The organism is Saprospiraceae bacterium (genome assembly GCA_016716185.1).
Classification (GTDB): Bacteria; Bacteroidota; Bacteroidia; order Chitinophagales; family Saprospiraceae; genus Vicinibacter.
Window position 1 is genome coordinate 1 of the sequence record JADJWV010000002.1, and the last position, 57671, is coordinate 57671.

Annotated in this window: 46 protein-coding genes and 7 pseudogenes (1 of these 53 running past the window's edge); 8 read left to right on the forward strand and 45 right to left on the reverse strand. The window is 37.8% G+C overall.

The genetic code is table 11. From position 1 onward, the window contains the following. Positions 1 to 49: 49 nt before the first annotated feature. The 20 genes and pseudogenes from IPM34_01935 to IPM34_02030 form a co-directional block, all read right to left on the reverse strand. A pseudogene (locus tag IPM34_01935) lies at positions 50 to 514 on the reverse strand (VOC family protein). An 843-nt stretch (positions 515 to 1357) separates the two neighbouring features. Beyond that, a pseudogene (locus IPM34_01940) lies at positions 1358 to 2313 on the reverse strand (aldo/keto reductase). A 129-nt stretch (positions 2314 to 2442) separates the two neighbouring features. Continuing rightward, positions 2443 to 3255: a CPBP family intramembrane metalloprotease gene (locus IPM34_01945; GenBank protein MBK8954304.1), complete on the reverse strand. Its 813-nt coding sequence runs from the start codon at positions 3253 to 3255 to the stop codon at positions 2443 to 2445. Positions 3256 to 3273: 18 nt separating this feature from the next. Further along, positions 3274 to 3678, reverse strand: a complete 405-nt coding sequence (locus tag IPM34_01950) for a hypothetical protein (protein ID MBK8954305.1) — start codon at positions 3676 to 3678, stop codon at positions 3274 to 3276. 7 nt (positions 3679 to 3685) lie between these two features. Continuing rightward, positions 3686 to 4372: pseudogene (locus IPM34_01955) on the reverse strand (DUF4386 domain-containing protein). A gap of 63 nt (positions 4373 to 4435) precedes the next feature. Beyond that, the gene (locus IPM34_01960) at positions 4436 to 5311 is read right to left on the reverse strand and encodes a T9SS type A sorting domain-containing protein (GenBank protein ID MBK8954306.1); all 876 of its coding nucleotides are present in this window, start codon (positions 5309 to 5311) and stop codon (positions 4436 to 4438) included. 466 nt (positions 5312 to 5777) lie between these two features. Then, positions 5778 to 6884: a beta-lactamase family protein gene (locus IPM34_01965; GenBank protein MBK8954307.1), complete on the reverse strand. Its 1107-nt coding sequence runs from the start codon at positions 6882 to 6884 to the stop codon at positions 5778 to 5780. A 23-nt stretch (positions 6885 to 6907) separates the two neighbouring features. Continuing rightward, the gene (locus IPM34_01970; GenBank protein MBK8954308.1) at positions 6908 to 7387 is read right to left on the reverse strand and encodes a hypothetical protein; all 480 of its coding nucleotides are present in this window, start codon (positions 7385 to 7387) and stop codon (positions 6908 to 6910) included. Positions 7388 to 7566: 179 nt separating this feature from the next. After that, complete coding sequence (locus tag IPM34_01975; GenBank protein ID MBK8954309.1) at positions 7567 to 8442, reverse strand: hypothetical protein; 876 nt, start codon at positions 8440 to 8442, stop codon at positions 7567 to 7569. A gap of 152 nt (positions 8443 to 8594) precedes the next feature. After that, positions 8595 to 9122, reverse strand: coding sequence for a DinB family protein (locus IPM34_01980; protein ID MBK8954310.1), 528 nt, complete (start codon positions 9120 to 9122; stop codon positions 8595 to 8597). 1 nt (position 9123) lies between these two features. Then, positions 9124 to 9618 carry a hypothetical protein gene (locus tag IPM34_01985; GenBank protein MBK8954311.1) on the reverse strand — a complete coding sequence of 165 codons (495 nt, stop codon included), beginning with the start codon at positions 9616 to 9618 and terminating at the stop codon, positions 9124 to 9126. Between the two features lie 78 nt (positions 9619 to 9696). After that, complete coding sequence (locus tag IPM34_01990; GenBank protein ID MBK8954312.1) at positions 9697 to 10239, reverse strand: hypothetical protein; 543 nt, start codon at positions 10237 to 10239, stop codon at positions 9697 to 9699. A 54-nt stretch (positions 10240 to 10293) separates the two neighbouring features. Then, a complete protein-coding gene (locus IPM34_01995) occupies positions 10294 to 11178 on the reverse strand; it encodes a helix-turn-helix transcriptional regulator (GenBank protein ID MBK8954313.1) in 885 nt (294 codons plus the stop codon). 461 nt (positions 11179 to 11639) lie between these two features. After that, entirely contained in the window at positions 11640 to 12113 is a 474-nt protein-coding gene (locus tag IPM34_02000; protein ID MBK8954314.1) for a hypothetical protein, read from the reverse strand. 221 nt (positions 12114 to 12334) lie between these two features. Then, on the reverse strand, positions 12335 to 13273 hold the full coding sequence (locus tag IPM34_02005) for a hypothetical protein (protein MBK8954315.1): 939 nt from the start codon (positions 13271 to 13273) through the stop codon (positions 12335 to 12337). 299 nt (positions 13274 to 13572) lie between these two features. After that, positions 13573 to 15873: a hypothetical protein gene (locus IPM34_02010; protein ID MBK8954316.1), complete on the reverse strand. Its 2301-nt coding sequence runs from the start codon at positions 15871 to 15873 to the stop codon at positions 13573 to 13575. Continuing rightward, positions 15870 to 16616 carry a hypothetical protein gene (locus IPM34_02015; protein ID MBK8954317.1) on the reverse strand — a complete coding sequence of 249 codons (747 nt, stop codon included), beginning with the start codon at positions 16614 to 16616 and terminating at the stop codon, positions 15870 to 15872. The genes IPM34_02010 and IPM34_02015 overlap by 4 nt, the downstream gene beginning before the upstream one ends. Continuing rightward, positions 16613 to 17755, reverse strand: coding sequence for a restriction endonuclease subunit S (locus IPM34_02020; protein MBK8954318.1), 1143 nt, complete (start codon positions 17753 to 17755; stop codon positions 16613 to 16615). The genes IPM34_02015 and IPM34_02020 overlap by 4 nt, the downstream gene beginning before the upstream one ends. Continuing rightward, positions 17755 to 19320: an N-6 DNA methylase gene (locus tag IPM34_02025; GenBank protein ID MBK8954319.1), complete on the reverse strand. Its 1566-nt coding sequence runs from the start codon at positions 19318 to 19320 to the stop codon at positions 17755 to 17757. Before IPM34_02025 ends, IPM34_02020 begins: the two co-directional genes overlap by 1 nt. Further along, the gene (locus IPM34_02030; GenBank protein ID MBK8954320.1) at positions 19320 to 22109 is read right to left on the reverse strand and encodes a DEAD/DEAH box helicase family protein; all 2790 of its coding nucleotides are present in this window, start codon (positions 22107 to 22109) and stop codon (positions 19320 to 19322) included. Before IPM34_02030 ends, IPM34_02025 begins: the two co-directional genes overlap by 1 nt. A gap of 22 nt (positions 22110 to 22131) precedes the next feature. Between IPM34_02030 and IPM34_02035 the strand changes: the two genes are divergently transcribed. Further along, positions 22132 to 22305 carry a hypothetical protein gene (locus IPM34_02035; GenBank protein ID MBK8954321.1) on the forward strand — a complete coding sequence of 58 codons (174 nt, stop codon included), beginning with the start codon at positions 22132 to 22134 and terminating at the stop codon, positions 22303 to 22305. Positions 22306 to 22621: 316 nt separating this feature from the next. Here IPM34_02035 and IPM34_02040 read toward each other — a convergent pair whose 3' ends face one another. From IPM34_02040 to IPM34_02080, 9 genes and pseudogenes are all read right to left on the reverse strand, one after another. Then, positions 22622 to 22966 carry a hypothetical protein gene (locus IPM34_02040; protein MBK8954322.1) on the reverse strand — a complete coding sequence of 115 codons (345 nt, stop codon included), beginning with the start codon at positions 22964 to 22966 and terminating at the stop codon, positions 22622 to 22624. Positions 22967 to 23018: 52 nt separating this feature from the next. Next, positions 23019 to 24050: a hypothetical protein gene (locus IPM34_02045; protein ID MBK8954323.1), complete on the reverse strand. Its 1032-nt coding sequence runs from the start codon at positions 24048 to 24050 to the stop codon at positions 23019 to 23021. A gap of 118 nt (positions 24051 to 24168) precedes the next feature. Beyond that, a pseudogene (locus IPM34_02050) lies at positions 24169 to 24378 on the reverse strand (type II toxin-antitoxin system HicA family toxin). 6 nt (positions 24379 to 24384) lie between these two features. After that, entirely contained in the window at positions 24385 to 24609 is a 225-nt protein-coding gene (locus tag IPM34_02055) for a type II toxin-antitoxin system HicB family antitoxin (protein ID MBK8954324.1), read from the reverse strand. 223 nt (positions 24610 to 24832) lie between these two features. Next, positions 24833 to 25453, reverse strand: coding sequence for a DUF4276 family protein (locus IPM34_02060; GenBank protein ID MBK8954325.1), 621 nt, complete (start codon positions 25451 to 25453; stop codon positions 24833 to 24835). Positions 25454 to 25455: 2 nt separating this feature from the next. Continuing rightward, positions 25456 to 26850, reverse strand: coding sequence for an AAA family ATPase (locus IPM34_02065; GenBank protein MBK8954326.1), 1395 nt, complete (start codon positions 26848 to 26850; stop codon positions 25456 to 25458). 98 nt (positions 26851 to 26948) lie between these two features. After that, positions 26949 to 28511, reverse strand: a complete 1563-nt coding sequence (locus IPM34_02070) for an IS1182 family transposase (protein ID MBK8954327.1) — start codon at positions 28509 to 28511, stop codon at positions 26949 to 26951. A gap of 309 nt (positions 28512 to 28820) precedes the next feature. After that, positions 28821 to 29453, reverse strand: a complete 633-nt coding sequence (locus IPM34_02075; protein MBK8954328.1) for a hypothetical protein — start codon at positions 29451 to 29453, stop codon at positions 28821 to 28823. A gap of 100 nt (positions 29454 to 29553) precedes the next feature. Next, on the reverse strand, positions 29554 to 30648 hold the full coding sequence (locus tag IPM34_02080; GenBank protein ID MBK8954329.1) for a tyrosine-type recombinase/integrase: 1095 nt from the start codon (positions 30646 to 30648) through the stop codon (positions 29554 to 29556). 634 nt (positions 30649 to 31282) lie between these two features. Here IPM34_02080 and IPM34_02085 point away from each other — a divergent pair. The 4 genes and pseudogenes from IPM34_02085 (at position 31283) to IPM34_02100 (ending at position 35006) form a co-directional block, all read left to right on the forward strand. Further along, positions 31283 to 31486: a dodecin domain-containing protein gene (locus tag IPM34_02085; GenBank protein ID MBK8954330.1), complete on the forward strand. Its 204-nt coding sequence runs from the start codon at positions 31283 to 31285 to the stop codon at positions 31484 to 31486. A 74-nt stretch (positions 31487 to 31560) separates the two neighbouring features. Beyond that, positions 31561 to 33479: pseudogene (gene thrS / locus IPM34_02090) on the forward strand (threonine--tRNA ligase). A gap of 14 nt (positions 33480 to 33493) precedes the next feature. Next, positions 33494 to 34171, forward strand: coding sequence for a DUF4918 family protein (locus IPM34_02095; protein ID MBK8954331.1), 678 nt, complete (start codon positions 33494 to 33496; stop codon positions 34169 to 34171). A gap of 301 nt (positions 34172 to 34472) precedes the next feature. After that, positions 34473 to 35006, forward strand: coding sequence for a hypothetical protein (locus IPM34_02100; GenBank protein MBK8954332.1), 534 nt, complete (start codon positions 34473 to 34475; stop codon positions 35004 to 35006). A 578-nt stretch (positions 35007 to 35584) separates the two neighbouring features. On the opposite strand, the gene IPM34_02105 is transcribed toward IPM34_02100, so the two are convergent. From IPM34_02105 to IPM34_02125, 5 genes and pseudogenes are all read right to left on the reverse strand, one after another. Beyond that, on the reverse strand, positions 35585 to 36178 hold the full coding sequence (locus IPM34_02105; GenBank protein MBK8954333.1) for a hypothetical protein: 594 nt from the start codon (positions 36176 to 36178) through the stop codon (positions 35585 to 35587). Between the two features lie 53 nt (positions 36179 to 36231). Then, positions 36232 to 36519: a SprB repeat-containing protein gene (locus tag IPM34_02110; GenBank protein MBK8954334.1), complete on the reverse strand. Its 288-nt coding sequence runs from the start codon at positions 36517 to 36519 to the stop codon at positions 36232 to 36234. 167 nt (positions 36520 to 36686) lie between these two features. Beyond that, positions 36687 to 37385 (reverse strand): DUF1003 domain-containing protein, encoded by a 699-nt coding sequence (locus tag IPM34_02115; protein ID MBK8954335.1) that lies wholly within the window; start codon positions 37383 to 37385, stop codon positions 36687 to 36689. A 397-nt stretch (positions 37386 to 37782) separates the two neighbouring features. After that, a pseudogene (htpG, locus tag IPM34_02120) lies at positions 37783 to 39645 on the reverse strand (molecular chaperone HtpG). Between the two features lie 1045 nt (positions 39646 to 40690). Beyond that, positions 40691 to 41830, reverse strand: coding sequence for a T9SS type A sorting domain-containing protein (locus tag IPM34_02125; protein ID MBK8954336.1), 1140 nt, complete (start codon positions 41828 to 41830; stop codon positions 40691 to 40693). A 259-nt stretch (positions 41831 to 42089) separates the two neighbouring features. Here IPM34_02125 and IPM34_02130 point away from each other — a divergent pair. Continuing rightward, positions 42090 to 45391, forward strand: a pseudogene (locus IPM34_02130) (glycosyl hydrolase). Positions 45392 to 45473: 82 nt separating this feature from the next. Here IPM34_02130 and IPM34_02135 read toward each other — a convergent pair. After that, the gene (locus IPM34_02135) at positions 45474 to 46898 is read right to left on the reverse strand and encodes a glycosyltransferase family 39 protein (GenBank protein ID MBK8954337.1); all 1425 of its coding nucleotides are present in this window, start codon (positions 46896 to 46898) and stop codon (positions 45474 to 45476) included. Positions 46899 to 47080: 182 nt separating this feature from the next. Here IPM34_02135 and IPM34_02140 point away from each other — a divergent pair, with 182 nt between their 5' ends. After that, positions 47081 to 48043, forward strand: coding sequence for a calcium/sodium antiporter (locus tag IPM34_02140; protein ID MBK8954338.1), 963 nt, complete (start codon positions 47081 to 47083; stop codon positions 48041 to 48043). Between the two features lie 490 nt (positions 48044 to 48533). Here the strand turns inward: IPM34_02140 and IPM34_02145 are convergent, their stop codons facing one another. The 10 genes from IPM34_02145 to IPM34_02190 all read right to left on the reverse strand — a co-directional run bounded on the left by IPM34_02145 (position 48534) and on the right by IPM34_02190 (position 57098). Continuing rightward, positions 48534 to 49685, reverse strand: coding sequence for a PDZ domain-containing protein (locus IPM34_02145; protein MBK8954339.1), 1152 nt, complete (start codon positions 49683 to 49685; stop codon positions 48534 to 48536). 19 nt (positions 49686 to 49704) lie between these two features. Beyond that, positions 49705 to 51168, reverse strand: a complete 1464-nt coding sequence (locus IPM34_02150; GenBank protein ID MBK8954340.1) for a M48 family metalloprotease — start codon at positions 51166 to 51168, stop codon at positions 49705 to 49707. Next, positions 51165 to 51554: a BlaI/MecI/CopY family transcriptional regulator gene (locus IPM34_02155; protein MBK8954341.1), complete on the reverse strand. Its 390-nt coding sequence runs from the start codon at positions 51552 to 51554 to the stop codon at positions 51165 to 51167. Before IPM34_02155 ends, IPM34_02150 begins: the two co-directional genes overlap by 4 nt. A 107-nt stretch (positions 51555 to 51661) precedes the next feature. Next, complete coding sequence (locus IPM34_02160) at positions 51662 to 52573, reverse strand: lysophospholipid acyltransferase family protein (protein MBK8954342.1); 912 nt, start codon at positions 52571 to 52573, stop codon at positions 51662 to 51664. Between the two features lie 67 nt (positions 52574 to 52640). Next, positions 52641 to 53393, reverse strand: a complete 753-nt coding sequence (locus IPM34_02165) for a hypothetical protein (protein MBK8954343.1) — start codon at positions 53391 to 53393, stop codon at positions 52641 to 52643. Positions 53394 to 53490: 97 nt separating this feature from the next. After that, on the reverse strand, positions 53491 to 54009 hold the full coding sequence (locus IPM34_02170) for an RDD family protein (GenBank protein ID MBK8954344.1): 519 nt from the start codon (positions 54007 to 54009) through the stop codon (positions 53491 to 53493). Between the two features lie 82 nt (positions 54010 to 54091). Then, entirely contained in the window at positions 54092 to 54562 is a 471-nt protein-coding gene (locus IPM34_02175; GenBank protein MBK8954345.1) for a DUF1801 domain-containing protein, read from the reverse strand. A gap of 176 nt (positions 54563 to 54738) precedes the next feature. Next, on the reverse strand, positions 54739 to 55674 hold the full coding sequence (locus tag IPM34_02180; GenBank protein ID MBK8954346.1) for a hypothetical protein: 936 nt from the start codon (positions 55672 to 55674) through the stop codon (positions 54739 to 54741). A gap of 283 nt (positions 55675 to 55957) precedes the next feature. Continuing rightward, positions 55958 to 56506, reverse strand: a complete 549-nt coding sequence (locus IPM34_02185; GenBank protein MBK8954347.1) for a hypothetical protein — start codon at positions 56504 to 56506, stop codon at positions 55958 to 55960. Beyond that, positions 56484 to 57098: a ribonuclease HII gene (locus IPM34_02190; GenBank protein MBK8954348.1), complete on the reverse strand. Its 615-nt coding sequence runs from the start codon at positions 57096 to 57098 to the stop codon at positions 56484 to 56486. Before IPM34_02190 ends, IPM34_02185 begins: the two co-directional genes overlap by 23 nt. 58 nt (positions 57099 to 57156) lie before the next feature. On the opposite strand from IPM34_02190, the gene IPM34_02195 reads away from it, so the two are divergent. Continuing rightward, positions 57157 to 57671, forward strand: partial view of an immune inhibitor A gene (locus IPM34_02195; protein ID MBK8954349.1) — the 5' end (the start) only. It continues 1816 nt past the right edge of the window; only the first 515 of its 2331 coding nucleotides appear in the window; it begins with the start codon at positions 57157 to 57159; its stop codon lies off the right edge, out of view.

Consider the following 57671-nt stretch of genomic DNA (forward strand, 5'->3'; position numbering starts at 1 on the left):
TCATAATTGTCCTTGAATTTTTGGAATAATTACACTGTCAAGAAATTTTCTACAATATCTGTCGCGGTTTATTGCCGAGTTGTTCAGCTAATCCGATAATAATTCCTTCCGTCCCAGGAGATGTAGCAAAGGCGATAAATGTTCTCATAATTAACTATTTCCTCCTACGAGTTCGGCACCGTGTTTTATTAGTCGTAATACTAGTTCGTCAATATTGTCAACGGCGAACATTACACGTAAATAACCGGTGAGTTTAAGGAGCAGTCCTATGGTCGGATATCGTGGCTGGGGTTAGAAACCGTGAAAGTTCAAACCAGCTGTGTCCGTCAGGTGTAACCATCATTGCAATCTCTACTGACTGATTTCCAAGTCCTGTTACTCGTCCTGCCCATTCACCCCCACCATTGCTCGTCCCTCAAGTTTTAATCCTAGCTCTTCGAAAAAGAAATGGCGTTGTCGAGGATTTTACTACGATGCCTACATTGTGCATTTGAAGTAATTTACTTTTTGTCATAATTTATTCTCTTTATTAAGTTTCTGTTTAAGTTGTCTTTTCTTGGCGTCTTGTCGTTAAAGTTGCCGCATAACGGTCAGCTGCTTACGCCGTGCCCGATTTAGTACCTAATATTTTGAATGAAAATATGAACCGAAGTGAGCAAGCACCCTGTTTGTGGTGGTTTTATTTTCTTTAAGGAACTATTCAGGAGTAATATTTGCTTGTTTAATATTGCTCTCAAAGTTCCTTCTGGCATAGACCTGTGATTTGGGATAGTGTTGTAATGATTTGTTTTGATGAATGCAAACTTCATGACTTCCTCTACCTGTCTGTGGAATTCAAAACTAAAACTCTTCAATCTCTTGACTATATACCTATACTAAAACCCAGCAAGTCTTCCCATTTATATTCCAACCACCAAAGGATAGTCAAAGGCATCACCAGTTTTTTGACTTGGTTTTGATCTTGTGTTTGAGATTCAAGTATTTTTAACAACATCCCTGGCGATTCCGAGCGTTTCGGTGACGGTTCTCCCTTGAGCTACCAAACCCTGAATATCATCGGAAGTGGCCAAGTAAAAAGCCCTCAGGTAACTTTTCTATATGAATTTGTATTGTGCCTTCCATTTTAATTACTTAGTTATGCAAATATAGCTTTTTTTCTTTCAGTCATGTTCCGTTTAATAAGTGACCACTAACGATTAGCAACAACCCGAAGTTGGCGATTTCGTGGACGAAATCTGTCTTTCACCACTGAACTTGAGATGAAGTACATAGCTTCATTTAACCACTGAACCGCCAATTTCTTGTTGGTGCTGTTAAATTAGGCTTTTCTGTCTGTCGTTGAAGTTGTTTAGTCTTACTAATAACGAGTACCAATTGTTTCTAAAGGCATGGACTCTTGAATAAGAGCCAAATCAGCTTTAGTTAGTTCAACATTAAAGGCACCTAAATTCTCTTCGAGACGTTGAACTTTTCTTGTTCCTGGAATAGCCACAATTTCATCGTTTTTACTTAGCACCCATGAAAGAGCAACTTGTGCTTTGGAAACTTTTTGTCTTGTGCAATTTGCTCTACAACCCCCACAAATTTTAGATTTTCCTTTATCGCTCCGTCTGTAAATCGAGGAAGTGTAAGACGCCAATCACTTGCTTCTAAATCTGCTCGACTTTTGATTGCCCCTGTTAAGAACCCTCGCCCAAGTGGACTATAAGCTACAAAGGTGATTCCGAGTTCTTGACATACATCCAAAATTTCTTCCTCTGGTTCTTTGCTCCACAAGGAATATTCATTTTGCACAGCAGTAAGCGGGTGAACTGCATGTGCTCTTCGAATCATTTCTGCATTCGCTTCGCAAATGCCCAATTGTTTTATTTTGCCTTGTTTAACTAAGTCACTCATGGTTCCAACAATTTCTTCAATTTCTACTTTCGGGTCTTGACGATGCATATAATACAAATCAATTGTGTCGAGTTCCAAATTTTGGAGACTTTGTTCACATGCTTGTCTTATGTATTCGGGTTTACCATTTAGTCCAAGAAATTCACCTTTAGGTCCTCGCATAACAGCAAACTTGGTCGCTAAAATTACTTCACTCCACCGTCCTTTGAATGCTTTTCCTAGTAGTCGTTCATTTGCCCCCCAACCATACATGTCGGCTGTATCGAAAAAATTCACTCCTAAGTCAATGGCTTTATGCAATGTATTGATGGATTCCTGTTCGCTAAAAGAACCATAAAACTCAGACATGCCCATGCAACCAAGTCCAATTCTGTTAACTGTTAGATTACTGTGTCCTAATGTTGTTGTTTGCTTCATTGTTTCTATGTTTTAAAATTATTGTCTGTTGTTTTTTATGTCGGATAAGTAATACATGTTCGTCTTTAAGCTTACCGCTGTTATGCTTTCGTTTTTACTATTCATTTTGGAAGTAGTTCTTTATTCTATTCATGTCGCTCTCAGATTTTCTGTTCCTAATTTCTTACAAATGTAAATTGCTAAGAAAACAAATCCTGTGCTTAATACGGCAACAATTAATTCTTTGTCAAATTCGGAACATAAATTATTTAAAAAGTGAAATATCATTACGGGTAACATCATCCCTTTGCTCGAATTATAAATGGAAGTCAGGATTATTGCTCCAACAAAAATTCCAAAGAAGAAACCTATTGAAATTCCCAAAGAAAAATCAAACCTGTAAAAGAAAAACGGAATGTGCCACAAAGCCCAAATAACTGTCAAGAGAATAGTTGCCTTCCATGCTGTATATTTTTCCTGCAAATGGGGAAGTAAAAATCCTCTCCATCCAATTTCTTCGAAAATTGAATAGGTCAACAGGGGTAGTAACCATACTATAATTTCATTTTCAGTATTCCAATTCAGATTGGCAAAGTTCCCAAAGCTATATCCTGTAGATTTTATAAGTGGATAAATTAGAAGTCCAAGTCCAAAAAACGCAAGAGGCAAAACAACGAATAAAATCGTTTTTTTGTCTAACACTTGTAATCCTATTTTTTCTACTAATTTTTTGACTCCCGTTTTCCCATAAAATGAATATGTGGCTATCCAAGCTGCAATTGTGGGCCCAATAGCTGCAAAGGAATGATAGAGATTAAGTTGATAATTGGTTAAGTCCCCCTTTTTAAATAGTAAGTATATGCCAAATGCAATAATCCAGCTTATGCCATAGGCAATACTTGTATAGATAATTATTTTCTTAACTATACCAATATCTTTTTTCGATTCAACATTTATATTCATAGGAGGCATTTACTATTCTTAGACGTTTTTTGTTCCAAATTTCCATCCAATAGCCAAAACAACAATTGAAATAGTAGTTGTAATTTCAATAATACTGCAAAACAAATAGTATTTAATTGGCGAACCAACAAATAAGGTAGCTGTTTGAACAATCGTCATAATAGTACCTGCAATGATATTTGTCAAGCGGTTAGACTTGTAATTTAAAACCCTTGAAAGCAAAACCATTCCGATAGGAAATTGCATGAGAATAGCGGATGACAGTAAAAAATTATCGTTCATTTCCATCCCGTTCACTGTTCCTGAAAGATATTGGTTCAATAAGTTGGAATCCATTAATCCCATCACATCGCAAAAGAGATAATTCAGGGTAGCAAAAACCCAAAGGGTTGAGAATAAAGTTTTTTTGTCCATAGCTATCATTTCATTGTTACTCATTTCTGAATGCAGGTCGGATGCCGAAAACAAGTAAATAACCTATCATCCAGAATTCTCCCACCGTTGCAGGGATAACCAGCATAGTAGTATAAGAGTTTTGAATACCTGAGGTTTTTAGAAAAGTCTGTAACAGGTATGCTATTCCACCTATAATCAATATCCGTCCTAACCAAATAGGCATTCTATGAGAACTAACAACAATATATCCCATTGGAATAAGCCAAAGCCCAAAGTAAAGTCCACCAATCGACCATGAGTTTGAAATAATATTTGTGAGTAGTTCTATCAAAGGGAACTTCTCCTGAAGATTTAGGGTAGAAGAATTTGCAATCGCAAGCGCAGAACTCATTGAGATTGCACTGACCATTATTACAACCGAATTAACTGTTCACCAAATGCCAAGGGTGTTAGCGACCCACTTATTAATGCCACCAAACAGCTTATAAAACCACACTGCAGCAAGAGCCTGAGATACAATTATGACCAACTCAAACGCAAGACTTAATCTTGCGATTGAACTCAGTTCAATCAAATTATTTAGCGTTTTCTGAGATTCACCTATATCAAAAACCCTGGAGTGGAGAACCATAAATCCAACAATTCCGGAAATAGCCAGTATCAAATACCACACTCCTGTTAGTCTTGCGGTCTTAATTAATTGTCTTTGTTCTATACTCATTTTTTCTGTATTATAAATTTTTTCAATTTAAAATGCCGTATTGGCAACAGATTTATTTCGTCTTCACTGTTTGATAATCATTCCAGTTTTTCGTGTTCCATTATTGCTCCTTACTTTATAAAAATAGATACTACGTGGCAAATGTTCCGTATTTATTGTGGCGTAGTTTGTAAATATTTGATCTGAAACACACTTTCCCATTAAATCATAAAGAGTAACCCTTGTTTGTATGTTGTTAAAGAATTGGAATGTAAGATGATCGTAAAAAGGATTCGGAAACACGTTCGAATTTTCAGCAACATTCGGCTTGTCAACACTTGTAATAATTAAATCGCAGTCCTGTTGCCAGGCTGTATTCCAATTGTAATACTGGTTTTTGTAATGTCCTAGAATTGTATCTTCATAACATCTCAAAGGCCCACCATAGGTGTGATGAGCAATTGGAAACATTCCATATATATTTCCGATTCCTTCGATTACAAATCCAGAAAATCCTATAATCAGATCAAAAACAGAATAATTAAATCGTTTTAACTGCTTTCCATTAATAGTAATTGTGTCCACTGCTAATACTTTCACCACAACAGGATGTTTGACTGCACCGAAAGTACAATTCAAAACGAATGAATCATTTTGCTTGGCGTTAAAGTCATATATTAGGCACCAGTCATTGTTTTTATAAAAATAGACTTTATTGCTGTCTGAATAGGTGAATTCTTGGTAGGTGATAGAAGAACCAGGTCCGCTATTTTCGATCACAGTTAAGATCTTACAACTTTGGCCATTTATCGATGTATCTGAAATGGACTCAAAAGTTTTGAATGTTGTATAATTTGGATTGATTGTACTTTGGGTGTAAGTCCACTTTGCACCAATTGGAGCCCATGTTTGAGCAAACGTTTGCGTCGACAATAATAGAAAAAGTAAAAGTGTCTTCATGGTAGATAAAATAAGACATATTAGATACCTGTTGTTTTGAGTTAAATTTGCTGCCGTGTTGGCAGCCGTAATTTCTAACCCACAAAGATAGGAGTGGCGTGGATAATTCTCCATGTATGTTGATGCTTTTCCAATTCACTTATGACTTCATAATATTTTTCAAACCTATCTGTAGCCCGCTTAAAACATGATAGTGTTAAGCTGGACACTGTTATAAGGTTAAAAATAATATTCTCATATAGCAATTTATCTATAGCTGCCAACTGTTTGCGGCTTTGCGTTCGGGCGGGTTTTGGAACACAAAACTTTCAACCAGCACTGAACCTGTATAGAAGTACATAGCTTCAAGTTTGTATGTCACTCTGCCTGTCGCAAAACCCGTGTTAGCGGTTCGGCTTGAAATTGTCATAGCCATTGCCCTTTCATTTTTTAATTTCTTCAACCAATAAATTTGCTATTTCTTCTCTTAACTCTTTAAAAAATTATCGGTCTTTTTATTAGAAAGCAAACACAAAAAGATATTGGTATCATCATACCACCTGATATACGTATGAGCACCCCAATTTCGTCCTGAATGTGCCCTGAATTTTCCGAGACGATCTTCCGTAAAAAACCATCCGAAACCATAATTCCAGTTTTCGGTATTGCTGGCTTCAGAAAATTCGTGGGACTGTACAAAATACTTTGCCCAATGTTCTGGATTTCTGCAAACGGTTTGGTAATAGGCAATTAAATCTTTTCCTGAAACATACATTCCCGCTTCACCTGAGCTAAAGGCATTAAAAATGACCGGGTTTAAAGAATCATCGTATCCATATAATTTCATACTACACTCAGGAAGATAACACGCTTGTGTCATACCCAATGGAACAAGAACATTTTTATGGCAATAATCTTGAAAAGACATCTTTGTAACCTGCTCTACGATTTCTGAAAGCAACAGATATCCCGAATTACTATATCCCCATCTGCTTCCGGGTGCAAATACTGTGGTATCGAGTTTGGACAACATTGTTATTGCTTCCTGCTTGTTTACCGTATCGTGTCTCGTTGTCAAAGAATAAAAGTCGTGGATGCCATTGGTATGATTTGCCAATTGTTTTATGGTTACCTTTTGCAACGCAGGTTTTAGCTTGGGAAAATATTTTCCTATGGAATCTTCCTGATGAATTACTCCTTTTTCAATCAACTGTAATATGGCAAGACCTGTAAACTGTTTAGCTACCGAAGCAAGGTCAAACCTGTCGTTCAATGAAATTCTATCTTTTTTTGTTGTCGGGTCTTTGTAGCCATACTCAAACGTTAATAGGCTGTCTGCTCCAAAACCTACGATAATTATTCCATTGTACCCGCCCAAATTGTCGTACTTATGAACGATGCTGTCGATCTTATTGCCTATTGTCTGGCCGTTGCAAATGCTGGCAGAAATAAATAGATGTAGTATGAAAAATATCTGTTTCAGCTTGATGTATTTTCTGTCTTTGTGGGTCGTACTAAGCTGACCGCTAACGGTTTTGACGATGCGCCGTGGCTGAACCTTTTGCGGGTTGGCATTGTACGGGTCGTGGTGCATAGCCTGTGTTGTCGGGATTTTTGTTACTCTACGACTTTCTTAGTTACTAATGATTGATAGTAATTCTTGATTCTCGGAGAGAGCAATATAATAATCCACAGTCCAGGAAGCACCACAGTCCAGACTGGGCGCCAAGCACTTCTGAAAAGATATGGATTATCCTCATACCCTCCGCTCCAGGTCGCTATATCAACAAGGTGAATAATTATAAAGACTGCCAAAAGTAGTATGTTGCTATATTGAGGTGCGAGCTTCCTATTTATCCCATGAACAGTTACCATTGGACCAAATGTTACAATCACGCAGTACCCATAAACCATGCCCATGTTCCAGCCTGTTATTGGAATAATTGACTCTTCAACTCTAATTGGAAATAAAAGTTGAATGACTAAACTCAGAACTGTAACACAGACACAAAACACAGCAAAGAACTTAAGTTCGAGCGGGGCAAGGGAGTAGTTCTTTAAAAATGTCTTTAACCAGAGATTTAGTTTACTGTTCATAAGAAATCGTTAAATATCCGACAACGGATTTGGCACGGACGCTGCACCGCCAAACCATTGTTAACCAAAAGTAAGAAATTAATTTTTACTACCGGAAAAAATTATCCCTGATGAATAGGGAGAGAATGATTTTTGATGCTTAGTGGTGTGGCGTCTATTCCGTGTTAGTGACAGCACATTTATTTGGGGATGGAGTGTCCAACCAAGGTATCTAAATTGGAATCCTTAATAAGCTTATAAAATTTATTATTTGAACTAACTTTTAACTTTCCTCTTTCAATTATCTGGATAATAGCATCGATTATAAGTTTTTTCTGCTCTAGATTTAATTCTTTATTTTCTAATAGCATTACTAAATATTGTACGGTTCTATCTGAACCGCTCGTTCTTAAAAATCCCAGCATTCGAGAAAATATATCTTGATGCAAATAGTTAGAAATTCTATTCAATATTTCATTTTCAATTTCATCGCTTGAATCAAAAAGAGAACGTATTATATGGTCTCTAATTTCAAGAGAATGTGAGGTATCATCAAGATATATAAAATATTCTTTTTGTAATCTGTTTCTGTTATCTCTTAGAAATTCGCTTTCGACTTCAATACAGGGATAGGAATTATAATAATCATGTCTTTTATTTTGTTTGGAAATAAATCTATTAATTACATAAGTGAATGAATCCTGTAATGAATGAATTGAATTGAGTCTAAATTCAGTTTTTAAATTCATTCTTTCTATTCTTATGGGAAGATTTCTTAGATACCATGAAGGATTTTGCGTAGTAAATTGCGAATAATTAGAAGATCTTCTTTTATCCTTTAGAATTTCAGACCAAATTACATTGGCGCAATTGCAACTATTAAACTCTTCTTTAGTGATATTATCTAATTTTACCGATAACTCTTCAAGTTTTGCATCTATCATTGTCAGATTGAACTTCTCATGGAATGCCAAGGACTTTAGCCTTTTGCATTGATAGGAATAAGAAGTCTGATACTTAATAATCAAACCAACAATGCCTAAAACAATAATTAAGATTAGAAAATATCTATACATGGTGTTGACGCTAACAGTTCCCGGGGAAGGGGAGTGCGGTTTTGAAGTCTAGGTTAAGTTAGGAAATGTGTTTGCAAATTTACGAAAATTTCCTCACGGAGAAAGTTGTAGCACTACCTTTACTCATTGTTAGTGGCTGGCAATCTTGTGGATTAGTCAATTCTCAATATTTTCAGGTATTCTGTCCAAGGGCCAACTTCATTTTTGTATTGCTTTGCTAATACCCTTGAAATTTGGGCAATGTGGTTCAGGTCGTGAACTACCCAAGTCGATAGTAATTGCGATAGCGTTACCGTTCCAAATGCAGGATGAATTGCTGTTTTTTCCAGGTCCGTGAACGTTATTCTGGTTTGCATCAATCTATCGATATTTTTAGCTCTAAGCACTGAGAATTCTGAAAGCAACTGCTGAATATTTTGGTCTTTACTATTCTGAAACTGTGCAAATCTGTCAAACGGCTCAAATACTCTTTCGTTTGAAGTACTAAGTATTATTTCCATTCTTGGTATCCAATCCGTTTTTTCTCCATGAATTAAATGTCCAACTATGTCATAGGCACTCCATGTGTTATCTCCTTCTGTTACAAATACCCACTCCTCTGACAATCCTGAAAGCATGCTCTCAACCGTTTTCGGCGTTTGAGTTAAAATTTCTATTGCTTTATTCAGTTCAAATATCATATTAATCTAATCGTAGTTCATTATTTCTGTTTCTTAAATCCAAACCTCCTTCAAGAATAGATTTTAAATTAAGTAAATAAAAAGTCCATCCCGTTTTACAGCCAAGATGCCATGAAACTTTTGCCTCCTCGTTTGTGGGAATTTGGGTTTGAATGAGTTCAATTATTGTAAGGTTATTTTCTGACAGAATTTTAATACTTACGATTCCTGCATTTCCAAATCTGAAACGGATAAACTCATCAGCTTCTGCACTTAAGATTTCACCCGTTTCAAAAACTGAATCGGGATATCCGTACCACATCCATCTGTATGTATCTGTGGGCTGAATGACCTCTTGCTCCTTGCGTTTTATGCCGGAAGAACTCATAAATATGGCCTCTCTGAGAAACCAAGTTTCAAATCCAGCCTGCGTTGATAGGAGTTTTTCAATTTGTTTTACTGAAGCATTTGTTGGCTGTTTTACAGTAAATTTACTCCAGTCATAATTATTGTCCATATTCGTGAAATTTAATTATCAAAGTAAAATTTTGAAGAAAGTTTTTTTACAAGCACTTTGGTGGTTAAATCAGATATTTTAAATTCTTTTTAGAAGATAACTGTTTATATCCTCCTCCCAATCGCTCAGGTTGCTCTTATACATAGCTTCCAGAAAGTGCTTGTTCAGTTGATTACCCAGTTCATTTAATCCAATAAATGTGTAAGTGACAGTGGCTATTGTTTTACTGTCTGCTATTGGTTTACAGTTTATTGTAATTGTCCAATATCGATTTTCGGAAGAAACCAGATACTGAATTAAAAAATTATCTTGGGCAAACTTTGAAACTCGCCAAATAAGTTCCTTTTCACCATGACCGTGACCGTGTGTTTTGAATGTCGTCCCTTCTTCAATGATTTCCGTTGTTGGATAAATTAAGGTTGGATTCCATCCCTTTGCCCATTTCCGTTCTTCAAATGCACCGAATAGCGGGAAGACAGTTATTATTTTGTCATTTACAATTATAGTTGCCGTTTGTGATATCTTTTCAGCTTTAAAAGTTGTGTCGTCCCTTGTTTGAACCTTGTTTCCACAGGCTGTAATAATTAATGAAGTGATGATAAAAATGCAGGTAAATTTCATATCATATTGCGATTAAAATTTACTACAAAGAAACGAGCAACAACAATAGGCGATTTATCGAAAATTGGGAATTTGCGATGGGACAATATGAAATTTCCGTTTAAATAAATTACTAAACGAACCTACGCTTTCAAAGTCGAGGGCAAAGCAGACCTCACTTACAGAATAGTCTTTACTATGAAGAAGTTCAAATGCTTTTTGAAGTTTTATTTGAGTATAATATTGATGTGGAGTAGTTCCAGTGATACTTTTGAAATGGCTGAGAAAATGAAACTTGTTCATACAAACTAATTCAGCTATTTTATCTAATGTTTTCTTTTCATAAATTGAATCGTTCATTATTTCAATGGATTGAAAAATACGACTGTAAATTTCTTCTCTGGTTGTTCGTTTGACAGCTTGAATATTATTCATTTTTGTTTGTGTACAGCAAATTTGAACCGCAATGTCTATAGCCAATTCTGTAAGGTGATTATTTATGTTGTCTTTTGATTGTTCTGCTTTAGTAAGCAAAGATATTTTGCTCATTATAGCCATATCAAGAGCGAAAGGCACAGTTGGAACGGTAATCTCAGTATTGGTTATTTGAGGAACGCTTAAAAGCTGCTCGTTTGATTGTAATAAATAGCTAAAACAGTCATTGATAAATTGAGGCTTAAACAATATGAACAGCGTTTGAATGGGCTTGCTTTCACTAAAATCTATTTCCAAATTATCGTTGTGGTTCAGAAAATAGAAACGCTTGTCTGAAACTTCTATTTTTCTTTTATTGGCAACATAGCGACCTGTATTTAGAAAATTGGCTATGAATAAATAGGGTGTCTTATGTTCAGGGTAATAATATTTCGTCTTTGAGTTCGCCAATATTACTATGTTGTCCTCCAGTTCCGGAGGTTCGGTTGTAAATGTCTCTATGTCTGGTAATTTTGTTGAAATCATCTTTATTGAAAAATGTTTGTCCTTGCTTGCCACTATCTCAAAGGAATGTTAATGATTTTATGATAAAAATACAAAATCCGAATTAATTATGCAAAAAATCATCAACATTTCAAGTTGTCTCGCTCAAAGTTTATACCATTATTAAATACCCAATTATAAGAGCGGGAGAGCCCGGGGTTACATTTATGGGAAACCCGTTGTATAGAGCCGGGCTTATCTGGTTGCACTCTATTTATAAACGAGATCGTCCTAAAAATTCAAAAGTAGATCAAGATGGTCATATCCTAAACTCAAATCTAGCGAAAAAAAACTCTTTGGGCTATCCTCTTCCCTGCTCGACATCTCCATAGATTTACTTACTTGCTTGGCTTCCTGGGCGAAACTAACGCAGATTTCGTTCAACAGCGTTTTCATTGTTCTTAATGCATACGCAACGAAAACTTGGTTGTTGGCAGCCGCATTTATTTCATGTTCTTTATTTTTTCATTAATTTTATCAACAAAGTCATGATATTTCGAAGGAATATTTCGTTTCATTTGATCTATAAGCCAAAATTTTCTAATTCCATTAAAATTGTATTCAAAATAAAGTCCTCCCCAATCACCAGCATCTGGTTGCCCAACTACGTTTTTTAATTCATTTAACAAATCTTGTGGAAAACTATTTATTAGGTCTTTAGTTTCCAAAAAATTTTGATCGGACAATTGAATATAAATGCCTTCATAATATTGATTACTACTTGGATACTCATCTTTGATATCTTCATAAAGATTTTTATTATCCACTCGGTAAATTTCGATACAACCCTCGCCTTCACATTCCCCATAAAAATGACCGAATATAAAGTAATCCGTATTCTCTGTTTCGGTACAGTCCTTTCTGCAAGAAACACATAGTAGCGTAGAAAAGCAAAGAGATATTAAATACCATTTCATCCTTTGTAAATTTAAATCTAATATAGTTAATAAAGCTATATAATTTGTTTATTTATATGGCTGGCAACGGTTGGGCAAAGACGCTGCACCGCCAAACCATTGGTATCCAAAAGTAAGAAATTAATATTTCATTACCGGAAAAAATTATCCCGATGAATCGGGATAGAATGATTTTTGAGGCTTAGTGGTGTGGCGTCTATTCCGTGTTAGCGACAGCACATTTATTTGGGGCTGGAGTGTCCAACCAAAGTATCTAAATTGGAATCCTTAATAAGCTTATAAAATTTATTATTTGTACTAACTTTTACCTTTCCTCCTTCAATTATCTGGATAATAGCATCGATTATAAGTTTTTTCTGCTCTAGATTTAATTCTTTATTTTCTAATAGCATTACTAAATATTGTACGGTTCTATCTGAACCGCTCGTTCTTAAAAATCCTAGCATTCGAGAAAATATATCTTGATGCAAATAGTTAGAAATTCTATTCAATATTTCATTTTCAATTTCATCGCTTGAATCAAAAAGAGAACGTATTATATGGTCTCTAATTTCAAAAGAATGTGAGGTATCATCAAGATATATAAAATATTCTTTTTGTAATCTGTTTCTGTTATCTCTTAGAAATTCGCTTTCGACTTCAATACAGGGATAGGAATTATAATAATCATGTCTTTTATTTTGTTTGGAAATAAATCTATTAATTACATAAGTGAATGAATCCTGTAATGAATGAATTGAATTGAGTCTAAATTCAGTTTTTAAATTCATTCTTTCTATTCTTATGGGAAGATTTCTTAGATACCATGAAGGATCTTGCGTAGTAAATTGCGAATAATTAGAAAATCTTCTTTTATCCTTTTGAAATTCAGACCAAATTACATTGGCGCAATTGCAACTATTAAACTCTTCTTTAGTGATATTATCTAATTTTACCGATAACTCTTCAAGTTTTGCATCTATCATTGTCAGATTGAACTTCTCATGGAATGCCAAGGACTTTAGCCTTTTGCATTGATAGGAATAAGAAGTCTGATACTTAATAATTAAACCAACAATGCCTAAAACAATAATTAAGATTAGAAAATATCTATACATGGTGTTGTCGCTAACGTTTTGCGTGTTACCGCAGTTGGCGATTTCCGAGCGTTTCACTGTCAACCTGCACAAAAGTTTTATAGTAGCACTCAGCTTCAATTTTGCACGTCTCCGCCAATTGAGGCACCACGATGTTACCAGTAGGCCTTCTGTCTTTCCAACGTTGGAAACCATTGTCATTGTTGAGTTTCACTGTCTTTGTCGTGACGGTCTGTGCGGTTGTGTATTTTTTATTTTCAGAAGGGGAGGAGATTTTTTTTAATTCAATTTTGTCTGCGTGGGAAAGGTGGAAGCTCTTTTGCAAGCTTTAGTCTGTGCTTGGGCTTGTGCGGCTTGCAAATGTGCTTACATCTGTGCGTTGGCTATTTACTATTAACTTCATTCCAGAATTTTGACAGTTTATTGCTTTCTACTACACCGTCATACTTTAATAGTTCTTCAATAGGAACAACCAATCTCCATGCTTTTGATTGCGCTTGTCTTGTATGTTTGTTTTCAATTGTTTCAATAATTCCATAGTTATGTGCCAATGGAATAATTTCGTCAACTACGATGCTTGAATTTATACCAAAATGCTTTTCGTCAACAATACTCTTTTCATATTGAATTGTCATCTTATTGAACTTGAGTAAAAAGCGATTAAGTGTTTTCTTGAACTCACTCTTTTCTTCTAATAAGTCCTTCGTTGTTCCTTCTGGCTCAGGCTGTTCTTCTTGAACTTTAATACCACTTAGAATTAGTAACTCTTTTATTCTTTCAGGTGAATAAGCTACTTCTTTCACATCACCATCATGAAGCAACACTATTGAAATTACTTGATAATCTTTAAGCGATACATTTTTAAAGCAGTTGGAAGATGTAATTTCAATTTTAACTTCATTGAATGAACAATTTATAAAATGCACATTTTCAAGACATGTGTCCCTTAGGCTGATGTTTATGAAAGTTCCATTTTCAAAAGTTATATTTTTTAGATTTTTGTTTTCAAAAACCAAGCTTGTGTAAGTGACATTGGAATCAAAGGTTATTGATTCTTCAAAAGGAATTTTATCAATCATGAAAGGAAATAAAGTTCCAATATTCATTTGCAGATAAGTTGGTTTGTATTCCTCATCTATCAAGTGTTTGAAAATTTGAATTATCGTATGAATATGTGTTTGTAAATCCTTAACATAATTGAAGCAATACATACCAACCGAATCGGGCAGTTGGTCTATGTATAAAAATTGTTTTAATCTGTAGAAGTTTGAGTTATTGGGTGCTGTCTCAATTAATTCAGCTAAGGAACGGGCAAGAAAGTAATTTTTAAATTCTTCGTGGTCAAATTTTCTTGCGTCAAATTTGGATTCATTTACTGGAATCAAAAAAGCATGCGATTTTACCATGTTCATTACGACAGGTCTAATTGTTTCATCAATTCCCCAAACGCTTAAAAGTATTGCAGCATAGTGTTCAATTTCTTCTACTGTTACATAGTCTCGCTTTGATTCCCACATGGCATTGGCAACTTCTGAAAGGAACCTAATATGTTGGTCAAAACTTAAATATGGTTTTCCTGTTTTGCTATCCCTTTCTTTCCATTTATCAACTTCTCTCATTGTAAAGGCTTCCACAATTTGAGAAACGCCTTGTTCAGGTCTGCTTGTCTTTGAGAAGAATAACGGAATAAGTTCTTTGTCACCTTCAATGGCAGTAGCAAGTTTAGTGAGAAGAAAGGGTCTTGTTAATATTGGGTGATTTTCATCGTGCAATTCAGCTACAACACAGTCGTATATTTTTTCAGATTCATCAAACGCACAATTATTAAAATATTCAACAACTTCTTTCTTTGTCCAATCTTTCAATTTCAATTCATTAAAAATAATGTCATGAGGAACATTGCTTTTAAGTAATGATGTTCTTTTCAAATAATCATGTGTGTCGAAAAATGTTCTTCTTGACGCTGCAATCAATGTCCCTTGACCTTGCATTTCGTTGATGAAATTTGCAAGAGAAGAAACGGCATTCATGCCACCAATTTCTGCTGCTAATTCGTCAAATCCATCAATTGCAAGAATGATATATCGCTTTTGAATTAAGTTGATAACGGATGAATAATATAAACCTGGCAGTCTCAATTCTCCTAAGTCAAACATGATCGCTTCAGGTAACCTTACCAAATCACGACCTTGTAAGTCAATATGCCAAAAGAGATAAGAAGATTGATTCTTTAAATAGCGGTCTGCTTGTAAATATTGATACTGCTTTAATAATGCACTTTTTCCATGGCCAGCATCTGCTGTTATGAAACTAATTTTCGAACCAAATTCTAAAAAATTATCGCACTCTTGACTTAATAAAGTTAAAGCCGTATTTCGTGTTGCCGTATGAACTGATTTCAAAATGGCTGGACTATCAACAAAAGCATCAATAGTTTTTCGCTTTTCAATAATTTTCCTTGCGAACAGTTCAAGGTTTGCAAGTTTCTTTGCAATAAATGTTCTATATGCAAATTGTTCCCCTTGATAGGTTACGATTCTATTCCCATCTTGATTGGTTGTAATTTGGCAAGTTTGCAAGCTTCCATTCTTATAAAAAATGATGTCACCATTCGATTCAAATAATACATCCGAATCGTCATCTGCAAACGCTAGAATATCGTTTTTTATATCTTCTCTTGTCATGATACTAATGCTGTTTTAATGTTGAATGGCTGCATGAAAGCAGATACAAAATCATTTACCTGTTCATTCTTTATGCCTAAAATTATAGATTGAATATTCTCTTTTTTATTAATTGAAGCTAATGCCAATGAAGGGAGATGGTCTTGGTCGTCTGATATTACCAAAACTCCAATTATCGTCTCGTCTTCTGATGTAGAAATTACATCACATGCTATTAATGTGTCCACCATTTTCTGTTCAGCACCTTTGAAAATATTCTTGTGTAAATTTTCACAGCCATCAACACCACACTTTCTCTCTTTGCTATCGGTAAACTTATATAGCAAGTATTTTGGGCATGTTGTTTTGTTGTCTTTACATAAGTCATCTGCACATTCATGGTTTATTCGAATCCGTTTAACTCCTTGTGTTTCCTTGTAAGTGTAGCCCCAGATAAACTCTGGCTTAATGTGTAATGAAGTGGCTAATTCTATTGAGCCATTTAAAATTCCTTTTGAGGAAACTTTTGGAAAAACATTTACTTGGCTAAGTAACTGCTGAACTTCCGATGCAACTTTCGTAAATGAAGTTTCTTTATACCAACCCCCATACAGTCTTATTTGAACAGAATTGAAATCAGAAAATTCAGTTTCACATAAACGAACCATTTCTTTAAATGAAAGCTCCATTTGTTCGGGACTGAGTTTTGAAACATCAGAACCGAAATAATTATCATAATCTATGAGTATAACTACTGTTTTCAAACCTGAACTGCTTTTTGATTTTTATTAATACTCAACTCCCCCCTAAACGCTTTTTTGCTCAAACTGCCATACAAATTCTCCAACTCTTGCAAACTTTGTTGGTATTGGGTTTTGAGGGCTTCTGTTTTTTCTACGATTTGGGCAAATTGGGTTTGGAGTTCGATGGGGGGAATTAAGATCTTAATTCCTTGTAATTCTTGTGCATTAATGTTTGCCATGCCAACAATGCTTTTACACATTCCCAACAGTGTTTGTTTACCATGTATAGAATTTAAATAGCCCCATAAAAACCAAGGATTGGCTTTTTCATTTGTTCTTATTCTAATTAAATATCCAGCAATTATCATTTCTGAATCTTCATTGAATACTCCCGTTTTCCCAACTAGTTCTTTTGAATTTGTTCGATTGAAGAGTAAATCACCTTTTCTCACTACATATTTTTCTTTTTCTTTCTGGTCAACAATATTGATGTATTTCAACTTTGAATAATCCATGTAACCATCTGGAGTTATATTATTCATCCTAAGGTATGGATATAAACCTTCTTCTTCGGCTGGACTACTTGTTCCATATTTTACTTCTGAAACAACATCTCTTATTGTGCCTTTCTGGAATTTATTCTTATTTGTTGATGCATCCCCAAACATCTCCAAAAACGTGCTTTTCAAAAAATCATCCAGCAGGCGGATGCTTTCTTTGCGTTGGGCTATCAGGTTTTCGGCATTGCTGAGGATGTTGGCTATGTGGAGTTGGTCGGGAAGTGAAGGAAGAGGAATAGAGAAATCCGTCAGGTTATTTAATCTTATGTAATTAGTCGCAGAACCAAATTGCTTATTGTGTAAACTCTTTTTCCATTCAGCTTTGAAATAAGCATAAATGTAATTCGGGTCAGCTTTGAAATTTTGAACTACATAGGTTCGTTGATACGCTTCAAATTTTCCATCATAGAAAAAAACTTCACCAACGTTTGCACCATTTCCGGGTAATATAATTGCAGGACCTTCAAATGAATAGGTTGGCGACTTAAATTGTCCGTATGCACAAGTATAAAACACATACTCGCCATCAGGGGTTGAATGATTTACATCATACTTCCCTGTTTTAATAGTTGCAATATTTCCAAGTTTTTCAAACTTCATTACATCAACTCTTTTAATTCCGCCAATCCTTTTTGAATTTCCGCTTCCATGCTTTCCAATTTCCCAAAAATCACCTCCGGCTTCTCATGCACTACTTCTTCATACACTTCTTCTTTGTAGGTGCTCAGGTTCAGGTCGTAGTTGTTTTCTACTAGTTCCTTTTTCGGCACCATGAAGTATTTCTGCTTTCGGTCATTGTCTTTCTTGGCATCTCTGCTTTTGTAGCGTTGCACAATGTCGGGCAAGTCGCTTTCCGCAATTTTGTTTCGTTTGTCGTCTAAGGTGTAGCCATCAGCTTGCATATCATAAAACCATACATTGTTGGTTTCTCCGCCTTTGGTAAAAATCAAAATAGCGGTGCTTACGCCTGCGTAGGGTTTAAATGTACCGCTTGGCACGGCTATTACAGCTTTAAGTTCTGCTTTATCAATGATTAGTTTTCTCACACCTTCAAAGGCTTTTCCGCTGTTTTGTATTACACCACTGGGCACAATTACGGCAGCAGTTCCACCCATTTTCAGCATATTAAAAATGCGTTCTACAAAAAGCAGTTCGGTTTTGGTGGTGGGCAGTTTCAGCCCTTCGTTAATATCACCTTTATCAATGTTGCCTGTAAAAGGCGGATTTGCCATAATAATGTCGAACTGGCTGTCTTCGTTGTAGGTTTTGCTTAACGTGTCTTTGTAATCAATTTTGGGTTCGTCAATGCCGTGCATCATCATGTTCATAAAACCCAAACGCACCATCGTTGTGTCAATATCATAACCCACAAAACTCTGGTCGAGTATGGTTTTTACTTTTTGCGTTAAAACGGCACTGATGGCAGCACGTTCAAAACCATCTTCATCTTTCTGTAATTTTGTAGGGTCTTTCTTTCTCACCAAATCGGTAAGTATGTATTGATATGCACCCAACAAGAAACCACCTGTTCCACAAGCAGGGTCGGCAATGCGTTGTCCTAGTTGAGGAGCTACTAATTCTGCCATAAGTTTGATAATATGTCTTGGAGTGCGGAACTGCCCGTTTTTGCCAGCCGTAGCAATTTCACTTAAGAGCATTTCATAAACATCCCCTTGAATATCTTGAAAAGCATGCCCGCCTTCAGTAGCATCTCTTTCGATTTCAGTGAAAATTTGCTCTATAATATTTATAGCTTCTACCAATAAACTAGCCTTGGGCATAATGAACACTGCATTAGCCATATGCTTAGTAAACGGAGAGGTTTCACCGTTTAATTCTTTAAGAAAAGGGAAAACCTTGGATTGTACATGAAAAAGCATTTCATCAGCTGGCATATGCTTAAATACACTCCATCTTAATTCATTTTTATCAATGGTTTGCTCACTGCCAGGAATTGTGAATTTCCCTTTGAATCTGGATGAGTACTTTTCCCCCGTGAACTCTGCATCACGTTCTCTCTTGGATTCTAATTCATCCAATCGTTTCATGAAAATTAGATACGTGATTTGCTCAATAGCAGTAAGTGGATTGCTAATTCCACCACTCCAGAAGTTATTCCAAAGTTTGTCTATCAGAGACTTTAATTCTGAGTTGTTTTGTAACATTATGCGGCTAATACTTTTTCGGTTAAAATTAAAATTTCGTCAATCTCTCTTTGGTTGAAAATTCCTCTTATCCCTTCGGGATGAAGCATGGTAAAAGGAGATTCAATCAGGTTTCGTTTGCTCACATCACCTTTTTCTAATACAAAGTTTTTGAGCAAGTCCAAAAATTGCAGTTGGCGGCTGGTGAGGTAACTATGTTTGGCAATAAAGTCATCAAATGCTTTGGTAACAGTTTCGGCAAAAGTTTCTAATTGTTCAATTCCTAAAATGTGTTTGATGAATTGCACCAATGCCGCTTTGCGGTGGTTATAAACCTTGCGAAGCAAATCAATGGTAATATGCGGATGCTCGTTGTGTAATTCTTCTGCTAATTGTTCAGCTTCATCTGTTGTGATTTCCTGACCTTGTTTTAGTTTTTGTAAAATAGGACTGCTTGAAACCAGTTCATTGATTTTCTTTTCTACCAGTTCACGGTATTTGGCTACACTCAACGCTTCGTGTTGCGGACCAAACTCAATAAATTCTTTTTCGGCTACAATATCTTTAAAGTTGAATTTTGCAGGAGCTAAAGGAATAACCGCTTCACGAAATTTCATCAATGGTGAAAGTTTCTGAATCAGTTCTTCAAACTTTTCTTCATTTATGGTTGACCAAAAATGATTGCTTTGTGCTTGTCGAATCAATTCTTGTTCTCTTGCCACGATGTTGATGCTCAAAGGAAGTTCGCCAATCTCTTCAATGATGCTTTCTTTCAATGTTTCAAACTTTTCGGTTTCACCCGCCAAATGAGCCAACGAAACTTCAACAATGTCTTTTTCAAATCGCATGGCTTTGAAATCCACATCCGAAACCGTACGAAGCAAGGGTTTTACCACTGCTTCTAAAAATTCCATTTTGTCAGAAGTTAGATTGTTCCAAAAGTTTTCATCTTCCAAGCGTTGCAATTCATGTTTAGCTTCCATGATTACAACTGAATTTTTCGGAAGTGCTTCAACTTGTTTTCTGATTTTCAGAACTTCCTTATTTACAATTTCTGAATTGCTCCGTGTTCTGGCTTCTTCAATCTTTTCCAATCGCACACCAAACAAGCGAACAGGTAAAGGAATCTGTCCTTTCAGTTCTTTTCCTCTAGGATTGAGTTTGAAATACTCAAAATTGTCCCAACAATCAAGAATTAGGAAGTTGTCTTTTTGAGTGCACCAAGGTTTTATTTTTTCAGGTTCGAGTAAACGAGTTCCTCTGCCTATCATTTGCCAAAACTTGGTGTAGCTGTAAACGGGTTTTGCAAAAACTAAATTCACCAATTCACGAACATCAATGCCCGTGTCGAGCATGTCAACACTAATGGCAATGCGTGGCATATCATTGTGAACAAACTGGTCAAGTAAACCACCTTTTCCGTAAACTCTTGGGTCTTCACTTACCAAAACTTTGGCTAATTCGCCTTTGTATTCGGGATAAAGGGAATCAAAAAATTCTTCTACTCGTCTTGCATGGGCTTTGCTAATACAAAAGAAAATCGTTTTTCCTGGCAATACTCCGTTGGCATCTTTGATGCTTTCTTCCATGAATTCTCGGACAATCAAAGCATTCGTTCCTCTGTTGATTACCTTTTTTTCAATCTCAGTTCCTTCGTAATTGATTTCTTCAATTTCCTTTCCTTCCAACATCAGTTTTTGTTGGTCTTCCAAAGTAATTGTCCGTTTGTTTATTCCTTCGTCCTGAAACTTGGTTTTGATTTTCATTACCTGAAAATTGCTCAGGAATGGCGGAATGTGGTTTACTGCTTCATCATACGAATAAGCAAAGGTTGGAACGCCATCTTCACATTCAAACAACTGAAACGTGTTGTGGTCAATTACATCCGTTGGCGTGGCTGTCAAGCCAAGTGTAATGGTATTAAAGTAATCAAGAATTTCCTGATAGGTGTTGTAGATACTTCGATGGCTTTCGTCCACCACAATCAAGTCAAAGAAATGCGGACTTAAACTTTTTTCTTCATTGCGAATCACGTTCAACATGGTCGGATACGTTGAAACATAAATTCGTCTGTCGGTAGCAATTTCTTTTTCGCCTTGCTTTGGCCATCGTGGTTCGTTGGGCAAATGCTCTTTGAATGCTTCTAGTGTTTGGTCACGAAGTGCAATTCTGTCAACCAAGAACAAAACTCTTTCTGCCCAACCTGCTCTCATTAGTGCGTCAACCAAAGCAATACAAGTTCTTGTCTTGCCTGTTCCTGTCGCCATTACCAACAAGAATTTGCGTTTCCGTTTCTCAACGGCTTCCACCACCGCACGGATTGATGCAATCTGATAATTCCGTCCTGCAATTTTAGTATTGATAAGTTCACCTGCTAATTGCTTTCTTGCTTTGCGTATGTATGCATAGCGTTCAAGGTCGTCACGGGTCGGAAACCCATAGACTTTTTTTGGTGGATAGTTGTCTAGGTCCCAAAAGTAGATGTCGTGTCCGTTGGTATAAAAGCAAAAAGGCAAGTCAACGCCTTGTGTTTGTTTGATATTGTAGCAATATTGTTTGGCTTGTTCCCGTCCAAGTGCAGCGTCCACAGAAGTTTTTTTTGCTTCAACAACTGCAAGCGGTTTGCCGTCCTTGCCCAATAAAACATAGTCGCTGTATTGGTGTCCTGCGTATGGTGTTGTTGGTTCTTCAACAACTGTCAAGTGAATATCAAATTCCTCAATTACCTGAGTTCGGTCAGTCACATTCCAGCCCGCTTGTTTTAAGCGGTGGTCAATGATTTCTTTCCTTGTCAGTTTTTCGTTTTTCACTTTTATATTCTAAAATTTATATTTGGTCAAAATACGTAAAAAATCTGTTTTGTTGTCCGAATGCTCTGTCAGTGCGATGGCTGAAACGGCACATTGGCTTTTGCCTGAAGGGTTGGCTTGTGCGGTTGAGGCAAAAGCCAATGTGCCGTTTGCGGGTCGGCATAAAATTGAATTAAAAAAAATGTGCGGTGGGTAAAATAAAAAATACAGAAGGGTCGGCAATGAGTTCCCGATAGCTATCGGGAGGCTTACTCGTTGTCCGTTTGCAATATGATCTGTATGTCTGTGTTCACCTGTCAAAATTTGTTTCTCTTTTTCCTGTTATCACTCGGTCAATGTCTGCTGTGTCGTGTCGTTTTACGCTTGCTGCCAACGGTTTTGGCATACACGCATTCCCGCCACGTGCCGGAAGCCAAAAATAAAACATTAAATTTTATTAAACGAAAAAATTCAAAAGAGAATGATTAAAGTCTGTTGGCGGGAATGAGTGTATGCCATGTTAGGCGCAGGCATTATTTATCAAGTAGGAACTTTATAGCTTCTTGAGGATTCTCAACTTCAATAATTAGCTTATCATAATCCTCATTTTCTAATTCTATGATTATTGCTTTGGATTTATCAAAAACATACCAAAAGTTCTTTTTTCCATTTTTGCAAAATGTACCCACATTAAAGAAAAACGGTATACTTGTTCCAAGCGATCGCCAGCCTATCCAACCAGATAATTCTTTATCGCTTTGGTAAACATTGACAATATTCCGTTTTAATATATTTATTTCACTTTTAAATGCAAAGAATTTATAAAATCCCTTTAGTGTAATACTGAAATGACTATTCACTGTTGTTATTTCAACCATTTATTATTCATTTAAAAGATCGCTTGGCTTGCGCCTTTGTTCTGTGGATATTTTAGTTCTTAATTATTTGGTCAAATTCTTCAATGATTTCTATTCCATAAGTCTCTATTAAAACATCATAAGTCTGCTCTTTGAGCAATCTTTTAATCAAATCCTTATCTTTCTTTGCCATTAAAAATTCAATTAATGCCCCTCCAATTGGATAAACAACACTATCAGGATATTTGAAGGGTTCGTTCATTAAGTCTTTGATGGAAAAATTGCCTTGGTTTATAGATTTTGCTATTTCCAAGCGATTCCTATTTGTTAAATCAAAAGCAACTGCTACACCTTCATTAATAATTCGGTTTTTCTTATTCGGCTTTATTCCATAGTCACAAAGTATATGGGTGATTTCATGCCCTATTGTTTGGTTTGTTTTTGAGTTAATTAGGCATAAATCGGAATTTGCAAAGCCGATTTCTTCTCCTAAAACGCTTTTCCCTTCTTCGGGGTTGCTCCACACATAAAAATCAATTTTTTTATACAGGGTTGCCTTGAAAAAAGAATTGTTCTCTTTGAATGCATTCTCCCTTACAAAACAATATTTACTGAGTTCTTCAATTTGGTGATTAGGCTGTACATGAAATATGATATTTTCTGTCTCAACTACTTCCCAATCTTTGGCGTATTCAATCATCTGTATCAATTTCAACCTCTTTTCTGCAAATTTCGTTGAGTTTTTTGTCGCATTTAATTTAATTACCTTTTCAAAATTTCTTTTAGATTTATTTAAATCACCAATCGCATAATTACATATGCCAAGGTATCCAAAACTCCATGACTTCATCCAGTCTGGTGCTGATTTGGTAGTTGCCTTTTCCAACAAAGGTTCAGCCCTCTTAAACTCTTTGAGTTCCGTCAACGCCCTACCTACTAAATGACATACAGTAAGGTCTTCGCTATTGATTTCAAGTATATGTGAGCCTACTTCAACTACTTTTCCGAAGTCACCTTCCTGAAAAAGTCGTTCGATTTCAACCACATCCTGACAGTGAGTAGTAATGGCAATCAAAAAACAAATTACTGTTTTTATTATTCGCATGAATTTTACTAGTTTTTGCACAGAACGGTTGGGTTCTTACTTAGTGCCGGATTAAATACCCAATACTTTCTATGAAAATGAGAACCGGCATTGAGTAAGCACTGTGTTATGGGAGGTATCATTCAAAGTCCCGCTTAGTAAGTTCTGATTGTCTTATTATTGAATGCAAAGTTCCAATTTTAATTTCTTTATGCATCGGTACAGGAACTGTTATCGTAAAATTTTCCATAGATTATTGCATTATTACATGACTTCCTTTTTGTCTCACTTTTATAAATCCATGCTTTGACAATATTAAACAGATGTCCTTGCCGGATAGTATTCTCATTCAAAATTAGATGGTAACTGTAACTCTTGAAATTTGCAACTCGTTGTGTAATCTTCTAGATATTTCAGTTTCGGAGGCTGTCTCATAAAATAATTCAAGAGCTTCAACCAGATTTGATTTGGCCTCATCCGGAGTATCACCTTGACTAGCAATATCTAATTCCGGGCAGAAAGAAATGTACATATTATCTTCCTTTTCTATTACTGCTGTTAATTCTATTTTTCTGTCCATAAAGCAAATTTAATGTATTTTATGATATCTCCCATAACGAGCAGGTATTGGCGATGGTGGGGAAATTGAATTCCGTCCGCCCGGAACTGCTACTTGGCTTTTTCATAAAGTTAAATATTAAGAATTAATGCTGGGCTTTATTCGTCGAGCCCGAACCACAGCACAATAGAATTACTGCTGCTGATTGCTCCAACGTCGAGCCTCACTATTGGCAATATCAATGTTAGGCGGCGTTAAGATTGCAAACTTCTTTATGAAATTTTCTGAATGATCTTGATTTTTGAACTGCAACATCAGGTCTTAGTGTCTTTACAACCTTTTTTCTATATGCTCGTGATTTGAGGTCAACTTTTTGTTTAAGCTTTGATTGTAACCAGGTACAAGGACTTTCAATTTCTTCATCTACATTGGTATATTCTTCGGTAATTTTTGAAGCGTCAAATAACTCATTTGTTTTTAAGTTTTCATAGTCTGCACAAATCCAAGAATCATACGTTTTGTCTGCTATAACAACAACAATCTCATTTGGCAAAGTCAAAGTTCCATTCACTTGCGACTCTATAAAATCTTTGGCATTAGTTGTCACAATTTCTTTTAATTTAATACAATTATCGACAATTCCTTGACGTAAAGCATCTCGATAGTCTAGACTAATAATGATCTTTTCCGGTGAATAAGTTTTAACTATGTCAAGTAGTAACTTGTCTGTATGCTTTATGATATTACCAATGCTTTGTGCATTAACCATAGGGTAGTTAAAATGACCTTCAATTTTCGAAACGATTGACGGGATGGAGTCGTATTCACAATGCCCTTCTACAATAAATCCGAGTCTTGGTCTCATAATTAAAAGCTTGTTGGTACTCCTTTCAATAATCCTTTAGTCCACAATTCCCCAATTTCTCCCATAGTTATTTTATCATAATTTGGCACAATCTTCGGAATCGTCGTATAAACCGTTCCTTCTTCATCTCTTTCAGTTATTAATACTTCATTGAATTCAATACATTCCAGTACCTGTTGTGAGTGGGTTGTTATAATTAATTGAATATCCTTTAAGGTTATCGTTTCTTTTATGTGTTTCATAAGGTCTTTAACTGCCCAAGGATGCAATCCGTGTTCTGGTTCTTCAATTAAAATTGTTGAGCCTTCTTTATGAGATTCAATGCAAAGTAGAATAGCTAAAGCTCTAAGTGTTCCATCAGAAGCTTCCCAAGATTCAATTGGTCTTCCATTAAAGACTTCTTCGAAAACTAAATACTCCTTACCTGCCCTTAAACTTTTTGAATGTACAGCTTGGAAATAGGGAGAAATATTCGACATTGTTCTGGAGATTCTTTCCCATGCTTCTTTTTGATCATTCACAAACGATTTTACAACTGATGGAATGTTATCCCCTGTTATTGATACTTTATCAGAATTTGAAATAACTTGCTCTTGTCTGAGTTCATTTATAAAAAGATCATATCTACTTATCGAGTCAAGCTCTTTAACTAACTTACGAAGATGTGGACTAATTCCAAACAATACTCTGTCTAATGATAGAATTGGCAATTCTTCATTTTTGCCGCCGGGACGAACTGCGTTTATTAAATTGGTAAGTATTTTTTTAAATAGGATATTTTCTTTATCATCTTTTTGACGGTCAAATATTCCTTTTAATCCAATCCAGTTAATGAAAAGGTCGTACTCTTCATTTTCAAAATTGATATTCGTTTCTACTCCCAACTTATTCAACTTTATTCGAAATATTCGAAGAAATGATTTTTGATATGCCTCAAGCTTGGAAAATTTTATGTCTATCTTCTCTTTGTTTTCTTTTGAATTCCACCTTTTTTGTAAGAAATGAGCCAAAAGCGTAATTGAATTAAGTTCTAATGACTCTCTTTTTATTTTTAGTTTTCCATTTCTTAATTGCTCAATACCCAGCTCGTAGTTTGCTATTAATTTCCCGAATTCCGGCGGCCAATTACTAGGAGCATCTAATTCAATATTTATCTTGAAATAAATTTCAAGGCCAGCTAACTTTTTCAGCTTCTTAGGCAGAATTTCATTAAACCCTCCACGTTTATAAACTGCGTCATGAATACCAAATTGGACTATATCCGATATAAAATCTAAACATTTAATAAGATTACTTTTTCCTGTAGAATTTGCTCCAACTATTATCGTTAAAGGTTCAAGATGTATAGTGTCATCTTGGATACTTCTGAAGTTAAGTATTTTGATGTCTGTTATCATAATGTCTGTTTAATGCCGCCTAACGGCAGTCCGTCTAATAACTAAAGAACATATGCCAAAGTTAAGAAATGATGGCCTATTAAAGCCATATACATGTTTTACTGGATGATATTATTTGATGTCTTTGAGCAAGAAAGTTTTGGGGCAATAAAAATGCAGCTTCCTAGGAGCTTAAAAGACGTTTTCCAGGCAATTAATTTAATTGCAAGTGCCCTGAGGAACACTTTGAGCTCATTTTTATCGAGAATGTTGAATAATCTTCGCAGGTTAAAGGCTGTGAACATCAGTCCAACATCGGCACTTGCACGTTTTATACCTCGTTTTGTAGTGATGTAATAAAAACCCCATTGGCGTTTGATGATACCGTAAGTATGTTCGATAATGGCTTGTCGTTTCTTGTATATCTCTGGCTTGGATTCAATGTTTTTCTTATTTTGATCAACGTAATTTTGATACTCAGTTCGTTCAATTACACGACCTCTTCCTCGGGTGTTCTTCGTACAGGAATTAATTAGTGGGCATTGCTTACAAGCTGCGGTCTTAAAATGTTGGACCCGTATGGCTGCATTCTTTTTTCTTCCGGGAGCATTGCGGTCTTTTTTGTACCAATGGCCATTAGTAGTCAATAGTTGTCCCTGAGGACAGGTATAAGAGTGGCTTTCTGTATCATAAATAAATTGAGAAACATTATAGGCCGGATTGGGAGCCATGGATGCCGATGAAACATCAGGAATGGCTACCATCACTTCAATGTTCCGATCAATGGCCGTTTTGAGTTCACTGCCGGTGTGATAACCTTTGTCGTACAGGGCTGTAAATTCATTGCTTTGTAATACGACTTGTGCCCTCCGCAACATTCCGCCCATGGCTTTACTGTCATTGCTGTTGCTTACTTTATAATCCAGGACAAGTTTGTTTTGATCGTCGACGGTAGTCTGAACATTGTAGGCTACTTCGGTAATGTTGTTGCGGGTAATGAGCTGTCGGCTGTCGGGATCTGATGTGGATATCTGCACTTCTCCGCTTTGCTCCAATTGAACAGAGAGTTCGTGATAAAACTGCTTTCTGCTGTTGTGTTTTTCTATGTGAGACTGAATCAATTCCTTGTTGTCTTCATCTGAATTGGCAAGTTCTCTGGTGTATTGACTTAGTTTATTGTCAATGTACTCGAGGTGTTGAGTTATTTTCTTTTGATTGAAATTGTTTTTCTTACTGTTCTGGGCTCGAAACTTGGTGCTGTCTCCAGCGATGAGTTTTCCACCGATGAGTTCAAACTCTTTTGCAATACTTACCGTGTAACGAAAAACTTTGCGTATGGCTTTTTCATTATCACGCCTGAAGTTACTGATGGTGTTGTGATCGGGATTAAGCTGTTTGAGCAGCCACATTACTTCTACGTTTCGCTTACATTCCTTTTCCAACACTCGAGAAGAACGAATGCTATTCAGGTAGCCATAAATAAAAAGTTTAAGCAGGTCCTTGGGGTCGTAAGGCGGACGCCCTTCAGTGTTGTGATGCATTTTAAAATGAAAATCATCCATTTTAATGCTTTCCACAAACAGGTCTATCAACCTGACTTCATTGTCAAGACTTACGATCTGATCCAGATTTTCTGAAAATAAGAAGACTTGACAACGATCTGCTCCTTGTATGTATCTCATACTATAAAAATAGTAAATAGAAACGAATTATATCTTATCCTTTACAAGAAGTATTCAACAATTTTGATTGAGTTTTTAGACAGATTGACGGTTCGCAGCTACAAGAAGTTGGCGATTTCGATGACGAAACCTGACTACTTTCAATGAACTTGGAACGAAGTAAACACTTAATTTAAGCACTGTACGACCGCCAATTTCTTGTAGGTGTTGTTACTAGCAGTTTTAATAATCAATTATTAGGAATACTATTTCAAATTAAATTTATGAATTAACTTTTACCTCATAAGGATTACACTAAGTCATCTATAATCATTCACATAAAATTTCGTTAATTCGCCAGCCATCATCATAGTTTTCGATTATTACGGAGCGATTAATCAACTCTTCTGTTATATTTCTTAATCGTCCAAAAGGAGTTATATCTTTTTTCCAGACGGCAAAGTCAACTTTTGAATGAGTATCATCTACCTTTATTATTCCAATTATTTCATTAAATTGGTACGTGGCAGCAATTACATCATCTGTATCTTCAGCAGTATACTTCATACCTTCATCGGTAAAGTTTACTACCCATTTGCATACAAAGGTAGATCTAATACGAGGCTTAGGATTCCAATACCAACTTCTATCCTCTTCCACTAACTTCTTTTCTTTACTCAATGATAACTTAATCAATCCTTCCTTTTCAAGTGAAGCCAACCATTCTGGTTTATCAAAGGGTTCGTTTTCAATTGTAGTTGTATTATTATTTGGATCTTCTACTACAACTTCTAAACCGGCATTCTCTTCAGATGGAAAACTTATCCATTTATACAAGGGGTATTGGCATTTACTAAGAATAAGCTCTTTTGCATTCTCCCTTGATAGATCTTTGTTGCAACTTGAAAGGAAAATTAAAAGAATTAGAAAGTAAATAAATTTTAAGTTTTTGAATTTTTTCATAAAATTGAATTTAAAATTTTTAATTATAAATGTTATTTTATTAAAAATGCTAGTAACATCTTTATTTACGCAATATTGCGTTAAATATCCTATGTGCGTATTAAAAGCGAATATCCATGTCATCTAATGGGTTCTTAACTTTCCTATAATCCATATGCGTAATATGTGTATATATCTCTGTCGTTTTAATAGACTCGTGCCCCAGCACCTTTTGTATAAACCGAAGGTCAACACCACTTTCCTGCAAATGTGTTGCAAAGGAATGCCTCAACGTATGTACGGTCGCATAGGCTTCCACTCCGGCTTTTTCCAATTGGCGATGAAACATCATTTGGATGCTTCTGGCACTGTATTGGCCGCCACTTTGACCTTCAAATAACCAATAATCACACTTATACTCATTTATATATTCAGTTAAGAGACTTTGGATCTTTTGACTCAAGCTTACATACCTATCCTTCTTGACCTTGGCAGCCACGATAAATATACGCCTGGAATCAAAATCGATTTCCCTTTTTCTTAATTTAATAGCTTCACTGATTCTAAGACCACAAGAATAGATGAGCGCCAATATGGTTCTGTGCTTTAAATTTTCTGTTTCATTTATCATTGCTGTTATGTCTTCCCTGCTCAGTGTGCCTGGAAGTTTCTTGGCTTTTCGAGGTCTTATTTCCCAAAATTCTTTTTCCATTCCCAGGCATTTTTCAAAATAAAACTTGATAGCATTTACCATTGAATTTTGGTGAGATTCAGACCATTTATGCTTTTCAAGTTCAGAACGTAACCAGCATTTCAGATCAGGTAATTCCCATAGATCAGGATGTTTATCCTTACAAGCTCGGAGAAAATAATGGAAGCAATGACTATAGCTCTTAACCGTGTTTAGGCTATACCGTTTTACCATCAAAGTTGTATACATCTTATCCCAACAAGCTTGTAGGGCTTCTGTGAGGGGTTCCTCTTTTTTTTGTTCGTTATCGCCTTTATATATTATCAGCTCATGGTCTCTTAACAATCTTTTACATCGACTCCAATATTCCGGCAGTTTAGGGATATGCCAACATCGTTCTATCGGGCTCCATCTTGCTTGCCCGATTTTGCGAATAAGATCATTGCAGGATTTATCAAAATGATCTGGCCGCAAAGCGATTCGTTCCTGACCTTCAATTAGAAGATTAAAGCAAATTATTTTCATAGTAGGGTGTTTTAGTGTCGGAGTTCCATGCACACCATGGAGTTGTTTGTATAGCCTTCAGTTTTTATACGGCTTCGCCGTACCCGGTCCCATATTAATGAACGGACGGGTATAAATTTTAGGGTGCTGCCGACTTCCATTAGTCAAATAAAAAATGGCCCGCCTGTTGACCTGCCACTTACAGATGTTAGATCCGATGATTTTCGAAGTCGGTTGGCCAGCTCAAATTTAGTGAAATTTAAATTTTGAATGTATAAGGCCTTGAAATATTTTAATTGTGCAGAGAGTTGTGCAGGGACCAGCGATTCACTTCCCATAAGGGCTGCCTGGGATATAACTTGCCAGGTCCGTACTCAGAAATATGAAAGCAATTTTTGATGGATATTCATTTATGAATCCTGCCGTTGTCTGCGAAATATTTCTCATTCAGATTTTATTTGCTTTAAAGTGTATTGCTATCTATACCAAACAGATATTTATAAATGAAAGGCTTAATGCATAACTGTCGGATTTTAAATAATTTTCTCGTTAGGTGTTTTTTCCTTAGAACTGAATTCAGGACAGCAACTTTTCCTGAATTTCTCAGTTTATTAAGAATCACTTTATCAATTTCATCACTTAAATTTTTACCATCATGAGCGTACTGAAAGTCATCGAAATCATGTCTTCTTCTAAAAAATCCTGGCAGGATGCCGCAGATCTGGGCGTGGCCAAAGCAGCCAAAACCTTAAAAAATATCAAATCGGCATGGGTCCAGGATCAATCGGTTTCCATCGATAAAGGAAAAATAAAAGAATACAGAGTAACCCTCAAACTTACCTTCGAATTGGAAAAATAAGGGCCTACTGTAACTTTATTCACAAGGAAGTAACAGGGGTTTTTGGATGTACCCTTACCTTTGCTCCTATGCAAATGATTAAAATCCGTTTTCCCGATGGAAGGGAACAGGAATATCCTTCCGGTGTCAGCTCTATGGACGTTGCTTTGTCTATCAGCGAGGGACTTGCCAGAAATGTGCTGGCCGCTAAAGTCAACGGCGAAGTCGTCGATGCTTCCAGACCCATCAACCAAAATGCCAGTCTGCAATTGCTCACATGGACAGACCAGGAAGGAAAATCGACGTTTTGGCACAGCTCCGCCCATCTCATGGCAGAAGCCCTGGAATCTCTCTATCCTGGTATAAAATTTGGCATCGGTCCTCCCATCGAAAATGGTTTCTATTACGATATCGATACGGGCTCAATTACACTTTCAGCAACAGACCTCGAAGCGGTTGAGAAAAAAATGATGGAGCTGGCCCGGCAAAACAGCAGCTACCAACGGGAACTTGTATCCAAAAAAGACGCCATCCAATATTTTACCGAAAAAGGCGATGAATACAAACTCGAACTGATTTCCGAATTGCAGGACGGACAAATCACTTTTTACAAACAAGGTGCTTTTACAGATCTCTGTAAAGGCCCACACATTCCGCATACAGGTTTTATCAAAGCGGTAAAACTCACCAGCCTCGCCGGGGCCTACTGGAGAGGCGATGAAAAAGAAAACAGCTCACACGGGTTTATGGCATCACTTTTCCAAAAGCCAAGGAATTGGAAGAATACCTGAAGCTGCTCGAGGAAGCCAAAAAACGAGACCATCGAAAATTAGGACAGGAACTGGAGTTGTTTATGTTTTCCGAAAAGGTCGGTGCAGGTTTACCCATCTGGCTGCCCAAGGGAACGGCTTTGCGCCAAAGACTGGAAGATTTTCTGAAGGCGGAACAGATCAAACGGGGTTACACACCAGTAATCACTCCGCATATCGGCCATAAGCATCTGTATATGACCAGCGGACACTGGGAGAAATACGGGCAGGATTCTTTTCAACCCATCAATACACCAAGGGAAGGCGAGGAGTTTTTATTGAAACCGATGAATTGTCCCCACCATTGCGAGATCTTTGGTCACAAACCCCGATCTTATCGCGAACTCCCGGTGCGCATTGCTGAATTCGGAACGGTGTACCGCTACGAACAAAGCGGTGAATTGCACGGACTAACGCGCGTTAGGTCTTTTACGCAGGACGATGCGCATATATTTTGTACAGCCGATCAGGTGAAAGATGAATTTCTGAATGTGCTCGATCTCACCATGCTGGTCATACGCAAACTGGGCTTTGAACATTTTACAGCGCAGATCTCTCTTCGCGATCCGGAAAACAAAGAAAAATACATCGGCTCTGAAGAAAACTGGATCAAAGCAGAGCAAGCCATCATCGACGCAGTCGCAGAAGCAGGCCTGGAAACCACTACGGTGCTTGGAGAGGCCGCATTCTATGGACCCAAACTCGACTTCATGGTACGCGATGCTCTCGGCAGGTCCTGGCAATTGGGGACGATTCAGGTGGACTACAACCTGCCAGACAGATTCCAACTCGAATACATTGGATCCGATAACAGCAAACACAGACCGGTGATGATCCACCGTGCACCATTTGGTTCGATGGAAAGATTCATCGGCGTCTTAACCGAACACTGTGCTGGAAAATTCCCGCTGTGGCTGGCACCAGATCAATACACCATTTTGCCCGTGAGCGATAAGTATCTGGATTATGCACAATCCGTCATGCAACAACTCGAAGATGCCGGCTTACGCGGCACGATGGATAAACGCGTCGAATCGATTGGCAAAAAAATCCGCGATGCGGAAATGTTGAAAATTCCCTACATGCTGATCGTCGGAGAAAAAGAAATGGAGAACAAAAACATTTCCGTCCGTCGGCAAGCTGCAGGCGACCAGGGTGCCGTTGAAATACAAGCTTTCATTGAAGATTTAAAAGCGCAGTTGTAAAAGCAGACAAGCACATGCTTTCCGGGCAAATACTAAAATATTTGGAAGGAATCCGGGAAAAACTTCCGGCATTGCCGTCCGATATTGAATTATTGGACCCTTTTCAAAATAACGAAGTACACCAACTTGTAGAACAATTTTATACCAAATTTTACAACGATGAAAACCCACGTATTCCAATATTGGGGATCAATCCCGGAAGATTTGGTGCGGGTCTGACGGGAATTCCATTCACCGATTCCAGGAGACTGGAGTCCCATTGCAAAATAAAAACGAGCATTTCGAGTCATGAAACTTCTTCAGAATTCATCTATCACATGATAGAATGCTATGGAGGGGTAAAAAAATTTTACGGAGACTTTTTTATAAGCAGTGTTTCACCGGTAGGGTTTACAAAGAATGGAAAAAATTATAATTACTACGATGATCCGGCATTTGCAAATCACATCAAAGATTATATCATTCATCAAATGAAAAACTTGATCAGACTTCCTGTAACAACGCACACCCTGATTTGCCTGGGTGAAGGAAAAAATTACGATTTTCTGAGCAAACTCAACAATGAGAAAAAATGGTTTTCCAGGATCTTACCGCTGCCGCATCCCAGATTTATCATGCAATACAAACGCAAACAACTGGAAGAATTTACCATGAGATATATGGAGACCCTGCAAAAATCTTTAGAGCTGTGATGTCATCATAAAATATAGCTTGTTCAATTTCGGCCTCATCCCCAGCCCATCTCTCCACCGAGGTGGAGAAGGGAGCTATTTCATTAATTAATCATACTCTATACTCCTTACTCTTTACTCTATACTCCATCCTCCATCCTCCATCCTCCCCTCCTTAAGCCTTAAGCCTTAAGCCTTAAGTCTTAAGACGCCTTAAGCCTTCCCTCATTAACGTATCATTTGTCATTTCTTAAATCCACTTAACAGCTGGAAAATCAGTTCGTTCTAATTTTACGTCGCAAAAAAATAAAATCAAATTAAAATGAAAAAATTAATCGCATTTCTCTCTTTGGTAATTTTTGTTTTTGCTTGCAAAAACGTCGAACAATTCCGCGCTCCCATCGAAGCTCTCTCTGCAGATTGGGAAAAAGCTACAACCGCTGTAACTGAAGTTGGCAGCATGATCGGTGCAGCTCAAAGCTCACTCGCATCTTTGAAAGACAGCCTCATGGTAGATCCTAAAATGGCTGCAAAAATGAAACCCGAAATGACTGCTTCTTTGGACTCTTTGAAAACTGCTTTCACTGCTCAGGTAGATGGAATGAGCGGACTGGCTTCTGAAGTAACTTCTTTTGCTACCAGCTGGGAAGAAATGTCTAAGAAACTTGCCGGTTTGAAAGATGGTCTTGCTTCTGGAAAATTGGAAGGTGATGTTATGGCTCAAATCGACGAACTGAAAACGGCTTCTATGGACGCCACTTCTAAAATCGAAGCCTGGAGTACTAAATTAAAAGAAGCAAAAGCTGCTGCAATGTCAGCTTACGACATGTACAAGCAAAAAGCTATGGGCAATTAATATTCCCGGAAAACTGAAATAGATTTAATCAAAGGCTCTCCAAATCGGAGGGCCTTTTTTATTTGTAGTTTCTAGTCCTGAAGTCTTCGTTGCAGAAAATACGCAAAGTAAACTCAACAATAAAAATCTTAGTTCTTTATCCTCCAAGCCTCCACGCCTCCAAGCCTCCATCCCGATAAAATGACATAATATTTTAGTAAAGAAATAATTCTCTATATTTTATCGGGACAAAAAGTCAAAAAGTCTAAAAGCCTAAAATCCTAAAGGTCAAAAGCCTAAACTTCGAAACTTCGAAACTTCGAAACTTCGAAATCCCGATAAAATTGCATACTATTTTAGTAAAGAAATAATTCTCTATATTTTATCGGGACAAAAAGCCTAAAAGTCAAAAAGTCAAAAAGTCAAAAAGCCTAAACTTCGAAATCCCGATAAAATGACATAATATTTTAGTAAAGAAATAATTCTCTATATTTTATCGGGACAAAAAGCCTAAAAGTCAAAAAGTCAAAAAGTCTAAAGGTCAAAAAGCCTAAACTTCGAAACTTCGAAACTTCGAAATGCCTCCCCAGCCTCCCCCCTCATTGATACGGCACATCATAAACCCAACTGCTGGAGTAAGGAATGGTTTTCGTAATGGTATGTCTCAGTTGACCGGTATTGTCCCGAAAATTAAATACCTTATCTTTCTCGGGTGTCAATTTTGGAATCGTAACAGGAACTCCCGGAGGCAACGACAAAATCAAACCATCGACAGATACAAACAATTCTTTTCCGTCCAATAAATATTCAAGACTGGCTTTAAATGTGGCTGTGGATGCATTGCATGGTGCAACAAACCGAATGGCTTTAAATTCTTCTTTGGTAAAGTTGCCTACCAGGGTGGAAGGAATATTTTTGGTTTCTACGCGAATGGAATAACTTCCAGGCAAATTATTTTTCTTGACAACTTCCGAATGGGCACCGGCAGTACCCACCAATTCATTATTAATGTATACATCGCCCGTTTCCTGATTTTGTTCAGCAAATTCTCCTCCAAGAATTACCGTGATAAATTCATGCGGATCGTCAATGACGGTTCCGTCAACAGGATCAATACAGGCATGTTGAACAAATACAAATGATATACAACAAAGTACCCTGATGGTTTTAAGAAAAGTATGAACTGTTGGCATCTGATTTAGATTTTATCGCAATGGAATAAGTTTGATATCTGCTATCAACCTTCTCAAAGTATTGTAAAGACTGCAATTGCCTGGCATTTATTCAAATCCGTTGCAGTTACACTGTAGGTACCGGGTCCGGGTGCAATTGCAAGGGAGCCACTTCCCAAACCATTTGACCATTTGTACGTAAAAGGAGCGGTGCCGTTTGTCAACTGTACCGTAAGCAGTTCGACCCCGTCGTAAGAGATCTGCGCTTTGAAAGAATGGCAGTCTTTTTTATCTTCACAGGAATGCGCATTGGAAATGAGAAAAACGACCAGCAGAAATAATTTGATTTTAATTGGATGCATAAGGCGGGATATTATGTGGTGAGTAAATCGAATCCCAAACGAGAAATCAATGGCAGGCAAACATATTCACGTGAAATGAGAACATGCCGACGGTCAGGCTGAAAACCGTTCAGAGCTCATGTAAATATAAAAAGAATCTGTTTTAAAATTTTCGAAGAAATTTTCCTCTATTCCTTTATGGATTTTAATTGCTTCATCAGGTCTTCGAGATAATCGATCTGAACCGCCTGAATTTCCAATAATTTCTGGTTCTGGTGAACCAGGAGATGGTCAATTTTTTCGCTGAGCAGTTTGATTTCCAGTTCGGCTTTCAAATTGATCTTATAATCGTGTTCGGCTCTTTGTCTGTCTTTTTGCTCCTGCCGGTTCTGACTCATCATGATGATGGGAGCCTGGATTGCGGCCAGACAGGATAAGATGAGATTGAGCAAAATAAATGGGTAGGGGTCAAATGCGCGTGTAGATAAAATCCAGATATTGATTAAAACCCATAAGACCATGAACGTAAAAAAGCTGGCGATAAAGGTCCAGCTTCCGCCAAATTCAGCAATCTTATCAGCCAGTTTCTGTCCCGGAGTCAGTTGGGCTTCTATTTCTTCCTGAATGTTTTCTGAAAGGATGGCATTGTCGCGAATGGCTTTCATGACATCGAGATCAATGGCGGCCAATTCGCCTTTCTCCTGCTCAACGAGTTTAGTGAGGTATAGCCTGCGGTATTTATTCAATTCTTCAATTGAAATCAGGCTTTCTCTTGAGAACTCCGGATATTCGGAAATGATCAGTTTAAAAATACCTTCTCTGATGTCCTTGCCTTTGATGTCATTGCTCCTGAGTATTTCCTTTTCGTTAAATTTATCTGATGTCATATGGTCATTTCTAATCCCTGACAAAGATCTGCAAAACTGCTAGTAATAATCCAACTTTTAAATAATCCCTACGGATTCCTCCATCCACAAAATTCTTTTGATTCTTGGAGTCCTGGTTTCTTTTTGGCAAAAAAAAGGCAAAGTAAACTCAACTTTATTTGTCAAAGTTATTTAACCTAAAAGTCTAAAAGTCTAAAAGTCTAAAAGTCTAAAAGTCTAAAAGTCTAAAAGTCTAAATCCCGATAAAATTGCATAATATTTTAATAAAGAAATAATTCTCCATATTTTATCGGGACAAAAAGTCAAAAAGTCTAAAAGTCAAAAAGCCTAAAAGTCAAAAAGTCAAAAAGACGAATCTTCGATCACTCCTGTTCCTTCACCAAGCGTTTTATTCATATCAAATTTTACCGAGACTTTTCTTTACAAAATCATGCAGCGCCTCCCCTGCAACATTTGCTGATCGAGCAAAGCCAGTTTAAATAAATAATCCGCAAGATCTGTGCGCTCCGTTTCATCTGATACGGCTAAAAGCTTTTGGGCAATCACCGGATGATTGCTGTTGACCACACATTCATAATGGTTTAAAAAGGGATGCTCTTCTCCATCGCTCTTCATGGCCTGCATCATGTACTGCATTTCCGACATGCGGCGCATGAACTCGGGTTTGACAATGGTAATGGGTGCCGCTTCCGGAGAAAGTGGTTTGAGTAAGGTTTTAGTAGCTTTATTGCCGGGCAATTGGACAAATAATTCTTCGATGGTTTTCTGTTCAGCTTCAGACAAGACAGATTCCGGCTGATCCTCTTTTTCAATCAAATGATGAATGGTATCGGAGTCGATGCGTTTGAATTGAAGCTCGGCTTTCATTTCCAACATCTGAATGAAATGATTGTCGAGTATATTGTTCATGACCAGCACATCGTAACTGTTTTCCCTGGCATTGCGAATGTAACTGTAATGCGCTTTGGCATCATGAGTGTACAAGACGATCAGTTTTCCGTTTTTGTCTTTTTGGAGAGTCGAAATTTTTTCTTTGTATTCATCAATGGTGTAATACTCTTTCTCGGTATTCTGAACAAGCGAAGTGGGAAGCGCTTTTTCTGCAAATTTTTCGTCAGAGATCAATCCATATTTGATAAATGTACTGATGTCATTCCATTTGGATTCAAAATCTTTGCGGTCTTTTTTAAACAGCTCGCTGAGTTTTTCCGCCACTTTCTTGGTGATGTAGCCCGATATTTTGCGCACATGGGCATCGGCCTGTAAATAAGATCTCGATACATTGAGAGGAATGTCGGGCGAGTCGATGACTCCGTGCAGGAGCATCAGGTATTCGGGTACGATTTCCTTGACATCATCAGTCACAAAAACCTGGTTGCAATACAGGTGAATTTTGTTTTTCTGAATTTCTATGTTGTTTTTAATTTTAGGAAAATACAAAATCCCGGTCAGGTTAAACGGATAATCGATATTGAGATGGATCCAGAATAAAGGTTCTTCGCTGTAGGGATAAAGTTCGTTGTAAAAAGGATTTGTACTCTTCGTCCGAAATTTCCGCAGGAGTTTTCTTCCAAAGCGGAGACGTATTATTTACGTAATGGGGCTTTTCAATTTCTCTTTCTTCTTCGCCTTCTTTGACTTTTTCTTTATCGGTTCCAAAAACAATAGGTACCGGGAGAAACTTACAATATTTATCGAGCAGACTTTCTATTTTATAAGCCTCGAGATAATCGAGGCAATCATCGGCCAGGTGTAAGACTACGTCGGTTCCGCGCTCCGTTTTTTCAAAAGGACTGATGGTAAATTCAGTATCTCCGTTGCAAGACCATTTTGCACTTGGTGTGCTTTCTTTGTACGATTTTGAAATGACTTCTACTTGTTTGGCGACCATAAATGCGGAATAGAATCCCAATCCGAAATGTCCGATGATGTTGGCTTCGCCCTGGTATTTCTGGATGAATTCTTCTGCCGAGCTAAAAGCAAGCTGATTCAGATATTTTTCCATTTCCTCTTCGTCCATCCCCAGTCCGCGATCGCGGATCGTAAGAGTTTTCGCTTCCTTGTCGATCAGCACCTCAATATCCAGATTGCCCAACTCTCCTTTGGCTTCGCCTTTGGAAGAAAGGGTCTTGAGCTTGGTGGTGGCATCAACTGCGTTTGAGATCAACTCTCGTAGAAAGATTTCCTGTTCGGAATACAGGAACTTTTTAATAATGGGGAATATGTTTTCGGTTTGGACAGAAATTTTACCGCTGCGCATAAAGTTTTGAATTTATAAACCTGTCTTTACAAAGGCTGTGCCAGCCCGGGAAATCTGCCAAAATGGCGGAAAATTCAGAAAAATCACCCAATTGAATAACGAACAAATTGCATTATGCTGGTCAATAGCTTTCACCAAGAGATACGAATCAAAAAAACAAATCATAAAAACTCGTGAATTAAATGAAACAAGCGATACCCATGAGAAAGTATTCTTAAACTAATGCAACAAACTCCATGATCCCGGAGCGATCAATCTACCTTCCCCCGACCATGGAATGGTCGGAAAAGATCACAGACTACAAAACAACTTAAAAAACAAACTCAATGATCCCGGAGGGATCAAACTACGTTAACGTAAATATAGAAAACCTAAAGCAGCAATCAGAATATAATCATTCCTGTATCAATGATCCCGGAGGGATCAAACTACGTTAACGTAAATATAGAAAACCTAAAGCAGCAATCAGAATATAATCATTCCTGTATCAATGATCCCGGAGGGATCAAACTACGTTTACACAAAGACATATTTTTGCATATAAGAATCTATATGATCCTAAATAATTGATTATCAGCAATATAAATCAAGAAAAATTTCTCAACATCATTAATATATAATTTTTTTTGCATTTTTAAGCAAATTGGCAAGGTTTATGCTTTATGAATAATGCCCGGGAAACCGGGTGCGTACCCAAGAAATTAGGTGCGAGACAATTTTTGAGATCGGTTTGCTGGGGGGTATAAACCGATCTCTTTTTTTTGCCCATCCCAAAACCTTTTCTTTTCCAGCTTCCCATTTGACATGCAGTCGCATTCTTGAGGATTTTATTGCAATGAAAACCTCACACCATTATTCTCTGCTCCGGATTTATATGGAATTCGATCTCATGAATACCAGATAACTAACTCCATCAACCAGATTTTTAGCTTTCCGCTTCCAGCTTTCCGCATTAAGCGCACACTCAACTGTATTTGTTAGCATGGAGCAGTAACGAACAAATGTTAGTTTAGCATTAACCAATAGCGTTCTTCCGATAAATTCATTAGACCTTACAGAAGTACTTCCTAAACCTTCCCCGCGCATCGCGTAAAACATAAAATCCTTTTTGCAAAGATCCCAAAGGAAGATTCACCCTGGCCTGATCCAATGTAAATTGCAACAGGCAGCGGCCGCTTAAATCGAGAATGCTGAATTCTTCCTTTTGTCCGGGCTGAAAATAATTTTGTAAAATGCTGAGCACGTTTTCGGCCGGATTGGGCCAGATTTCAAGGAGCTCATCATCTTCCAACTCTTGGCTGAAGGTAGGCAAAACGCCCATTTTATAGAGCTGACGGCCGATTCTCAAAGTGGGATTGTATTCATCGTTCAGATAAATCGTATTTGGATTTTGGATATAAATTGCTTCTTTTTGAGTGTAATTGGGCAAAACGATTTCACGGCTTCGTCCTTTGAAAAATTGTGTACCGGTAAACTGATCGAACAACCAAATGCGGTCGTGTGACAACAAGGCCAGCATCGCAGGATTTTCTAAATAAGCAGCACCCGTGATCCAATAAAATAACATCGGACCATTTCCGGTTTTGAAAGAATCTACCGGACTCAAAACATAGTTACCGGGTTGTGCTGGAAAACTATATTGATACGTATAACCTGTAAATGGATCCGTACGGTTCTTCGAAAACAAATGCAGGCTGTCCTTTGCCCAGACCATAGCCTCCATATCGAAATTCCGAAATGCCGCAGCCGGTGGAAAAGCGATTTGATCCGCATAGGAAATATTTATAATCTCCGGTTTGATACTATCGACCGTTAGTTGATCCACATTTCGCAGCAGGTAAATCCGCAAATCTTTTCTGTTATTGTTGTTATTGCCAAAATCGCCGATATAAAGATTCCCCTGTGGATCAGATGTCAGATCTTCCCAGTCTTTCTTACTAACACCATCTGCATATATCGTTCGGAGTATTTCACAATTATGGTCGATCTCGTAGATTTCCGGCGGACTGTTGTTGTCTGCCATGATCCAAAATGTCATTCCACCATTGGTACTGCTCATACCCGATACGCCTTCCAGCTTTGCATCCAGCAAACAAAGGGTTTCCCATTGTTGCACTTGGGCAACGGAGCCATGCCAGGGCAAACACAAGAAATAAATAAAAAGTACGAATATTATTTTGGCCATAAAATATATTCAATGATTCAAAATACCAGGCGGAATGCCCTTTGCACCACGTCCGTTTTGAGTGGTTGATTTAATAATTTTTAAAGATAAAAAAGATCGCTTTATTTTCCTTCAGAAGGAAGTCAGGGCTACTTTTAAATGCCCTGTTTCGCGCTCAAAATAGGCTTGGATTTTATTAAAAAAATATTCGTTAGACAGCCTATAAAATGGGCAGTTTGGCCTATCTTTCGAGTTCAAAATTATTTATCAAATCTATCCAATGAAAACGAAAATTTTATTTTGTTTTTTAATGATTATAGGCCTTACAGCGAGCCCTGTCTGGAGCCAGTCAAAAAAGTCAAAATCTGTAGAATCGAAAGCTGTAAAAGATACTATTGATCCCAGTCTGTTCTCTGCGTTTCGTTTCAGAAGCCTGGGTCCGGCCATTGCCTCGGGCAGGGTGTCGGATCTGGCGATCAATCCAAAAATAACTCAGAGTATTATGTAGCCGTGGCCTCCGGTAATGTTTGGAAAACAAACAACAGAGGAATCACCTTTGAACCGGTATTCGACAATGAAGGATCTTACTCTATAGGATGCATCATTTTAGATCCTTTGAATCCCAAGGTCGTCTGGGTGGGTACCGGCGAAAACAATAACCAAAGAAGCGTGGCCTACGGGGATGGTGTTTATAAATCCGAAGACGGTGGAAAATCATGGAAAAATATGGGTTTGAAAAATTCCGAACACATCGGCCGAATCGATATCCATCCTACCAATCCGGATATCGTTTATGTAGCTGCATACGGTCCGCTTTGGACTTCGGGTGGTGAAAGGGGTATTTATAAAACAACCGACGGTGGTAAAACCTGGAAACAAGTACTAAACGTCAGCGAACATACAGGTTTTAATGAAGTGATGATCGATCCGAGAAATCCGGACATCATTTATGCCGCGGCACATCAGCGCCAAAGAAAAGTTTTTGCATACATCGGCGGTGGACCTGAATCCGCTTTGTACAAAAGTACCGATGGCGGCAACAGCTGGAATAAAATTATGAAAGGCATGCCATCTGGCGATATTGGAAGAATTGGTCTGAATTTTTTTCCCGCCAATCCCGATATCCTATACGCAGTTGTTGAAGCAGGTGAAGGAAAAGGCGGAGTATATAAAAGTATCGATCGCGGTGCGAGTTGGGAAAAAAGAAGTGGTTATTCTACTTCGGGAAATTATTACCAAAAAATTTATGTAGATCCGGTTGACGAACAAAAAGTATTTGTCATGAATACCTATATGGGTGTCAGCAGAGATGGCGGAAAAACTTTTTCTATTTTCGGAGAAAAAAGTAAACATATAGACAACCATGCATTGTGGATCGATCCGGCAAACACAGATCATACGCTGGTGGGATGCGATGGCGGATTGTACGAATCATTTGACGACGGCCAAAACTGGCATTTCAAACCGAATATTCCGGTTACGCAATTTTATAAAGTCTCCACCGACAATGCTTTTCCATTTTATCACATTCATGGAGGTACACAGGATAATTTCAGTATTGGTGGACCTTCGCGTACAACCAGCGTCAACGGTATTGTCAATTCAGATTGGTACTACACCAGTATAGGTGATGGATTTGAAACACAAGTGGATCCTACAGATCCCAATATCATTTACGCACAATCTCAATACGGCGGACTCGTCAGATACGATCGCAGATCCGGAGAGTTTTTAGATATCAAACCTACCGAAATGGAAAATGAAGCGGCATACCGATGGAATTGGGATGCACCTTTGGTGATTTCTGCATTCGATCACAAACGTTTGTATTTTGCTGCTAATAAAATCTTCAGATCCGACGATCGCGGAAATTCTTGGAAAGCCATCAGTGGCGATTTATCCAGACAGGAAGATCGCAACCAATGGAAACTCATGGGCAAGGTATGGAGTGTAGATGCCATTGCTAAAAATGGATCAACCGATATTTATGGAAATCTGACTTCACTTGCCGAAAGTAATTTGGATCAAAACTTACTTTGGGCAGGCACCGATGATGGTTTGATTTACATCTCCACCAACGGCGGAGCGCAATGGACCAAATACGACAATCTGCCCGGTGTTCCCGAACGTTCGTATGTTCACCAGATCATCGCATCGCGTCACGATAGAAACACAGCTTATGTGTGCTTCAATCATCACCGATACGGCGATTTCAAACCTTATGTATTGAAAACAACAGATGCAGGAAAAACGTGGACATCTATTCAGGGCAATTTACCGGAGCGCGGATCTGTTTATTCGATCGCAGAAGACCACATCAAAAAAGACTTGTTGTTTGTGGGGACGGAGTTTGGTGTGTTTTGTACAATCGACGGAGGAAAACAATGGATTCAGTTAAAATCAGGACTGCCCACCATTGCCGTAAGAGATATTGAAATTCAAAGACGTGAAAACGATCTGGTACTTGGAACTTTTGGAAGAGGATTTTATGTGTTGGATAACTACGACGCTCTCCGCCACATCAATAAAACTGAACTGGAAAAAGAAATGGTGCTTTTTCCTGTAAAAAATGCCTGGATGTATATTGAATCCGTGCCATTGGGTGTAAGGGGAAAGGGATTTCAGGGAGAAAGTTATTACACCGCAGAAAATTTAAAACCGGAGGCCGTATTTCGTTACTATGTGAAAGAGGGGATTAAAACAATCAAAGAGAAACGAAGAGAAAGGGAAAAAGAACTCGCAAAACAAGGTAAAGACATTCCATACCCGAGTCTTGATTCTTTGAGAATTGAAGACGAAGAAGAAGCACCGCATTTGTTGTTTACCATTAAGAATTCTTCGGGTGAAACCGTGAGAAAATTAAAAGCGCCCGCTACAAAAGGAATTCAGAAAATAAGCTGGGATCTCAGGTATGCCTCATTTGGTCCGATCGATTTTTCATCATTCGATGAATCTTTTGTTTTCAGTTCAAAGGAAAGCGGATATCTGGTAATGCCCGGAACATACACGGCAAGTCTTTCTAAATACGAGGACGGGAAATACACCGATCTGAACCAGCAACAAAAATTTGAATTGATCCCACTGAATGCTGCAACTCTGCCGGCAAGCGATAAACTTGCATTGGATGCTTTTTCCAAAAAACTGGGTGCGTTGAGAACTTGGGTGAGTACTACAGAGGCCCTTCGCAACGACCTCAATGAAAAAGTAAAGTATATCAAACAGGCATTGATAGATGCTCCGCAATTGCAAACAGAAACAGCTGGCGAATTGAGGCAGATTCAAAAAGCTTTATTGGATGTCAACAGAAGTTTAAATGGCGATGCCACACGAGCAAAGCGCGAATTCGAAACCGCACCGGCAATCAATGGCCGCGTAGGCAACCTGGTTTACGGACTTTGGTCGACAACCTCTGCACCAACAAAGACCTATGAAGATTCTTATGCAGTTGCATACAAACAAATGCAAAAAGTACAAACAGAAATACTGGATTTGGATCAACGCATCCAAAGACTCGAAGCCATTTTAGACAAAGCCGGAGTGCCTTATACACCCGGAAGAAAACCTGTTCCGCCAGGAAGATAAGAATTGCGTATACGATAAGCGTAGCGTAGTCTTCAGACTACGCGCCAGATCAGCGTCGCGTAGACTTCAAACTACGCGACAGTCAGAACTGTCTTCTATACAAAACTAATTTTCCATTGAATTCTCGGACAACCGCATAGTTTTCAAACAACCGACTTTGCATTTCTTGATTTTGATCGGATAAGCTCCACAAAATATAATCGGGATTCTTTTCTCGAATTTTATCAATTTCAAGAATGCCATCCAATTGCAAAGTTTTCCGATGCTTGTCATTCCAAAGCAGACTCGAATGAATGTATGGAGTCGGACTTTCTTTATTTAACAGGAAATAGAGAATGTGATTTGCATTTGCCGTATAGATCCGTTCATTGGATTTGACTTCCTTTTGCATGAAACTGGTGATATCCTTGAGTAGTTCTGGTTTTTGAACAAAACTTTTATGATGAAAAAACAAAATGAGCGCAATGAGTAAAGCAGTTGATGTTTTAAACAACGGCAATTTTATATGATGGCTAAAAGCTTGTCCATATCTGGTTAAAAAAATCATTCCGGCCAGCAGGCTACTTACAGGCATTAATTGTATAAAATAATGTTCAAAATACTTCCCGGGAATTATTATGATTAGCAGATCTAAAATCAACCAGAAATACAAAAACAATCTGGAAGCATGTTTTTGAAACTCATTCGAACGGGCCACTAAAAAAATGATTACAGTAACGGGAAGGAAACGCAAAAAATAATCAGCGAGGAAACGCAAAGAATCCGAAAGGCTCGTTGAAGAAGAGTAATTCCCAGTCACCCGGAATGTATAATACGTAAAAGCATCCCAGGCATTGTTTTGCAAGAAGTAATAGACAACGGTTAAAGTAACGATTAAAAAGCCAAACGCCGCATATAATAATTTTTCTTTTATTAATTTGATAACGGACTTTTCCTGAAAGGAACGAATAATTAAAAAGCAGAATAGCGCAGCAGCATCAGCCGCCGCAACATATTTGGTATGAAAGGCCAACCCGATGAAGACACCTGCGCTGATAGCAGATAGCCAGGTATTATGATAAAGTAAAAGAAAGATAGCAGCGCAATTAAAAAAATTAAAATAGATTTCCGTATTGGGACTAATTCCCCATCTGCTAAACAAAGAAACCATGAAAATATAAACTACTCCTGTGAAGATGGATGCAGTTTTGTTTTGAAGTTGTTTCATTTGAATCCGGCTCAACATGAATGCAGTCGCTGCGATAAATATACAAGCCATCAATCTGGTTGCCCATATCGTTTTTCCAAATAATTTTAGCATGGCGGCATAGATCCCAAAAATCCCAATGGGTTTGGTATCAATTACATCCTGAAGATAAATTTTCCCTTGGAGCAAAGCATCTGCAATCACCAGATACGTCGATTCATCGTGATCGATCACTAAAGGCGAAAAACTAAATACCCGCAATAGAATGGCCAGCAAGAGAAACAACACAAACGGATAACCACCTTTTTTGAAATCAACCATTCGGCCAACATTTTTTAAAACAGCTTTAAAGATAGGCGATTAGAACCTCTTCGCGTAATCTTCAGATCAGCTATGCGTAATCTTCAGACTACGACTACGTTACCCGCTATAAACGAAGTTTAAACTTAAAATCGATATTATCGAAACTGAAATTTTAGCATATTTGCAACTTTATAAACATTATGATTACTTACTTACTTTTCATTGTTGGTATTATCTTTTTACTCAAAGGCGGCGATATGCTGGTCGACGGATCATCATCCATCGCTAAAAATAAAAATATATCACCCATTGTCATAGGTTTGACTATCGTGGCTTTCGGAACTTCGGCACCCGAATTGGTAGTGAATCTGATCGCAGCATCGGGAGGCAATACAGAAATCGCTATTGGAAATGTGCTGGGCAGCAACATTGCCAACATTTTATTGATCCTGGGCATTGCTGCGAGTATATACCCGATCTCTGCAAAAAAAAATACCGTCCTGAAAGAAATTCCTTTTAGTTTACTGGCTGCAGTTTTGGTAGCCGTTACTGCAAATGATATATGGATAGACGGCCAATCGGATTCTGCTATTAGCCGTATTGATGGAATTGTTTATCTTTTGTTTTTTACAATTTTCTTGTATTATATTTTTGGAATTACAGAATCCGAAAAAGATATTTTAGAAACGGAAACTCCGGGATTCAGTAACTATAGATCAATTGTCTATGTTGTTTTAGGAATTGCAGGAATGTTCTTCGGCGGGAAATGGGTCGTTGATGGGGCAGTTAAAATGGCTGAAGCGTTCCAGGTGAGTCAAAGTCTGATTGGTTTGACTGTTGTGGCGATTAGTACATCATTACCGGAATTGGCTACATCAACGATTGCAGCTTATAAAAGGCAAACCGATATTGCTATTGGGAATGTAGTGGGATCCAATATTTTTAATGTATTCTGGATTTTGGGATTGAGTTCGCTTTTCAAACCATTGCCATTTAAAGCGACAGACAACCCGGATATATTGGTTACTATTTTTTCAAGCCTATTATTGCTGTGGTTTATGTTTACTGGCAAAAAACATACGCTGGAGCGTTGGCAGGGGTATATGTTGGTCCTATTATATGTTGCTTATCTGATATTTACCATAGCAACCAAGTCATCCTGATCTTTGTTATCCGGTTTCAATGTCCATACTTCAGTGAATTTTTGAATCAGAAATTCAGCCCTGCCATTTTCATTTTAATTATCTTGCTAATTCCAATTTTAATAAAATTCTTTGAATTCCTTCGAGTCCTCATGTTGGAAATTCCGAAATGTAATTTGTGATTTTCTTAATACATGCATTTCTCCTAAAAGTCAAAAAGCCAAAAAGCCAAAAAGTCAAAAAGTCAAAAAGTCAAAAGTCAAAAAGTCAAAAATCCCTTGTTCACTTCTCAAAATTATGCTTGAAACCAGATACCGCACTGCTGTTAACTCCAAATCGATGCGGTTTGGGTTTAACCAAATCAAGAATTTATAATTTCCAAAAACTTTAAATTGAAATCTGCATCAAGACCATAAACTAATGCAAAAAAAAAATCCGGGATGAAAAACCCCGGATCGTGCGAAACTTTGGTTATTAAACTATGCTATGGAACAAAGATAAGAAAGTCGTTTTACTTCACAATTATTTTTTGGGTCAAAACTTTTTTGCCCTGAGTTACTTTGAGAATAAAGGTACCCGTGGCATTTTCAATTTGAATTTCTTTATCATATGATCCTTCAAACTGATCTATTTTTTCTTTAAATACTTCCTTACCACTTAAATCGAGAACTTCGATAGTGGTCGGTTCTTTTTTTCCTTCAAAGTGAATTTTCATCTGGCCATTGTTTGGGTTAGGACTTCCAGTTAAAACTTCCACATTTAACGATTGTTCTTCGCTGATTTGCTCTGTCTCTGTTTTGGTTTCTTGTTTTTCGCCTGCGATATTTTCAATTTCCATGATTTCTGATTGGCCTTCTCCACCCTTCTTGAAAATGCGGATTCTCTTTTGACCATCGCCATCTTCAATTTTCATAATTTTGTTTTCGAAACATTTTTTATAATCTTCCGGCTTGCAGCAAAATACCTTGCAGGTTTTACTGGGTTTACAGATTCTGCTGGAAAGAACCTCTTCTTTTCTTTCCTGTAAAACTGCCTGAGCAGATTTAACTTTCGTTTCGCGGAGATAACTCAACTTTACTTTGTCGCCGGGTTTTTTTGAAGAAAGGGCTTGAATGACAGCCTCGACATCTTTGGTTTCTTTACCGGCAACAGCCAGGATGATGTCGCCTTCCTTCAATCCGATTTTCTCGGCAGCAGATCCTTCAAATACTTCAATGACCTGTGCTCCATTCAATCCATCTACGTTTTCAAGCTGCACACCTAAAACAGCTTTATTTGGAGAAGCAGATTTCATTTCCTCTTCCAACAATGCATGGTGCTCGGGATTTATTCTGAAAACATGCACTTCTTTCTCATTGGATGGAGAATCGCCATGTTTGCGAACCATCATTTTAATTTTTTGATCGCCACTTTTCAAGTTTTCGACGTCGATGGTTTCAAGGTCTTTGAAATTCCATTCAAAACCTTCTGTTTTCAATTCATTCAGTTCAGCTAAATTGATTGTGTCGGTGGTTTCTTTCGTAGTTTCAACTCCGTTTACATTTTCAACAGTGATTTTTTTAACGATCACTTTACTTTTCTTGGAGGTTTCAGCTTCGCTCTGTGCAAGGATACACGTTGAAGAAACTGCAATCATTAAAAGACCAAATATCCATTTTCTCATAATTAAATATTTTAATTTATTAATTAGTTTGTGTTCCTCTTTCAGCTTCCTGAGAAGTGTCCGGTAAAGTTTTTTCGGATGTATCGGTTTTTACAACGCCGGTTTTGTAAATAATCAAACTTTTACTGGATCTGGGTTGATAACTCATCCCCTGTTTGGAAATGATCCAGGCGCCATCTCCCTCGATCATCGACAAAGAATCAAGTCTTATTTCATTGGGCGTATAAATGATGATCGCGTGTCCCGATTTCTTGGAGTCTTCAGAAGTAGAAACGCGTTGAACGTTTTGTACAACAACTTCAGGTTTTTTCTTAACGGGTTCCTTCTTTATGACTTTGTGTTGGGCTGTTTTAGAAACTTCAGCAACAGTACTTCTACCTGATTTATTTACAACTTTAACTTTTGGAACCATAGAAGTATGCCTGATCAAATCCTTTTCTTCACTTGGAATGGAAATCGGGTTGGGTTCAGCTTTGTATGAAATATTGTATAACGGAATCAATTCCATTTTACCAGTAGTTTTTAAGTTTAACTCCGGATTCAAGCCCAGGAACAACAAACAACCAAGGGTTGCAAACAGACTGATCCTGCTTTCTCTGCTGGTATGTACCGATTGTATGTTTAATACGGATTCAATCCTTCTTCTCAGTTGATTTTTTTGCTTGAAAAATGGAATACTGAAAAGAGGGATGAGTCCTTTTTGTTCTTCAGCTTTCAGGATCAGTTTGGCATAAATGATTGGAGCCTTCACATATTCATTAGCGTGAGCATCGGCAAGCAGTTCCCTGTCTAGTTTAATATGACTAATGAGCATCTGTACCGCCGGATTGAAATAAAACAACAATTCGGTAAGCTGCACAAAGAAATTAATCCAATGATCTTTACTGCAGATATGCGAAATTTCATGTGCGAGTATGCATTCAATTTCTTTGGGCTGAAGTCCGTTGACCCAGGCCGTAGGAATCACAATGATCGGTTTGACCACTCCGGTTAAAAAAGCAGAGCTGATCCGGTCGCTATGCATCAGCAGAATATTTTTTTGAATATTATAATGCTCTTTTATGCGATCAAAGCGATCCAGCCATGTCGGTTGTATAACGTGTTGAGATTGATGTATGAGTTTTTTAAGAAACAAATGGCTGAGTAAAAATCGGATAGAAAAAATCACAGTACCAATCATCCAAGCGGTAAATACCCAAAAGATTATGGATGCATCCCATCCATTAGCGATTTGACCAATAAAAATTGATGAACCATCTTTTTCGCCCAGGATCAAAAACAGGAAATTCCCAAGTCCTAATACAACTACACTGAAGAGTCCCATCAGGGAACTAAGGTATTTAATTTGGGGTCCCGGTTTAAAAATGCGGTTGGCGATCCAAAGAGCAATGACGATAAAAGCGGCCTGCCAGATAGAATCAATCAGAGTATATACGATGGATTCCTGGAGGAAGTTTGGCTGGAACTTAGTAAGGGAGTTCATGCTTTAGCTTTATTTTCCATATCTTTAATAAGCTTTTTGAGATCCCGGATTTCTTCAGGGCTGGCTTTGTAATTTCCCAAAGTCTGAACGACCATCTCCATCGGCGAACCCTCAAAAACCTGATCTATCATGTTCTTTAAAAAATTTTTCTTTACATGATGCTCCTTTATGGCAGCATTATAAAGGTGTATTTTGCCGGACAACTCCCTTTCTACCAATGATTTTTCAAACATGATCTGAAGCATTTTCAGGCTGGTGGTATAACCAACCTCCTTTTTTTCATTCATCACGGCATTGACCTGTTTTACCGAACAAGGCCCCTGTTTCCACAGGATCTGGAGGATTTCCAGTTCTCCTTCTGTGGGTTTAAAATCTGGTTTAGACATAGAAATAGATTAAATCGAGTGAACAAATATGCAATCCCCACTCAAATCTACGAAGTGTTTCGTAATATTTAATATTATTTTAACGAAAATTCATTCTTGTCGTGATCTCATACCTGTCCTTGTTCAGGATCAGCATCGGTCCTTTTGTGTTTCCAACGCCGGTGCGACCACAACCAGAGCCGGGGATCGGACTGGATCGCTTTTTCCAGGCAACGGGCATATCGTTCGGTGATTTCGTGGTCTGACAACATCTCTTCCCCGTCCCAGAGCAATTCAAAACGCACTCTGTAATTAGCAAAGCTGCTTTTATATATCCAGGGAAAAACCACCGCATTGCTGTTTTTACGGGCAATGGCTTCTGTGCCATGAATGAAAGCAGTTTTTTGATTGAGAAAATAGGTCCAGTAGCAATTATCAGGACCAGGCGGACTTTGGTCGCCTATAAAGAGGCTAACATTGACTTCCCCCGACTTCCAACGATCTAATAAAAACTTATAAGCTTTAGCAGCAGGCACGCAATAGAGACCAAATCGCCTGCGAATGGAAGCGATCAATCCGTCGAAATACGCATTGCTCAGAGGGAGGTATAAACCATAAACCGGAAGATTCAGTTGAAGTGGAAACGCAGCATACCATTCCCAATTGCCCAGATGAGCTGCGTAGATGCTGACGCTTTTACCTGAATTAAACAGCTTGTGAATAAGCTCGGGATTTTCAAGCACAAACCGCTTTTTCATTCCGCTTGCCGATAATGTGGCCGCTTTTAGGGTTTCCACAATCAATTCAGAAAAATGCCGGTAAAAATCCCTGGATATTATTTTTAACTCCACTTCATTTTTCTCAGGAAATGCAGCTTTTAAATTATTTTTTACTACATTTTTTCTATAGCTGGATAAGAAAAATAGCAGGCTGTACAAGATTTCAGAAATAACTTGCAGCAACCGCAGTGGCAGACAGGAAATCAAATAAACAGGAGCATATTTGATCGGGGTGTTGCTATGCTTATTGAAATCATTCAATTTCGAAGGAGTTTTTTTTCAGAAGTTTTTAAACTACTTTCCAACATCTGATTTTATTAGTGTTCTTTTAGTCGATGTTGGAACGGTTGTTCACTTTTAATAAATTAATGTAATATTCGCGGGTTTGCTCCGCACGATCATCAATGGCTTTCCAGACTTTTTCTTTTGGAGAATAGATTTTCTCCTGCCACCATTCGGGATGTGTGAGTACCTGCAAACGTTTGTTTTCATGCCGTTCAAGCACTTCAGCCAACCTTTGATGACGCCAGTACCCGTTTGAGTCAGAACAATAAGCTACTTCTCTCTTAAAATAAGTTGAATACGTATTTATCAATCCGCTATAATGCAAGGCCTCACATTGAAGATCAAATGCAGAAGGATTGTGAAACGAAAATGTATCAATATTTACATGAAAAAGATCCTGAAGAAAGTTGATTTCCAATGCTAAATATTTTTCCAGTTGATCTGTGTTCTGTATCCCGTAATAACTGCTGTCGAAGTGCAGTTGGATGGAATGTCCCAGTTCGATTATTTTAAAAATGAGTTCTGTATTGCTTTTTTCCAGCAGGTTGTAAAATTCCGAATGCAACAATAAAAAATATTGGGCCTTAATTCCTAGTTGGTGTTCGATTTTAGCAAGCTGGTACGCCGAAGGAATTGACATGTCCAGATCGTGTCGCCAGACCACGAAATGATCGCTATGGAGGCATGAAGAATAATTTAGAAAGGGATAATAACTTTTTGCCTGAATCAATAATTTTTCATAAGCTACAAGCGTAAAATCTGAGAAATGATATTTCGTAGAATTGTCAGTGAGCATATCCTCCATTCGGGCTTAAAGATAATAAGGAATGTTATAGGCACTATAATGTTCCTTTCCTCTTCCACATTTTTGTTGGGAAGAACACAAGATTAGTTTATGCTTTTGATTCAATGTGAATTCCCGCAATTTTATCGTACATACTTTGCTGTCCTTTATTCAGGATCAGGCTGAGAAAATAGATGAACACCAAAATTTGGGGCATAATAAGAAAAAACCAGACCCAGGCAGGCGTGGTTTCTCCAATTCGATGGTGGTACATCAATCCATGTACTCCTGTATGAGCCAACTCCCATGGCAGATACTTAAGTAAATTCCTTATAAAAATAGATTGTTTTCTGTCCGGTGATTCAGAAATAACTACGAGTTTGCATAATTTTTTGCCTGGAGTTGCTTTCCATTCACTAAGTTCCGCTATGCAGGAAAATAAAAATACGGGCAGGGTAAGCGTTAAAAATCCGATTATTTGTGCGAAGATTGGATTTAATAACTCTTCATCAGGATTATCGGCAATGAAAATTTTACTTATTCCAAATAGAATAAATGCATAAACGATAATGAGGAGCAGATCTGCAATACTGGCAATAATCCGGGCTAAGAGAATATTTGAAGTCATTGATTTAATGATAAGGCGATGAAATTATTTATATTAAAATAAATTATAAGTTTTATAAGAATTCAATAAAAGAATCTTGCATTTACTTTTTCCTGGTTTTCTGTTTAAATTTACTTTCATACAATTCAATCCATTGTTTAGCACTCATCTTTTTCATCAATTGCCCGATCAGTTTATAGGGAATTTCATCCAGCTTTTTAAAACGGATACAACTTTTTCCCATATCCAGTTTTTGTTTGCTGTGTTTGGGGTACTCAGTCACAAACCAGTTCAATAATTCAGGATCCGAGTAAATTCCCATGTGGTAAAAGTTGATGGAGTCTTTTTGCGAAGCAAGTCCTGCAAAAGGCAGGGGCTCGCTGGGTTTGCAATGGTAACCTGCGGGATATATAGAATGTGGAACGACATAACCTAATCCACCATAGCTGATACCAGCCTCAAATCCTTTGGGCAGGTTTTTTAAAATCACTTCGTGCAATTTATTAAATGCTTCGAAACGCTCCTCAGGTACGTTGAGCAGAATCTCATTTACAGTTTTTCCATTGGCTTTCATTTGGTATAAGTTTTATTTAGGCTTCATTTCAAATGTTTAAACATGATTTGTGTAATTCATTTAAATACAGTCTTGATTTACAAAATTGAGCAAATTAATTTTAAAAGAAAATTCCAAATCAATTTTTTTGAATTTATTGAGATCCCAAGCCCGAACCTGATTTATTTGTTAAAATTTCATTTTACTACGCGTTTAAACCATTCCAAAAATTCAATCTCGTCTACGATGGACCATGAATGCGGATGGCGCTGTCCATTCGAGCGATAACCTGTTTTAAAAGATTGCATGAATTCAGCTCGGGTATTGCCCATGAGTACCAAACGATTGATGAGTTCAGCAGTTACTTCGTAATTTGAATTATGTACCGTTTGATTTCTGTTTTTGATTCGCCAGGCAATATCGACGTCGTGGTAAGTCCGGACCGCCATTTTTTTTAGCCAACGTTCGTTCTCACCGTATTCTTTATTCATACTAAAAGCTGTTAATTTCGAGTACAACTTGACATTTTCTCTGGGAATGCCGTATTCTTTTTTAATATCTGCCATTGCTCGGACTGCTTCTTCGACTGCAATCTCAGAATAATTGTTTTCCGCAGTTTCTTCCAGTTGATCGTAAATTGTAAATATGTCAATGGGAGAATCCACGGTAAATATCGCCTTCGGTTGAATAGGAAATTGTCCGGGAAATTCATTACATAATTCGACATACCTCAAAGCGATCATTCCTCCGGCTGAGTAGCCACCCAATACAAACGTATTTCTGGCTGGCTTATACCGGCTGTTTACATCAGTGAAAATTCGACTGAGTTTAGCCTGGATGATGGAGTCTGCATACAATTTGTTTCCGGCAGCAATAAAGATGGTCAGAATATTGTTTTCTTTTGCCAGCCGGTGGAGTCTTGTTTCTGGCGGACTATCTTCTGCACGTTGCCCGTAACCTGCAATTAAAACCAAAACGCCGTCAATTTTACCTGAGCGGGGTTCGACAGCAAGATAATAGCCACTGTAAAAATCTGATTCATCAAGCATAATCTTCTTCAGCCCTTGCCCTTGAACCCGATATCCTATAAAGTACAAAGCAGTGAAGCAAATAAGGAATTTAATGATTTGCATTCATGGGATAGTTAAGGTGTACATTTATTCAATTAAACTTATTTTCTTTTCAAGTATTTTACCAAAATATATAATTAACATAAGAGGAATTAATGATTTTGAATCAGAATGAGTAACACAAAAATTTAAATTTAATATGTATAGAATTATTAAAGTCAAACGCTTTGATGCACCTTCTTCAATGAATAAACCATGAATCCACTTGAGATATTTTACTTTTCAACTTTCAGTTTAAGATTTTCGAGACCTTCGAATTCTACTCCCAAGCCATGATCCATAGGCCTTACGCCTTCAGCCTTAATCCTTCACCCTCATTTAATTCTTCCAACCTATCCAGCCATCCATCCAACAGTTCGAAATCGAAGATGCCTGTCTGACTTTCAGAACCGGGATGGATCACAAATCCGCAAATCGCATCGTGCACCGGTGGATGCTCATGGAGATCCGATTCTAAAAAAACATTTTCTTCGTCTGAAAGTGGCAACGCAACAACATTGTTAATGTGATACAGCACGGAATCCTTATTTGGACTTTCAGAATTTCCGGTATCGTCAATTGTCGAACTTCCTTCATAAAAGATGCTTTCCCAGGCATGGCAGTAGCCATCGAGATTTTCAAAGACTGTTCGGTCCTCCGGATGTTTGCAAATTCCAATCAACTTTGGTCCCTCGAGCCATTCCCGAAATTGCCCGATGAGCTGTTGCGTCTTTCCGGATTGCTCAGCGTCCAGTTCAATACCGATAAAATCCACTTCGCGGGCAGCGAGATAACGGCCGATGGTAAGGTCCCTGACCGGATACGCAAAAACTTTATATCGTCTCGACAGATTCATCAAATAAATTTAGTTGTGCATGCTTAAAAGTAAAGCTCTTGCGGTGAAAATCACTCAATCCGAATTGAACGATGGCTTTCCGATGCAATTCGGTTGGATATCCTTTGTTTTGATTCCAGCCATAAACAGGAAATAGATGGTGTATGCTTTCCATATAAGCATCCCTGTGGGTCTTGGCTAAAATGGATGCGGCAGCGATACTCTGAAACCGGGCATCGCCCTTTACGAAGCATTGTTGTTCGAGAGGGAGTCCCGGAATATTCATATGCCCGTCGACCAGGACAAATACCGGAGTTTGGCTGAGTCTTAACACAGCCTGAGCCATAGCACTCAAAGAAGCCTTCAAAATATTGATGCGGTCTATTTCTCCGGCATCCATGGCCACAACAGCCCAACATGCGGCCTTTTCTTCAATTTCTTTCCGGAGTTTTTGGCGTGCGGTTTTACTTAATTTTTTGCTGTCGTTTAATCCGTCAATGGGGTGCTCGGGGTCCAGCATTACCGCTGCCGCATAAACCGGCCCGGCCAAACAGCCTCTCCCCGCTTCATCGCATCCGGCTTCATATAAAATATTTTTATAATATGTTAGCAATTTCGGCGCCAATTTTGCTTATTATTTTATAGTTTTGCACGTCGCAAAGTAAGAAAATATGCGTTGTTGGTTAATCCCTGTCCTGATCCTGTTTTTTATTGATTTTAATTCTCCTGCAGCCCAAACCAAGTGGCAGGCTGCTACGGTTTTACTCGAAGGTAAACCCTTAAGCACTCTTCTGGCTACAGGAGTTGCTTTTGATCACGGTCACTACCACCCGGGCGAATCGTTTAGCGGCGATTTTACCGAACAGGAACTTGAAAAAATCCGTCAGGCAGGTTTCCGGATTGAAAAAAAGCATTACCACAGCCTGCAATCGCGCAATGCTCCCAATCAGTGTGGGGATCCGGAAGAAAAAGAACCGGAATACATCCTGCCTACGAATTATCCATATGGCTCTATGAACGGGTATCCAACCCTCCGCGAAATTTACGAATCACTCGAACTGATGGAGGCTCTTTATCCCAATCTCATAACCGTCCGTCAAATCATAGGCGATTTCAGGACGTTTGAAGGAAACAGGATTTATTACGTTAAAATTTCCGACAATCCTTATATGGACGAAGCGGAACC

What these genes read in the sequence shown, in the direction of transcription:
- IPM34_02055 (MBK8954324.1), bottom strand. Translation starts at nt 24,609, where the DNA reads ATGGACAGAAAAATAGAATTAACAGCAGTAATAGAAAAGGAAGATAAT.
- IPM34_01970 (MBK8954308.1), bottom strand. Translation starts at nt 7,387, where the DNA reads ATGAACAGTAAACTAAATCTCTGGTTAAAGACATTTTTAAAGAACTAC.
- IPM34_02040 (MBK8954322.1), bottom strand. Translation starts at nt 22,966, where the DNA reads ATGGTTGAAATAACAACAGTGAATAGTCATTTCAGTATTACACTAAAG.
- IPM34_02135 (MBK8954337.1), bottom strand. Translation starts at nt 46,898, where the DNA reads ATGGTTGATTTCAAAAAAGGTGGTTATCCGTTTGTGTTGTTTCTCTTG.
- IPM34_01975 (MBK8954309.1), bottom strand. Translation starts at nt 8,442, where the DNA reads ATGTATAGATATTTTCTAATCTTAATTATTGTTTTAGGCATTGTTGGT.
- IPM34_02115 (MBK8954335.1), bottom strand. Translation starts at nt 37,385, where the DNA reads ATGACATCAGATAAATTTAACGAAAAGGAAATACTCAGGAGCAATGAC.
- IPM34_02105 (MBK8954333.1), bottom strand. Translation starts at nt 36,178, where the DNA reads ATGCCAACAGTTCATACTTTTCTTAAAACCATCAGGGTACTTTGTTGT.
- IPM34_02180 (MBK8954346.1), bottom strand. Translation starts at nt 55,674, where the DNA reads ATGCAAATCATTAAATTCCTTATTTGCTTCACTGCTTTGTACTTTATA.
- IPM34_01950 (MBK8954305.1), bottom strand. Translation starts at nt 3,678, where the DNA reads ATGATAGCTATGGACAAAAAAACTTTATTCTCAACCCTTTGGGTTTTT.
- IPM34_02085 (MBK8954330.1), top strand. Translation starts at nt 31,283, where the DNA reads ATGAGCGTACTGAAAGTCATCGAAATCATGTCTTCTTCTAAAAAATCC.
- IPM34_01960 (MBK8954306.1), bottom strand. Translation starts at nt 5,311, where the DNA reads ATGAAGACACTTTTACTTTTTCTATTATTGTCGACGCAAACGTTTGCT.
- IPM34_02145 (MBK8954339.1), bottom strand. Translation starts at nt 49,685, where the DNA reads ATGAGAAAATGGATATTTGGTCTTTTAATGATTGCAGTTTCTTCAACG.
- IPM34_02025 (MBK8954319.1), bottom strand. Translation starts at nt 19,320, where the DNA reads ATGTTACAAAACAACTCAGAATTAAAGTCTCTGATAGACAAACTTTGG.
- IPM34_02075 (MBK8954328.1), bottom strand. Translation starts at nt 29,453, where the DNA reads ATGAAAAAATTCAAAAACTTAAAATTTATTTACTTTCTAATTCTTTTA.
- IPM34_02020 (MBK8954318.1), bottom strand. Translation starts at nt 17,755, where the DNA reads ATGAAGTTTGAAAAACTTGGAAATATTGCAACTATTAAAACAGGGAAG.
- IPM34_02170 (MBK8954344.1), bottom strand. Translation starts at nt 54,009, where the DNA reads ATGACTTCAAATATTCTCTTAGCCCGGATTATTGCCAGTATTGCAGAT.
- IPM34_02185 (MBK8954347.1), bottom strand. Translation starts at nt 56,506, where the DNA reads ATGAATCTGTCGAGACGATATAAAGTTTTTGCGTATCCGGTCAGGGAC.
- IPM34_02070 (MBK8954327.1), bottom strand. Translation starts at nt 28,511, where the DNA reads ATGAGATACATACAAGGAGCAGATCGTTGTCAAGTCTTCTTATTTTCA.
- IPM34_01980 (MBK8954310.1), bottom strand. Translation starts at nt 9,122, where the DNA reads ATGATATTTGAACTGAATAAAGCAATAGAAATTTTAACTCAAACGCCG.
- IPM34_01965 (MBK8954307.1), bottom strand. Translation starts at nt 6,884, where the DNA reads ATGCACCACGACCCGTACAATGCCAACCCGCAAAAGGTTCAGCCACGG.
- IPM34_02080 (MBK8954329.1), bottom strand. Translation starts at nt 30,648, where the DNA reads ATGAAAATAATTTGCTTTAATCTTCTAATTGAAGGTCAGGAACGAATC.
- IPM34_02110 (MBK8954334.1), bottom strand. Translation starts at nt 36,519, where the DNA reads ATGCATCCAATTAAAATCAAATTATTTCTGCTGGTCGTTTTTCTCATT.
- IPM34_02175 (MBK8954345.1), bottom strand. Translation starts at nt 54,562, where the DNA reads ATGAAAGCCAATGGAAAAACTGTAAATGAGATTCTGCTCAACGTACCT.
- IPM34_02000 (MBK8954314.1), bottom strand. Translation starts at nt 12,113, where the DNA reads ATGAAATGGTATTTAATATCTCTTTGCTTTTCTACGCTACTATGTGTT.
- IPM34_02045 (MBK8954323.1), bottom strand. Translation starts at nt 24,050, where the DNA reads ATGCGAATAATAAAAACAGTAATTTGTTTTTTGATTGCCATTACTACT.
- IPM34_02140 (MBK8954338.1), top strand. Translation starts at nt 47,081, where the DNA reads ATGATTACTTACTTACTTTTCATTGTTGGTATTATCTTTTTACTCAAA.
- IPM34_01945 (MBK8954304.1), bottom strand. Translation starts at nt 3,255, where the DNA reads ATGAATATAAATGTTGAATCGAAAAAAGATATTGGTATAGTTAAGAAA.
- IPM34_02150 (MBK8954340.1), bottom strand. Translation starts at nt 51,168, where the DNA reads ATGAACTCCCTTACTAAGTTCCAGCCAAACTTCCTCCAGGAATCCATC.
- IPM34_02100 (MBK8954332.1), top strand. Translation starts at nt 34,473, where the DNA reads ATGAAAAAATTAATCGCATTTCTCTCTTTGGTAATTTTTGTTTTTGCT.
- IPM34_02095 (MBK8954331.1), top strand. Translation starts at nt 33,494, where the DNA reads ATGCTTTCCGGGCAAATACTAAAATATTTGGAAGGAATCCGGGAAAAA.
- IPM34_02065 (MBK8954326.1), bottom strand. Translation starts at nt 26,850, where the DNA reads ATGATAACAGACATCAAAATACTTAACTTCAGAAGTATCCAAGATGAC.
- IPM34_01990 (MBK8954312.1), bottom strand. Translation starts at nt 10,239, where the DNA reads ATGAAATTTACCTGCATTTTTATCATCACTTCATTAATTATTACAGCC.
- IPM34_01985 (MBK8954311.1), bottom strand. Translation starts at nt 9,618, where the DNA reads ATGGACAATAATTATGACTGGAGTAAATTTACTGTAAAACAGCCAACA.
- IPM34_02155 (MBK8954341.1), bottom strand. Translation starts at nt 51,554, where the DNA reads ATGTCTAAACCAGATTTTAAACCCACAGAAGGAGAACTGGAAATCCTC.
- IPM34_02165 (MBK8954343.1), bottom strand. Translation starts at nt 53,393, where the DNA reads ATGCTCACTGACAATTCTACGAAATATCATTTCTCAGATTTTACGCTT.
- IPM34_02060 (MBK8954325.1), bottom strand. Translation starts at nt 25,453, where the DNA reads ATGAGACCAAGACTCGGATTTATTGTAGAAGGGCATTGTGAATACGAC.
- IPM34_02010 (MBK8954316.1), bottom strand. Translation starts at nt 15,873, where the DNA reads ATGACAAGAGAAGATATAAAAAACGATATTCTAGCGTTTGCAGATGAC.
- IPM34_02125 (MBK8954336.1), bottom strand. Translation starts at nt 41,830, where the DNA reads ATGGCCAAAATAATATTCGTACTTTTTATTTATTTCTTGTGTTTGCCC.
- IPM34_01995 (MBK8954313.1), bottom strand. Translation starts at nt 11,178, where the DNA reads ATGATTTCAACAAAATTACCAGACATAGAGACATTTACAACCGAACCT.